We start from the raw sequence: 55,484 nt of genomic DNA, 5'->3' as shown, positions 1-55,484 counted from the left end.
CACCAGCGTACCCAAGGTGCCGCGTTTCGCCGTGTATACGTGGCCGAACAGTTGTTTCGCCCAGCTCCAGCGACCGGTGTTGTCGTCCATCGCATCTTTCCACGCGTTCAGCGTGGTCGTATCCGACCAGGGCACGCAGATGAATTCGAAAGGCTCATCGCCCAGCGCCGCTACTGCATCGATCTGGTCAGGCGCACCAACGCCCCCCGCCATCTGGGTCGCAACAACAGTCAGGCCCGCAGGGGTCGCCTCGCCATTGGACTTGCCCAGGCGATTCAGAACCAGACCAATGTCGTTGCCGCTCTCACCCTTCCACTTACAAGTGAGCGTGACGACTCCCGCGACAGCCAAGGCGGTGACTGGCAGGTCTGGCGTAGCGTTGATCTTCACGGCCAACGCCGACGCTGCGATGGTCGGAGTAGCCGCCGACACGACGACCGACTGCACACGAACACCGCCGACGTACAGGTTCAATAACCCCGGCTCTGTCGCGGCACCGGTGATAGTGACCGTCGCTGTTGCAGCGGTACCGGTATCGTTCTGTAGCGGCAGGCACCAGATCTCGCCGATCGGATCAGTCTTGCGCCAGGTTTCGTACATCGCAGCTAGCATCGAGCCTTGGCCGCCAATGTCCTTGGCCAGCCCCAAACTCGACACCAGCACCAGTTGGCCAATGCTTTCGCTGGTGGCGTCGCCGTTGACTTGGGCGACGATCAGCCGTCGCATGGCCGACGATGCACTGTTGGCCGCCGAATTATCCATCTCCGCATAGAACAGCGGCACACGGATATCGGCGGGGATGTTGCTGAATCCGATGGCCATTATTGCGCTTCCTCGGGTTTCGGCGTGGTGACGCCCTTGGTGGATTGGGCTTTATCAGCCTTGAGGGTTACGTCACCGTCTAACTGGCGGCGGCGCCACCAGGCGTTATCGGGGACTTCCCGACCATCAGCGGGCAACAGGTCGCCAGCCTCCGGATCGGGCACAGAGCGGCCAGAGGCCGGCACCACAGTGATGCGTTTGGTCATGGTGTTACGTCTCCTGAGAATGTCGCTTCAATGCGCCCATCTGGGCCAGGGCTTTGCAGGTTCGGATCTGCCGGGTCAATGCAGTCCATGTTGAAGGTCACGCCGGTGAAAGGCGCCAAACCGTCGAGTTCGAGTTCGTGCCAAGTTTCAGCAGGATCGCCTTGCCTGCTACGCCCAAGCTGGAACTCGGCAGTGAACAGAAACTGGTACACCACGCGCGCCCTACTAGTGTGGAGCAACGCACCCTTGCCGTATTCGATAGGCTCATACTCGGGGGCTGGGCACCAACCGATAAGAGATCGCCAGAGTTCCGCACGCAGGTCGTGCAACAAATCGTTGGCTTCCTGCCCTCGCTCATCACCAGCATCGAGAACGATCACCACAGCGAACTGATCGGTGATGTCTTGAATGACCGCGTTTTGCGCTTTGTTCGGGCCGCCCGCATCCGCCGAAGCAATAACGTATGCCGCTGGCAGAGCAAGATTTGCGCTTTCCACAACGGCATCCCAATCGATGCCACCGGTGACGCGCTGGGCAAAGGCAGGGCATGTTGCTCGCAGGTGGGCAACAATCGGGTTCAATTTCATTGGTCAAATCCCAGGTATAAAAAAACCCCGCATCAGCGAGGTTTTTTTGAAGTAGCTATTCTCAGCCCTTGTTGAAGCTCTCCACTACTGAGCCAACATTGATGTCGGCTGGCAGTGGCAGCTTCATAACTGCAATATCAGACTCCGTGGAAAACTTAGTCTCGGCCAGTTGGCGAGCACTTCCATTCACCGGTTTAAATTTATCCGCCTCATACAGCCAGATCTGCGGTGCGCTCTTGCCATTAAGAGTCACGTTCCAGCATCCAACCATGGAACGAGCACCAATCACTTTTGAATCACATTCGACGGCACCTTTCGGGAAAACCTTATGGTTCATGTAAATGAGCGTAATACGGTCAATCGCAGCGCTTGGTGCCTCAGCGGCAGCTTCCGCTGCATTGGCATTCATTACCAGCGCCAACGCGGCGAAAGGAACAAGCAAGATCAACGCTTTCATGGACAACTCCCTGTAAACAGAACAGCAAGCCTATCCCAAAGCGGTTTCGAGAGTCACGTCAACGCGGCCGCGAACGCGGCTTTCAAAATTGACTCGACCTGCGAAGATGAATCCTGCAGCGCATCAGCCATGTAGTTGTCACGCGGTTTGATTCGCCATTCACCTGAAGCCCGCTCGGCCAGCGCCGCGGCGCGAGCGCCTTTGGCTCGACGGTTCGATTTACCTTTGCCCATCCCAGGAGCCAGCTTTCCGAGTTTCTTTCCTCGCTTCACCCCATAGTGCAAGTAGGCCGGGTAAAACTCTTCCATCGCCGTAGTTTTGGAAGGGGCAATTCGAACGAGAAATCCAGAGCGGGACACCCTGAAGTGAATTGACTCCACCGTGGCGCCGGAGCGATTGACCGGGTAGCCATCCTGGCCACTGCCCAACGCGAGATTCATTTGCGCTTTTTGAGTAATCAGCAGACCGACCTTGCGCATGCCAGCGCGGATCTTCCGTTTGTCAAAGGCTTCACGCTCAAACTTGTCGAAGCCCTCGACGTGCAGGTATCCATCAATCGAAGCCGAGTTAGACATAGATCCCACCCCCAACCTGTTGCGGGCCCAGCTCCTCCACCTCAAGCAGGGTGAACCGACGCTTCCCGTTCATGTCGGCGACCCTACGCACCCGATAGATCGTGTCACCGTGAACAACTTCATGAGACTCACTCATTCCCTTCAGGTAGTAGAAGGTCACCCGATGAGTGATCTTCACATCGGTCTGGACACCGTTCGCGTAAACAGCGGTACCGACAGGTTCGATCTTTGCCCACCGTCTTTTCTGATCGGTGAACAACGAGTCGAGCCCCTGATCCGGCGCTGGGATGTCGATCCTCAACCTCAAGGTGATACGCCGGTCCAACTCTCCAGCACTGGGCTCGCGCATGGCCATAATCAGAACCTCGGCGGTACGGTGATATCAGCCACCAGGTGATCAAGAAACGCTGACGGCAATTCGGCCAAAGTCTGACCCACCAGGAACATCTCCGGATGACGGTAGATGGTCGCTGCCGCCATCAGTAGCCAGTTGCGGACGCCCGGGTGCAGATCAAGGTCGAGCCCGGCTTTGTACCGAATCCGTAGCCGGCCAGCTGGCCGAGCTGCTGGAAAGAACAGGAAGGATTCCCGTTGATCCTGACGCAATTCGAACGGCCCAGCATGTGCAGCCCATGTGCTATCCGTTTGCAACGCCATCACCGAGACGACCTCACTAGCCTGGCCAACGTCCAACGCATGCCCAGACTGGCGTTCGGCTGGCCACTCTTCTTCGTAAACAGCACCACGAATCGACGCACCGGTCTTCGACTCGCACTGAGTGGTGACGCCGGGAATGATGATCTGGTCGATCAACTCCGGCTCCATGTCCTCCGGTTCAACCCGACACTGGAACGCGACCTGCGCCAGGGTCAGGACCGGATCACCGAAGTACTCGATACGGCGAGCCATGACCTATGGCTTCTCATCGAGTTCTGGAGGCTCCAGATCTTCCGGTTGCTCTTGTTGCTCTGGTTGTTCTGGCTGTTCTGGGGGCAGGTCGCCATCAGCCACGGGAGGCTTCACCGCGGTCGTTTTTTTTGCGGCGCCGGCTTTACCGGCTTTTTCAGGCACAGCCTTGTCGACATACGGTTTCGCTCGACCGGACTCGATCAGCGCGTCTGCGGCCGCAACATCGAAGCCAGCAATCTCCCCAACGGCGTAGCCGCGCCATTCCTTCTTGAAGGTGACGATTTTCTTATCGCTCATTTTGCTACTCGCTTGAATGATTGACCCCGCGGGTGAGCGGGGTCTGGGGATTACATTCCGGCGCCCCAGGTGATGGCGGTGCCCACGGAAATAGACTCGACGTGACGCGGGCCGAAGTCGTGTTTGCTGATCACACGGATCAGCGTCTGGTCGCGCTGGAACGCGCTCACCGTGTTACCGGCGCCATCCTTGTAGGAGGCTTCAGTACTGATCGCAATCGCCAACGTGGTGTCTTCACCGATGTAGCAATCAGCGAAGTTCACGAAGTAAATTTCGGACTCGTTACCGCCGACGCCCAGGTTAACCGGTACTTGAGTGGTCAGTGCCACCGGATAGCCCTTCAACATGCCACCGTCGATTTCCGGATAGGCCTTGTTCCCGTTGCCGTCGCGCAACGATTGCAGCCAGCGGATGGTGCGCGGCGCCATGATCCAACCGCAACCGGCTAGGTCCACGTTGGCACCTTCCAGGCGCAGCATCATACCGCCCAGGTATAGGTCAACAATGGCGAGCGTTGCACCAGCAGGCGCACCCATCACGTTGCCAGGCAGGGCCCAGTAGCGCAGGCCTTTCGGGAGCGATCCAGTACCAGCACCGCGGATGAAGTGAAGGTCTTCCGACAAGCCCATGCTGACCGCCAGGTCACTGCTGACCTGGGAGTCGATGCGCGGGTTGACGCCTGCATACGCCAACAGGTCATTGGAGATTGGCACGATCGCAGCGGCCTTCTTGGCGGAAAGCTTGAGGTCACCGAATTGCATATCGGTGATCGCAATGTCTTCCTCGGTACCCAGGTAAGTCACCTGAGTATTGCCCAGCACGCGGGGCATGGTCAGGTTGCCGTTGTTCAACGGCAGGCTGATTGCGCCCATCTTGCGCACCACGGACTTTGGCCGCAGCGATTCAATGACACTGGTACTGAAATTCTCTGGTACCAGCACACCGCCGGAACCTGGGGTAACAGTAGAAAGTGCCATGTGCACATCGACGCCGTAACCGCCCGTCTTAGCCATTTCAGCAGCGACCTGCTGATTGCCGCCGGCCTGGACCATCAAACGCACCATTTGCGCCATCGCGACACCCGGCTTAGTTGGTTCGCTATGAGTACTGATATGGGTGGGGGAGCCTTTGTTACCCTGCGCGCTTTCCTCGACAGGTACCGCAGCTGCTGCCGCGATTCGCTCGGCGCTCTCGGCGCGAGTGATCTTTGCGGTCATTTCGTTGATCTGAGTTTCCAGCTGCGCAAACTGCGCGAGCTGCTCGACGGTGAGGCTAGCGCCGCCAGCCTCGATCTGGGCAAGCGCCTGGACCTGGGTCACCAGCTGGGCGCGTTCGCTACGCATTTGAAGTACAAGGGACATGGTGCCTCCTGGGCATAAAAAAACCCGCACATGGCGGGCTTCGACGAGTGCCGCGAACGCGGTCAGCTCAGTGTTTGAAGATTCAGTGCAGCGGCACGGACCGCGATGCGGCCGCCCTGGCGATTCGCCCGGCTCAACGCAACTGAGTGGGAAAGGTCATCAACAGCCTGTTGCGGGCTCTGCATACGGTCAGCCAAGCCGGCACTGATACCCGCCTGTCCGCGATACAACCCCGCCTCCGTCGCCATGACCTGCTGTACAGACAGCCCCCGGTACTCGGCAACCGCGTTGACGAAGAGCTGATAGCTCTCTTGCACCACATCGTTGAGGTACTTAAGCGACTGATCGCTCAAGGGTTCGTGAGGGCTGAGGTCGTTTTTGTGGGCACCGGCAAACACCGTGGTCACCTTGACGCCCATGCCCTCCTCCATCTTGGACCGGTCCATGTGACTGGCGATGACGCCGATGGAGCCGACGCCACTGGTCTGGCTCACCACTAGCTCACTACAGGCCGAGCCGAGCAGGTAGCCGCCACTGTAGGCCATGAAATTGACGATTCCGGTGATGGGCTTCTGCTGGGCCATCGCGTGGATATCGGCCGCCAGCTCAAAAGCCCCCACGGCGGAACCGCCAGGGCTGTCGATGTCCAGCACGATCCGCTCGACCATGGGGTCAGCAACTGCGTTTCGGATCTGCCCGCGCAGCTGTTCATAGCTAGTCATCGTTTCGCACATGCCGATATGGCTTCCGCGACTCACCAACACACCGCTGACCGGAATCACCTCAATACCGGTGCGGGCGATAGAAGTGCGGCGCTCGTCTTCCCGCTGGGCGATGCGGTCCATACCATCATCCGACCACAGGCCCGCAGCGCCCTGGGCACCGATGTTGACGATGTTCAAGCTCATCACCTGGTTGGCCCAGCGAACGCCCAGGTCCAACATATCAGGCATCACCAATAGCGGCTGGTTGAACAGCAGGCTGGAGGCTCTCAAGTAATTTTTCATTGCGCCAGAATCCTCTCGATTTCCGCGTGCTGCATTTCAAGTTGAGCGCGCACTGCGGGATTGGTCAGGTCGGCTCCGGACTTACCTGCATCCACCATGTTCAGTGGCTGCAGGTAGATTTCGCCACCAGGTACCGGCGGCATGTTTTCCAGGCGCCGAATGTCGTTGACGCTGAGCCAACCCCACTGCCGTCCGATGGCATAGGCTTCGTAGCGGCTCTTTTGATCGCCACGCAACAAACCGGAGAGGTTGAACTCGATGAAGTAGTTGCGCCGGTCGGCGGGCAACAGGAAGTCGCGCATCATCGATTGTTCGTGACGCTTGACCCAGGGCAGCAACGCGAACACCACGAACTGAATCATCAGTTGCTCAAGGGTGTTGTAGTTGGACTTCTCCAGGTCGTTGACCATGGGCAACGGAATCTTGTAGATGCGGGCGATATCGGTACCGGTGGTTTTGAGGATCCCCAGCACCTCGGCATCGACGTTGTTCATGGAGACGGGCTTGAAGGTCATACCCTCTTGTAGCAAGGCCACCTTCTTGGCGTTGTCCATGCCGCCGAACTTTTGGCCCCACTGGTCAACGATTTTGTCGATGCTGCCCTGATCCTTGATTGCGGGAGCTTCACGCGGCCGCTCGATTACGCCTGAGACGGTCACGCCGTTGGCGAAGCTCTTGCCCGTGTATTGCCTGACGGCTTGGGCAAGCCCGAGGGATTCGGCGTGCACCTCAATTGGCGACAGCCCCACGTAGTGGTTCGTGCTGAACCACCGCACGTGATGGACCATTCGCATCGGCAGAGCTTCACCACCTCCGATCCGGTAGTACGGCAGCATGTCGCCGCCCTTGAGCACCTGCACCTTGTCGTTGCACAGCGGCCAGAGCGCCACAACGTTGCCGTCGTCTCGTCGGTCGATGAAGCTGTAACCGTTGCCCCGCAAGCCGGCGGCGCCCTGCATGCACTCCATGAATTCATACGGAGTCTGAAAACCGTTCGGTTGGTACCGAAGCACGTCATATGCCGGATGGTTGATAGCCGCTTCGCGCTGGCCTTTGTCCATGCGTTTGTACATCTCGCAGGGCAGTTGGCCCATAGTCTCGGCCAGCAGCGTGACGCAGTTTTGCAGGATCGGCAGGCCCAGGGCTGACTCCGGCGTGACCTTTACCCCGGAGCTGTTACGCCCGCTGCCGATCAGGCCGCGCCAGAAGCCGCTTCCTGTTTCTGTGAGGTTCCCGCGCCCTTCGCCGAGCACGCTTGAAAAGAACATGCTCAACCTCCTTTAGGCTTAGGTTTCATTGCAGCAGCTGCGCGATCCGCCAGCCGGGACCAGGCCATTAACCCAACACCCGCAACGACACATGCGGCGGGCACGTGGACCATAGCCACACCGGCGACCAGCAAGCCGAAGCCCAGCAGGCCGGCCAGCCAGGACAGGATGACCAAATTCATATACCGACCCCTTCGTCGTAGATAGATGTGCCACCGGCGCCGGCGGCTTTACCGCTGATGCCGGTGGCCATGATGGCCGCAACAATGCCGTCGATACGGCCGGTTGCTTTTGCCTTGTCGGCTTTTCGGTTGTTGGCTGGGTCAGAAACGATCACCGCGTTGCCGGCGTTCCAGGTCATTACCGGGTTGCCGTCATGCCGCAAGGTTTCGACTGTCTCGCTTTCAACCAGCTCCCACTCACTGGGATCCAGGTCGATAGCGTCGTCGCCCTCAGACTCGGGAGCCAAGCCAAGCAGCCGCCGCTCAAACTCATCAACGGCGGGGCCCATGTCCTTGAAGCCCTGACCAAAACCCACCATCTCCGGCAGCGTGATGTCGTATTCGGACATCAGCTGCAGCAGGTCTTCGATGCGCCAACGGTCGTACGCGATGCGCTCCACGCCGAAGTAGGCAGTGATCGTGACCAGGCGCCGCAACACATGCAGCTTGCTGATCGCCCGACCAGGTGTTGTTTCAAGGTGCCCGGCCTTGACCCACATCGCATACGGCACCTTGTCGCGATCCTCACGGCCTTGCAGATCGTCGTCCGGTATCCAGAAGTACGGCAACACCCGCCAGTGCGGATCGTGTGGTGCTGGCCAGAACAACAGAACGAACGCGGTCAAGTCCGTGGTGCTCGCCAGGTCCAGCCCGCCGACACAGCGACGGTTGCGCAACATCCGCATCGGCACCCGCTCTTCTGCCTGCTTCCAAACCGCCCACGAAATCCATGGGGCGTCAGCCTGGGTCCACTCGCAGAAGTTCAGGCGCCGCACCACCGACTCTTGAGCCGGCAACCCCCGAGCGGCCTTCACCTGCTCGCGCAAGTACTTGCGACCTGGGATGCCATCGGTCTGCCCTTCGGCAATGTGATCGAGCGAGGGGTTGACCTTCGCCCAGCAGCTTTCGTCCTTGAACGGATCGTCGCCTTCGTCGAGCGAACAGATGAAGGCAAAGAAGCTGTCGTCGTCTTCGATGCCGGCGCAGATCCGCACGCCCAGGTCGTGATACTGACCGCACACCGTTTTCTTGTCAGAGCCGCTGTTGGTGATCATCACCACCATGGCCTTGCGGCGATTCTTGGTACCGGCACGCATCATGTTCACGGTGGCGGCGGTTTTGTGTTCGTGCACCTCATCAAGCAATCCGATATGTGGCCGTGGGCCTGACTTGCCTTCGTCGGCACTGATCGGCCGGAAGAACGAATTGGTGTTGGGGTAAAACAGGTTCCACACTTTTTCGTCGCGCCCCGACTGCACCAAGCGCGATTTGAGCTTCGTGGACATGTCGACCATCGACACGGCGTCACGGAACAGGATCATCGCCTGATCTCGCTTGGTGGCAGCGGCGTAGATCTCGGCGCGCTGCTCGCCATCAGACACCAGACCATACAGGCCGATGCCAGCCACCAACGGGCTTTTACCCGACCCTTTCCCCGTCTCGATGTAGCCCAACCGAAAGCGTCGGAACCCGTCAACCGTCATCCAACCAAACAAACTGCCGATGACGAATGCTTGCCACGGGGCCAGCAGAAAGGGCATGCCTTCGTAGTCGCCGCCGTTGAGGCAAAGCACCTCTTCGAAAAAACCGATGGCTCGGTTGGCCTTGGCCAAGTCCCAGATTAAGCCGCGGGCCGGGCCATGTTTCAGGTCCTGTAGGTGCCTCTTGCAGGCGTTGCGGACATTAGGCCCGGCGACTATTTCGCCAGCCAACACTGTCAGGGCAAACGCGCTTACGCGATCATCAGTTGAAGTACTTGTCTGCGGCGTCTCGTTGCTCATTGGCGAATAGCTCACCTTGCGGCGCCGGCGACGTTTTCAGATTGCGCCGGGACATGGGCGACAGGCCGAACTGGGCGCCGGCGGCGTTGGCACGCTTTTCTGCGTCATTCGCAAGCTGGCGAAGGACGTGCATTTGCTGCGCACCGGTTTTGAAGGTCTGGATGTCGCCGCCCAGGTCATCGACGGAAGCATCGTTGCGCTTCGTGATCAACCGCTGGTACCGCCGCCAATCGGCAGTCGCCTGGCAGTAGGTGGCCAGCGCCATCGAATCCAATTTAGATACGATGCCCAGAGAGATCAGCGCTGGCACCAGCTCCTCCCACTCGGCGACAGCATCAGCCGAAAGCACGTCTGGCATCGGCGGCGCGCCGACTGGCACCGGCGGGGCCGCGACTTGCGCCAACAGATCGCTGACATTTTCGCGCCCCCGGTTTCCTTGCAACAACTTCAGCGCCGCCGGTGTTCCAGGGCGACCTGAGTTTCCGTTTCCGGCCATAAATACCCCTGTCAGTTGATACCCCCCCTCCCTCATTTATCCCGACTTTGCACACGACGGGGGGCGAGCGGTCTAGAACAAATTCCCGCGGAAGTTTTTCACCCCCCCTACCCTCGGGGTGATGCTTTTTTGGGTGCGTCGGGGATGGGCGATCACCGGTTCCAGTGATGCCCCGGATCGACTGGTCTACCGTCTGAGTGACAGCCAGGGAGCCGACCGCTCTTCTCCATCCGTTGCTTGGTCGAGTCGTGGCAGAACTTGCACAGGCTCGCCCAGTTCTTCGGGTTCCAGAACAGCTTCCATGCCGCCTTGAGACGAACCGGATCACCACTGTCCTTAGCGTCCTTCAGCTTGGGTGCGATCTTGTGGTCAACAATCACCGCAGCCACTGGACGCTGATCGGTCGAACACATGGTGCAGTAGGGATGTTCACGCAGATGCCCATCACGGGACTTCTGCCACTTGTACCCATAACCACGCTCAGTGCTGCTGCCTCGTCGATCATCGTTCGGAATGGACATCGGCAGGAACCTCAGTGACACCGAGCCGCTTCGCGACCCAACGCTCATACAACCCAATCGCCACATCTGCGCCGGCCATCGCAGTGAGGCATCCGATCGCGCCCGCCGTCCAGACCGACATACCGGCGCCGATCATCAGCATCATTGCTGACACACCGCAGACGATGCAGGCACCAGACCGGAGAGCCAATCGCCGCAACAAAGCCCAACCGCGCGCGCCGTCTTTATCTGCCCGCCACATCTCACCCGAAACACCGCCGACTAAGGCCAAGAGGATCACCAACCAGATCGGCATTTCCGCCAGCGCCTGCTGTTCATTTGTCATGTTCTGTCCTAAGTGGTGGTGCCGGAGCCGTAAAAGAAAACCCCGCCGAAGCGGGGTTTGGGTGACCGGCTCAGGGAGGGCCGGGTGAAGCTGCACAGCACATGCGAGGTCAGCGCCAAGGCGCAAATTCCATATCGTGGGGACTTTTTACCCCTCTCCGGAAGAACCGAAAAGGGGCCATTTTCGGTAGGTCAACAAACGACATGCAAACGACCACAATACGACCACAATACGACAAAGTACCCCGACGAACGGTAGCTAGCATGCCCGAGCGCGCCTGCTCGTTGATGCTCGGGTCAGGTTGGTTTCGAGCGCACCACTGCGTCGATCAAGTCCCCGGGTCGTGGCACTGCGAACAGTAAGGATCAATTGCACCTGCTGATGCAGACGATGAACCCAATTCCGGTACGTCCGGTCAGCGTCCTCACGAAGTCCGAGCAATTGCAGCTGAGACCGCACAGAGTACGCAGGCTGTGGCAAGTAGCGATTGCGAGCCAAGGTTGCGAGCTGAGCCCCTTTCTCTGATTGCCGCTCAAGTTGTGCGAGGGCCGCAGCGACTTCCGTCGCAACATGATCCATACCACCACCCGCCGCCATTAACAGATCACGCGACCCAGGCGTACCACGGGGCGCGCTGCCGCCCCACTGCATGATTGTTGCCATCGGGCTGCCCAACCCAGCGCCGTCGCCGACCTGGCAGTGCTGGCGCGCCCAATGCAGCATCAGCTCTTCAATTTCATCGATCATCGTCCTTCCCCCCGAAAAACCGAACCCGACACAGAAAACCAGCAACCCAACACAAACCCAACACAAATAAATCCCTTTAAAATCAATATCCTTAATAACTTTGAGTTGAGTGTGTTGGGTTTGTTGGGTTTTTCTGTTCTCGCATAAGAAAAAAATCTACCCATCGCCTTCAATGCAAATAACGTCACGCATGCGCGCACGCGATGCCAAACCCAACACACCCAACACAACAGCCGGAAACCCGCGTAAATAAAGGCTTGAAATTGTGTTGGGTAGCTAAAACCAACCCGACACACACCCGACACACCCAACACACTTTTAGGCGTAGTCATGCGGCAGCCGCCTTGATGTGGTCCCAGTTGTCCACATTCCAACCTGCCAGCTTCGCTTTCGCCCGCCAGGCGACGACCATCATGCCCAGCTCGGCCGATTTCAGTGATGGGGGCGGGGAAGCATCCTGATCAACCGGAAAGAAGAACGCACCAAACTTGCGATTACTGCCGTCTGTCCACGGTATCGAACGCGTCTTTTCCACTTCGGAATTGATGAACAGCGAGAACTTCGTCTGACTCATCATGTGTTCCTTGTTGCGCTGACACCACTCCAGGAATAGCGAGTAAAGATCAGTGGAAAGACACGGCCCCCAGAGTCCCTGACCCAGTTCGCTGTATTTCCACAAGTGCAGGAACGTCTGCCAACCGGCCCGACTCAAGGCCACCAGTCGCTCACGGGCGTCAGTTGATGGCGGACGTGTCCGCTGATTGAAGTCACCCAAATCAACCGATAGCAGCCAGCCATACAGGGCCGCGACTCCACCCTGCTCCAACTCCCGACCGATGGCTTTCTGGCGATCAACCGGCAACGTCTCCAGCGGCCAGACCACCAGCATTCGGCGATCGCTGTCACTGATCGGCCACGGCATGATCTCGTTACTCAGGAAAACCGCGTTCATATGGTTGGATTCCTCCCAACCATTGATGAACTTGGATTCCATCCGCACCGTTTTGCCCGTGACAAGGTGTTTGATCTTGCCCACCTGGTTGTAGCGCTGATCTCGACTCACAACCTCTTCGAAAACTGCCCACAATTTGCGGCTTTGCCAGGCGTTGAAATTGCTTTCCAGCTGGGTCTGGCCGACTGTCGCGGCGTACTGACCATAAAGCTTGCCCAAGGTATCGGCGAAAAACAGACTCTTGCCCGATCCCTCCATGCTGGAGTGCATCAGCACCGCGGTATCCATCTTGGCGCCCAGGTGCTGTAACGGATAGGCCAACCAGCGAGTCAACCAGATCGCCGCATTTTCATCATGGTTGCATAGGAACGAAATCAGCCACCGCAGGTTAGCGCAGGCGTCATCATCCCTCACCGGTTCCAGCGGCAGGCCATCAAACGTGTTGATGTAAACGCTCGGGTCTTTGGTCATAGTCGGGTCAAAGACGATATGGTCAACATCAACCACCCGCCGCTCGCTACTGTTCAACCACAGCGCGTATGCGTCACCCAAGGCCATTTTCACGGCACCCTCGGCAACGCGGCGCTTCTTCTCGCGATCCCAAACGTCTTTCGTGCCATCGATGTAGACGTAACGCTCGATCGGTGGCATCCCGAACGCACCACCCTTTTTGCCCGCCATCCGCCGCGACTGCTCGATGTCGCGCACATGGTCATCGGAAATCAGCTTGCGGCGCTCGGTGTCTTCCAACCACTGCTTTGCCAGGGGCTTACCGACACGCGCTTCAAATGCCGACTTCTTCATCACCCGCGACTGGTCAAAGTCCCACACATGCGTGGTGCCCTCCACCAGTGCAAATCGCCGAAGGATGTGTTCAAACGTTAACGCATCCCCCGCACCCCCATCAGGTGCCGGAGCGGCCTCGCTGGCTTCGTCGGGCATAGAGCCCGGCTCGCTCGGGTCACAAGATGGGGACGGGGGAAGATCACGCGGATCCGGGCGCGAAGAATGCTGCATACCAAGCATCCGCGCCGCGTCCTTTACCGCTCGCGACTGATCACCACCATGCTGCAACAGACAGAACACCTCGAACGCATCGTTCTGATGCCCATTCGCGAGCGGATCAGCGCCGTGGTGCGAGTAAACCTTGCCGTCGTCGCTGACCGTTACACCCGGCATCCCGGTGCTACTGTGCGGATACAGCCATTTACTGCCGCGCTTGATGTAGTCGTGTGCGCGTAACAGCTCTTCAACGTCGTGGCTGCGATTGAATTCATCAATAACCGATGGCTTGCCTGCGGCAGGCGGTGGACGCTTGATGACTTTCGCCGGAGGTGTCTTCGGTTTCGGTGCCCACGGACACGCGGCCTCGGCATCGCGCTTGAAGATGTCCCAGTGGTTCCAGATCTTAAGCAACTCAGGCGCAAGCACCGGCAAGCCATCAACAGAGCTCGGCGGCGTGCGCCAGGTGTAGGGCTTACCAGTGCCTGGGTGAATAGATGGCGGCAACACGTCTTGCACCAACCCACCACGCAATTCGAACACGGTGATGCGCTGATACTCCTCGGCCTCGGCACGCGCCTCGGCCTCACCTACTGCATCACCAGCGTCCTTGGCAGCTTTGGCCTTAGCGGTTAGAGCCTTGTGGATCGAACCATCAGGGTCTTTTTCATTCGGCCACGCAAGCGAATGACGGCTCAACTCAACGCCGTCAGGGACGCGGAACATGATGCGGAATCGTGCCGGGTTACCGACTACTGTCGGAAACACCAAGGCCATTGCATCAAGGTCAATTTCCAGCAGGTCATACAGCACTCGCCGAGTCCACTGAACGTCATCGACATCCAGCGAGCAGATGCGGCTAGGTCCCAAGACGACGCCAAGGTTGTGCTGAGGCTTCTTCTCCCAGAATGCGGCAGCCTTCCCCGACTCCGTGAAGTAACCGCCAGGTTGGTTCCAACCCTTACCCTTCGGCCCTTTCTCACCCGGCTCTATCGGGACGAGCGCCAAACCAAATGTGTCGATGTAGAACTGAGCCCAATCAGCAGTAGGCAATCGATTTTCGTGATCACTCATCTGCGCCGCTCCCGCAACCCCTGGCAACTGACGCAGGTCGCACAACCCTGGATCGTCTGTTGGCGAAGCAACGGGATAGGTTCGTCGCAATCCTCACAGATTTGCGCGCTGACGGCGCACGTCGGGCGCGGACGGCGATCCAACGCCACCTGTAGGAAGTACTCGGCCTGGTCGTTGGCGATATCGATAACGTCAGTCATCTTGGCGGGCCTCCATCGCTTCCCTGGCCCCGGCCATGATGCCCAACACCGCGCGGATTACGTCGGCGCCGTGCTTCTCCAGGCATTCAACTTCGTGCGGCTCCCAGACGTTGTCGGCGGCACCCTCGTGCATGCTGGAAACAAACACGCCGGTCTGGTGCAGCACCTTGCTGACCGCAAGCAGAGCTTCCTTGGTCGGTGCCGCCGCTTCCGGCTTGTACCAGACCATGCCAGCGGGCCGCATCAGGGCATCCAGCAACAAGGGATTTGCCGTCAGGCGTATCACCTCTTCCAGCTCATCAGGATCAAGCCACCGGCGCTCTTCGTCGTGCTTTAGTTTCTTCTGGAGGGTGTCGTAATCGATGACCATGTCCAATGCCAGAGCAGTCACACCGCCCCGATAATCATGGCCTGCCCGGTAAAGGGCTTTGCGCAGCGAAAGGACCGGGCCTGCACCCGGCAAAAGATCTGTGCGACTCATAACCGTAAATCCCCTGTTTACGGTGTGGCCGTAGAGCCAAACACGCTCTATTCTACGACCACGACCGATGTGCTGTGCGAATCGTGCTGTGCAGCACGGTTCATCGTTCCAGTCGGCCCAGGGGATCTTATGGTGAGAGGTCCTGGGCCGACGCGCTATGTAGCGACTTGCATGTACCTTGTGTAGCTCGTTACTTCCGGCCTGTAGTTTCTTTGGTGAGAGGTTTCAGGCCGGTGCTTCATCTGGCGGTATGGTATGTGCTGCGTATCGCCACCGCTGGGCTGGGGGATTCTTATGGTGAGAGGCCCCAACCCAGCACCCTTAAAGCGCTGACTCTCGATCAGCCGCTTCTTTTTCGCGAAGGAAAAGGCACTCAATAGCCTTCCCCGTCTCGTAGGAAATACCCGCCCCCTTACTGGCACGATGAATAGTCGGTTGTGTTGATCCGACCTTATCGGCGATCGCCTTCTGGGAATAACCCCGCACCGCCAGGTAGGTAAGCATCTCTTGGATTGTCATGACTCTGTTCCCATGATCTTTCTCATAACAAATCATACGAAAACGGATAACTCGAAGCAATACAATTCGCATAATTCAAAAACGTATGGTGTGCCGGTGGATATTGCAGAGCGTCTTCGAACCAAGATGCGTGAACTTGGATTGAACGAGAGCCAGCTAAGCCGCAGGGCCTCGGTTCCACAACCTACCATCAACCGAATTTTGTCGGGCGAAAGCTCAAGCCCAAGAACATCAACGGTGGAAGCGCTTTCGCGACCATTAGGCGTTACCCCGGACTGGCTTCTATTCGGCAGCGAATCCGAACCCAAACAAGACGGCTCGCCAAGCGCTAAGGACTACGCGTTGATTCCACAATTCAAGGCCAAGGGTTCGTGCGGACATGGTTACCTTAACGAGCATGTCGAAACCACCGAGGGCCTCGCTTTTAAGCGCGATTGGTTGCAGCGAATGAAAGCAAAACCTGAAAACCTGTTTGTCATTTATGCCCAAGGCGACAGCATGGAACCATACATTTTTGATGGGGATGTTGTGCTTTTCGATACGTCGCAGACAGAGCCGAGAGACAAACAAGTTTATGTAATCCGCAGGCCAGACGGCGGCAACAGCATCAAAAGATTAAACCAGCAGCTTTCGGGCTCCTGGGTTATTAGAAGCGACAACTCTGACAAAATAGCGAATCCAGATGAGCCAGCAACCGAGGAGGCTATCCATGAAATGCCATTCCTTGGTCGCGTCATATGGAGAGGCGGCGGGGTCGGCTAGCCATCACCTGCAGCGGTTTACTTCCACATACCGCTACCTGCTAACTCAAACCCGCCACTGAGCGGGTTTTTTAACGCTCGCACAAGCAACTATGCAAATTCGCATTGACTGCAAATATGAGCATTCGTATAGTTCACCTCGTACCCCTCTCACCAAAGAGTACGAGACATGCAAACGACACAGCACAGCAACACACGTTGCCCGGTCTACCTGCACCCATCTGCCTGCAGTAGCCGCGCCGCATTAGAAGCCATCCAACGCCGCACCGGACTGCTGGTGATCACCAGCCCCAAAGGTCGCACCGAGGCCATCAAGCCTCTCAACACTGCCGCAGCCGATGACAGCTCCTCGCCGTTCGGTGGTGACGCAGCATGAACAGCTATCTCATTCCACTCGCAAAACAAGAGCTCCTGCACCACATGTTGCAGGTTGGCGGCACCGCCGTGTGCCCCCTTCAACGACCAGAGCAAACCATCCATGCAAGCTTTGAAGTCGAGCTCACCGACAACAACGCAGTCATCAGCGTTGACCTGGGAGGGCACTCGGGCCACTTGACCCTCAAACGCTCAGATCGAGCAAACCATCTGCACCTTCGTGACTTTATCCAAGACATCGCGAATGGGCGCATTGAGTCGGCCCAGCTTGCTCCGGCCTCAACGACGGATGACCAGAAGCCCGAACCCGAAACGCCCGAGCCAACTCCGGAGCAACCCAGCCGCGATGCGCAAATACATCGAATGCTGGACGAGTCGGAAGCCTTGATTAAAGGCGTCCGCAAACTGCTCGCCGCCTGAGGACCGCGCCATGAATCGCACCCTGGACGAAACGGCCGCCGTGCTCGGCCTCAAACCCCGGAAGTTCCGCGAGCAACTGCGTGAGCTTCGCGTGCTGACGCAAAGCGGCGACCTGGCCAGCCACCACCGTGGCGGCGGCAACCTGTTTTCAGACCCGCGCAGCGTCCAGATCGGAACCACCAACCGCTACAAGCACTACGCCGTAGTGATGGTCACCGAGGCTGGCGTGCCATGGCTGGCTAAGAAGCTGGGCATCACCATTACGCACAAGGACGCCGCAGCATGAAAACCAACTACTTCAATGCTTACACCCAAGCTCTCGGCGCCCTGCGGCTGATTCCAATCTATCTGGACAGCCCGGGCGTGGTCAGCCGCGCCACGCTGATTGGTGCCGCAAGCGAAGCCATTGACCTGCTGGACAGCATGCCTTGCCGCACAGTGGAACTGGCCGAAGTCTTTCGCTGCGTCAACGACGTGATTCAAGAAGGCCAGGTGGCCTACGTCACCCCCACCAACTCGCCTGAGTTTCCCTTCGGCGCGGTAGTCGCTGACGAAAAAGGCCAGATCTGCGCCGCAGCCATGGGCAAGAGCAAAGAAGGCCTCGCCGAAATGATCCGCCTCAAGTTGCTGCCCCCATCGGAGGGGCTCGGGGAGGACGCTGCGTGAGCAACACCATCGACCAACTGCGAAAGGAATGGGCGACACCATGCCCAACTCTATCAGCCATCCGTGAGCGTTACTTCTCTCACATTTCTAGTGACCGCTACCTACTACGCCGCATCAGCGCTGGGCGAATCGAATTGAAAGTCACCCGCCTAGGCGGAGCAGGGAATAAAGGCACAGCAGTTGTGTACCTGCATGACCTGGCCGCCTACCTCGACGCCCAGGCGGCGAAGCAAGCGGCCTGATTCACGGCGGCCCCTGCCGGCAAGGGGCAAACAACATCCACTCAATGAGGCACAGCACATGAGCAAAGCACGCCCCTTCATCGACACGTTACGGGATATCGAGGCCGGAGGTCTGCTCGATGAACTCAGCGAAACCCAGCACAGCCTAGTCGACGCTATCCGCCAGACCGGCAAGGGCGGAGAGCTGAACATCAAGCTTACTTATAAGCCTGACGGTAGCGGCCAGATGACCATCAAGGCCGACGTCAAAGCGAAAGAACCGATCCTGGCTCGTGGCACATCGCTGTTCTTCCTGACGCCCGAAGGCAACCTGACCCGCCGCGACCCACGGCAACAAGACTTACCGCTACGCACCGTCAACGAAGAGGTGCCCGACAAACTGCGCCACGTCAGTCAGTAATTTCTGATTACCAAACCTCTCACCACAGCATCACCCAATGGAGCGCATCCAATGCAACAAGCAATTCAAGAGCTGGTAACCCTCGCCCAGGCAATCGGTAAGCCGATTGATCACCCAGGGCTGTCGGCGCCCATTGCACTGCTACCCGACAGCGTGAGCATCAAAGACCTTGAACACCTGCTGCCGAACCCCACTCGCACGCGCCAGAAACTCACTGTCCTGGACGCAGAATCGTTCATTGCATACGTGAACCGATTCGCCAATGACGCTACCGCAGTGTTCTGCAACGGCCCCGAAGGTCGCACTTTCTCTGCTGTCATCGACTATCACCAACCCACCAGCCCCGCCTGGCGCGACCACATCGCTACTTACCGCTGCCCGACCACCATCGAGTGGGGCCGCTGGAAAGAGACCGACCGCAAGCGCATGGATCAGGCCACCTTCGCCGAATTCATCGAAGAGAATGTCAAGGACATCACTCAGCGCGAGAACGAAGCAAACGACCCCAGCGCTGCCGAAATGCTGGAAATCAGCCGCACCCTGGAAGCCAAGAAAAACATCACCTTCCGTCAAGGCACCCGACTCGACAACGGCCAGGTGCAACTGACCTACAACGAAGAAATCGACGGTCGTGCCGGTGAAGCAGGCCAACTGCGCATCCCCGAACAATTCTTCATTGCCGTGAAGCCCTTCCTCGGCGGTGACGCCTTCTGCGTCCCGGCTCGCTTCCGCTATCGCATTCTGGAAGGTCGCCTGCAAATGTGGTTCGAGCTAGTGCGCCCTGACAAGGTGCTTGAAGAAGCCTACAACGCCGTTCGCCAGAAGATCCAAAGCGCAATCGGTGACGTACCACTTTACGAAGCCACCCTGTAACTAAACCCCAAGCAACACCCCGCCGCCGGCCTCTCACCAAGAATCCCGTCGGCGGGCTCTACTGAGGTACACAGCACATGACCACAATTCAAATCTACGCATTGATTGGACTCATCGTCACAGCCGGACTTCTTTTCTGGTTCGGCCACATGGTGGGTCGTAGCGACGGCCTGACCGCAGGAATCGAAGAAGGGAAAGACATTCAGCGCGCCGAAAACGCCAGAACCATTCTCGAACTGAAAGCCTCCCTTCAGTTCATTCAAGCCGACCACAAGCACCTTGCACAACAGTGTAAAAAACTCAAGGACAGCAAGGTAATCGTCGAAGAACACCATCGAATCTTGCTGGATATCGCCGAAAAACTGCGTATCGCAGCCGAGACATTCAGCGCTTTTCGCACCGGCAAAAAACTCGAACGAGACACCCTTGAGCTCCGCGATCAAGCACTCGCCATGGCAACACTTCTGGAACCAGTAGCAAAGGAGAATGCAGCATGAATCGAGTCAGCCCAATGCTGCGCCTTACCCCACAGGCTGCCGGCGAGCTCCAACGGCAATGCGCCAAAGCCACCACAGAGCTCCGGGAGCTGACTCACTCTCGTAAAGAGTTTGATCGGCAGCTGGCCGTGCTGATCGGCAATGACGCCCTACGCAAGCTGCACAAGGACACCAAGAATGCATTGCTGCTGGCCGACCTGGTCAAGGAGGCCGCATGAACAGCAAAGAAAACATCACTCTTTGCATCTATCACGGCAACTGCGCTGACGGGTTCGGCGCCGCCTGGGTTGTCCGCAAAGCCTTGGGCGCCGAGATCGAATTCCATGCAGCCACCTATGGCCAACAACCGCCTGATGTAGCGGGAAAAAAAGTGATCATCGTCGACTTCTCGTATCCCTACGAAACGCTTGTCGAAATCGCTGACCAGGCAGCATCGGTCCTGATCCTCGATCATCACAAAACGGCGCAAGAAGACCTTAAAGGGGTGTTTGCCGCGGGCGAGAACTATGAACAGTTCAACCGCGAATGTAAGGCCGAATGCTTGAGCTGCAATGCGCCACATATCGGACAGCATTTTGACATGACCCGCTGCGGTGCCGGCCTCGCTTGGGACTTCTTTTTCCCCGGCCAGCCGCGCCCGCAACTGATCAACCACATCGAGGACCGTGATCTTTGGCAATTCAAACTGCCCGGCACCCGCGAGATCATGGCGGACCTGTTCAGTTACCCGCAAGACTTCGCGACCTGGGACCTTCTCTTCGCCGACGATATCAACGCAATGCGCCTAGATGGTGAAGCCATCAATCGCCAGCACCAAAAGACCGTAGCCGACCTGGTCCGCACAACCAAACGCCGCATGCTCATCGGCGGGCACGATGTACCTGTCGCAAACCTTCCATTCATGTTTGCTAGCGATGCTGGGGCTCTTATGGCTGAAGGCGAACTCTTCGCCGGCTCTTACTTCGATACTCCTGATGGACGAACCTTTAGCCTGCGCAGCACAGACGTCGGCATGGATGTGTCCGAGATTGCCAAACAATATGGCGGTGGCGGACACCGCAATGCCGCAGGCTTTCGGGTGGCTCTCGATCACACTCTGGCATATCCCACAGCCCACCCCGATAACGCAGCAATTCTGCAGCAGCTGGACAATCTCGCATGGCTACTCGCCGAAGGCGTGCTGATACTGAAAGAAGAAAACCCCGGAGCCGCCGATTGGTTCGCCGAAGCCGAAGCCGCTCTGACCGCTCTTCCGCTTCCACCACCAGATCCCTCCACTGCTGCAATTCAGTTCGCACTGGAGCACGCCACCGGTCATTGCGCCGGCATGGAGTTCCTACGCCTCTGGAATGAAGGCGACTTCGACACAATTCGGGACCTGTGGCGTGACGCACCGGAAGAAGTGTTCATCGGAGCTGATCCACTGTATTGCAAAAAAGCTGACAATCAGGAGGTCACGCCATGAATTCCGCGCAACAACCTCCAGTCGATCCTAAAGAACGCCAGATTCTATTCACCGCGCCGATGGTGCGCGCGATTCTCAGCGGTCAGAAGACGGTCACGCGGAGGGTGATCAAGCCTCAGCCGACACTCGAAACTGACGATTGGGTTTTAGATGCTGGCGGTACCGGGAAATGGATGGCGTCCGGTCCGTCACCAGCGACCGGCGGCACCCGTCAAACTCGGGGATGGTCTGCGTGCCCATACGGAAAGCCCGGCGATCGCCTCTGGGTGCGTGAAACGCTTGAGGTGGTAGCGGCATGGGGCGTTTATTACGCCGCCTCTGGCCCGAATTCACCTGAGGGGTACTTGGACGAAAAGGACATGCGCGGCATCAAGCTACTGGAACGCTACAGCGACCATCACGACGTCAACCTTGCCCGCCGGATCCCTTCCATCCATATGCCGCGCTGGGCTAGCCGCCTCTTGCTGGAAATCACCATGGTCAGGGTCGAGCGATTGCAGGACATCAGCCCCGATCAGGCATTCGCCGAAGGCGTGGATGGATCGATGTGCCAGCAGTTTCTGGAATCGTCTCCGACGCGTTTCACCTGTCGCGAGGCCGAGATTCATGGATTCTCTGGCCTATGGGAATCCATTAATGGCGCAGGCGCGTGGGATACCAACCCATGGGTCTGGGTGGTCGAGTTTAAACGGGTGACGCCATGACAGCACTTCGCCGAACAGTCCGAATCCGTCGCGGGCAGATGCCGCCCCTAGACCTCCAAACCATCTGCGACAAATGCGACAAGTCGCGGGCACACGGCAACCACGAACAATGCAGCAAGCTGCGCCAGGCCGAAGGCATCGCGCGCCGTACAGGGGAGCAACAGCAATGAGCCTTCCACGCTGGGTAATGATCAACCGCGCATCCGAACTCACCGGCTACAGCGAAGACGCCATCCGCCACAAAGTGAAGAACGGTACCTGGGCACAGGGCCGCATCTGGCGCAAAACGCCAGACGGCCGCATCGCAATCAATATGACGGAGTACGACAAGTGGGCCGAGAGCGCACCGCAGGAAGCGGCCTAGAAGCCGAGTTGGCCAAACACAAAGGGATTGAGTTACACGGCGGCAACATTCGCGTCGTGTTCATGTGGCGGCGAGTCCGCTGCCGCGAATCCCTCGGCCTTCCAGTTACCAAAGCCAACATCAAACATGCCGCCCTACTCAGGGCGGCAATCATTCACGAGATCAAAACAGGGCACTTCGATTACACGCGTCACTTTCCCAACTCGAAGAACGCGACCAACTACAGCAACGTAAAGGACGAACGCCTGGCCGCACTGATGGCCCGCTACAAACCACTGAAGGCCGTCGACATCACCCCGATGACCGAAGAAAAATACGGATACGCGCTGGATATCTGCACCGAATTATTGGGGCCAGACCGGTTGGCAGGCATCCTTTTACCCGAAGATATCCAGCTGCTCAGGACACAACTGATCTCCACCCGGGCGCCTTCCACAGCGAACCATTACCTGGCCACGTTTGCCGGCTTCTTGGCGTGGTGTGAAAACAACAGCTACTGCCGCAAAGGGCTGTCCGCTGCTTGCATTCGATTCGCTATGATCGGTCGCGAACCGGACCCATTGACCAGGGGCGAGTTCGAACAGCTGCTCAGCAAAGGTTGCCTCCACCCACAGGACTCGGCCGCAATCACACTTGCGGTCTACACAGGCCTTCGCCCGGGTGAGATGTGCGCATTGGCCGTCGAGGATGTCGACCTGATCGCTGGACAGATCAACATCACCCGGGCCATCACTGCGGACGGCACGTTCAAAGTACCCAAGACCGGCAAACCGCGCGCAGTACTTTTGATGCCGCCAGCTGTTGAGGCCTGCAAAATTCTACTGGGCTTGGTGGCCGATCACGCACCGCGCGAGATCGAGGTGTACATGAATCGCCACGAAAGCCGTGTCGAAACAGTCACCCCGCTACTGTCCCCAACCACACAAGCCCGGAAGAAAATCATCAACCAATGGTTTATCCCCACGTCATGGAACACTAAGTGGGCAGCCATTCAAAAGCGCTCGGGGATTCGCCCTCGCCGGCCATACCAGACTCGACACACCTACGCCTGCTGGTGCCTGACTGCCCGTGGTAACCTTGCGTTCATTGCAAAGCAAATGGGCCACAAGGACTTCACCATGCTGGTCGAGGTGTACGCCAAGTGGATGGACGACGAGTCGCCGACCGAGCTTCTACACATCTGGTCGGGCATTCAAAAGCAAACCAAAAAGCCCCATTTTTGCCCCACACTTTTGAACGAATAACGCTAAGCCACTGATGAATAAAGCAATTTCAGACTTATCCAGCCACACGCCAATGATGCAGCAGTACTGGCGCCTGAAAAACCAGCACCCTGACCAGCTGATGTTCTACCGCATGGGCGACTTCTACGAGATCTTCTACGAAGACGCGAAGAAGGCCGCCAAATTGCTGGACATCACCCTGACCGCCCGTGGGCAGTCGGCGGGTCAGGCGATTCCGATGTGTGGGATTCCTTACCACGCCGCGGAAGGTTACCTGGCGAAACTGGTCAAACTCGGCGAGTCGGTGGTGATCTGTGAGCAGGTCGGCGACCCGGCTACCAGCAAAGGGCCGGTGGATCGTCAGGTGGTGCGAATCATTACACCCGGTACGGTCAGTGATGAAGCGCTGCTGGATGAGCGTCGGGATAACCTGATTGCGGCAGTTCTGGGTGATGAGCGTTTGTTCGGCTTGGCGGTTCTGGACATCACCAGCGGCAACTTCACCGTGCTGGAGATCAAGGGCTGGGAAAGCCTGCTGGCAGAACTGGAGCGGGTCAATCCGGTAGAGCTGATGATCCCGGACGACTGGCCGAAGGACCTGCCGGCGGAGAAACGTCGTGGGGTTCGTCGCCGTGCGCCGTGGGATTTCGAACGTGATTCGGCGCTGAAAAGTCTTTGCCAGCAGTTTTCCACCCAGGACCTGAAAGGTTTCGGCTGCGAGAACCTGACTTTGGCCATCGGCGCCGCCGGTTGCCTGCTCAGCTACGCCAAGGAAACCCAGCGCACCGCCCTGCCCCATCTGCGCAGCCTGCGTCATGAACGCCTGGACGACACCGTGGTGCTGGACGGCGCGAGCCGTCGCAACCTGGAACTGGACACCAACCTGGCCGGCGGTCGCGACAACACGTTGCAATCGGTGGTCGATCGCTGCCAGACCGCCATGGGCAGTCGTCTGCTGACCCGCTGGCTGAACCGTCCGCTGCGGGACCTGACCGTATTGCTGGCACGTCAGACCTCGATCACCTGCCTGCTCGACGGTTACCGCTTCGAGAAACTGCAACCGCAGCTCAAGGAAATCGGTGACATCGAGCGGATCCTGGCGCGGATCGGCCTGCGCAATGCCCGTCCTCGTGACCTGGCTCGCCTGCGCGATGCGCTGGGTGCATTGCCTGAGTTACAAGTGGCGATGACTGAGCTGGAAGCTCCGCACATCATTCAACTGGCTATGACCACCAGCACTTACCCGGAGCTGGCGGCACTGCTGGAAAAAGCCATCATCGACAATCCACCGGCCGTCATCCGTGACGGTGGCGTGTTGAAAACCGGTTACGACAGCGAACTCGATGACCTGCAATCGCTCAGCGAAAACGCCGGGCAGTTCCTGATCGACCTCGAAGCCCGGGAGAAGGCTCGCACCGGCCTGTCGCATCTGAAAGTCGGTTACAACCGCATTCACGGCTACTTCATCGAGTTACCGAGCAAGCAGGCTGAGTCGGCGCCGGCAGACTATATCCGTCGCCAGACGTTGAAAGGTGCCGAGCGCTTCATTACGCCGGAACTGAAGGCGTTCGAAGACAAGGCGCTGTCGGCGAAGAGCCGCGCCCTGGCTCGCGAAAAGATACTCTACGAAGCACTGCTCGAAGATTTGATCGCCCAGTTGCCACCGTTGCAGGACACCGCCGCGGCACTGGCCGAGCTGGATGTGCTGAGCAACCTCGCCGAGCGTGCGCTGAACCTCGATCTGAACTGCCCCCGCTTCGTCGACGAGCCGTGCATGCGCATCAGCCAGGGTCGTCACCCCGTGGTCGAGCAAGTGCTGACCACGCCGTTCGTGGCCAATGACCTGAGCCTCGACGACAACACCCGCATGCTGGTGATCACCGGTCCGAACATGGGCGGTAAATCCACCTACATGCGCCAGACCGCTCTAATCGTGCTGCTGGCACACATCGGCAGCTTCGTGCCGGCGGCCAGCTGCGAGTTGTCTCTGGTGGATCGGATCTTTACCCGAATCGGTTCCAGCGATGACCTTGCTGGCGGGCGCTCGACCTTCATGGTCGAAATGAGCGAAACCGCAAATATTCTGCACAACGCCACCGAGCGCAGCCTGGTGCTGATGGACGAAGTCGGTCGCGGCACCAGCACCTTTGACGGTCTGTCCCTGGCGTGGGCTGCGGCGGAACGCCTGGCACATCTGCGAGCCTATACGCTGTTTGCCACCCACTACTTTGAGCTGACCGTGTTGCCGGAAGCCCAACCATTGGTGGCCAACGTGCACCTCAATGCCACTGAGCACAATGAACGGATCGTGTTCCTGCACCACGTGTTGCCTGGACCTGCAAGCCAGAGCTATGGCCTGGCGGTTGCGCAACTGGCCGGTGTGCCGAGCGAAGTGATCGTGCGCGCTCGTGAACACTTGGGCCGACTGGAAGCCACCGCCCTGCCTCATGAAGTCCCCAAGACTGCCAAAGGTAAACCGGCTGCGCCGCAGCAGAGCGATATGTTCGCCAGTCTGCCGCATCCGGTACTGGATGATCTGGCCAAACTTGATCTGGACGACATGACCCCGCGTCGTGCGCTCGAAATGCTCTATACACTTAAGACACGGATCTAACGCACTTGCCTGCAAGCTGTTAGAATCTCGCGCGGTTTGGGATGCTGCTGGCTTATAGCCTGACCAGCAGACTATCGCTCCCAAACCTGGCGACCCCAACGTGAAGGGGCTCCGCTGCCGCCGCCTGAGGAGAAAATTAGAAATGACCTTCGTCGTCACCGACAACTGCATCAAGTGCAAGTACACCGACTGCGTAGAAGTTTGTCCGGTGGACTGCTTTTACGAAGGCCCGAACTTCCTGGTGATTCACCCGGATGAGTGCATCGACTGCGCACTGTGCGAACCAGAATGCCCTGCCGTGGCCATCTTCTCCGAAGATGAAGTCCCGGAAGACATGCAGGAATTTATTCAGCTGAACGTTGAGCTGGCGGAAATCTGGCCCAACATCACCGAGAAGAAAGAATCGATGCCTGATGCCGAAGAGTGGGATGGCGTCAAAGGCAAGATCAAAGACCTCGAACGCTGATTACCCCCGCGTTCTCGAAAAGGCCCCTTGCGGGCCTTTTTGCTTTTCCGCAGGCAAAAAAAGGGGCGGTTTGACCCGCCCACATTTTTTTCCCTATTCCCTGTATTCCTTTTCATCGTCCTGATGAATCGCTTCCTGCGATGTCCTTTCCCCTCGTCCTTGAAGGGCGTGTCTGTCCGTCGACACAGTTCAGATACTAGAGAGTTCCCTGCCAGGAGCAATTGCCCCGGATAGTTGAAACTGCCTGTCATACGCTGTTCATCTAAAAAAATAATCATTTAAATCAACTAGTTAATCTTATCTCACGTAAGAATATATACGACTGCTACTCATGGAGTTAGCGAACACTTACGAAAGAGTAAGCAAACGCTTACAGCAAGAGACTACAAACGAGAGGGGACTACGGAGGGAACTCACTTTCCATCAGGTAATAAAAAACCCCGAACCAGTCGGGATTTCTTAATGCCGGCCAGCAAATTACTTATTGAAACAGCGACTCGCTCGACAGGCCATTCTTCTCGAGAATCTCCCGAAGACGCTTCAGGCCTTCAACCTGAATCTGTCTGACCCGTTCCCGGGTCAGGCCAATTTCCAGGCCTACATCTTCAAGCGTGCTGCTCTCGTGACCGCGCAGCCCGAAGCGACGTATCACCACTTCACGTTGCTTGTCGGTCAGCTCCGAGAGCCATTGATCGATGCTCTGAGACAGGTCGTCATCCTGCAGCAGTTCACATGGATCGGTTGGACGGTCATCGGTAAGGGTGTCCAGCAGGGTTTTATCCGAATCCGGACCCAGCGAGACGTCGACCGAAGAAACCCGCTCGTTCAGGCCGAGCATGCGCTTGACCTCTCCCACTGGTTTTTCCAGCAGGTTGGCGATTTCTTCGGGTGAGGGTTCGTGATCGAGTTTTTGCGTCAGCTCCCGTGCAGCCCGCAGGTACACGTTTAGCTCTTTGACCACATGAATCGGCAACCGGATGGTCCGGGTCTGATTCATGATCGCGCGCTCGATGGTCTGACGAATCCACCAGGTCGCGTAAGTCGAAAAGCGGAAGCCACGTTCGGGGTCGAACTTCTCTACTGCCCGGATAAGCCCGAGGTTGCCCTCTTCGATCAGGTCCAGCAGCGACAGACCACGATTGACATAACGCCGGGCGATTTTCACCACCAGCCGCAGGTTGCTTTCAATCATGCGTTTGCGCCCGGCCGGATCTCCACTTTGCGACAAGCGCGCAAAATGAACTTCTTCTTCGGGGGATAGCAGAGGAGAAAAACCAATCTCATTGAGATACAGCTGCGTGGCATCGAGTGCACGCGTGTAGTCAATGTACTTGTGTTGCTTTAACGAGGCGGAGTGTTTGGATTTGGCACGAACGGAAGGTGGAGCAGCCCCTTCATCATTCGACATCGAATCCGTATCGATGCCGGTCTCCATCAGGAGAACCTCATCGTCGATGTCAAACTCCGGCACTTCTTTACTGAGAGCCATTGTTATAGTCCTTTGGTGAGTTCGACCTCAGGCTCAAGCGGCGCCTTTATCCTTGGCAACGCTGGAGCCTGTTCCCTCTACGTGACGGAACAGGCTGGAAAGCGATCAACGACGTGGCAGGAATTGCAGCGGATCTACTGGTTTACCTTGTCGGCGAATCTCAAAATGCAGCTTCACCCGGTCTGTTCCCGTTGACCCCATTTCGGCAATTGTCTGTCCGACCTTGACCTGCTGCCCCTCCCGAACCAACAGCCTGCGGTTATGTCCGTAGGCACTGACGTAGGTATCGCTGTGTTTGATGATGACTAATTCGCCGTAGCCCCTTAAGCCACTCCCGGCGTATACCACCGTCCCATCAGACGCAGCTAAAACAGGCTGTCCCAAATCCCCGGCGATATCAATTCCTTTATTCAAACTGCCGTTTGAAGAGAATTTTCCAATCAGAATGCCATTAGATGGCCATCCCCAGCCGGTCGGGGCTGGACCGGCAGGAGGCATCGGAGCAGGGGTCGACTTGCTGGCGACGGACGGCGCAACCACTGCTGTGCTGGTGGTTGCGCCATTCGCCTGGCGCCGGATAACCGTGGTTTTCAGCGACGAAGAAGGTGTTGAATCTATGGAGCTTGCCACCGGCGTCGGCGTTGAACCGGTGCGACCGTCAAAGCGAATCGTCTGACCCGGATGGATCGTGTAAGGCGTAGGAATGTTGTTGCGTGCCGCGAGGGCTTTGTAGTCCCAGCCATAGCGAAACGCGATGGAGAACAAGGTGTCTTTAGGTCGCACCACGTATTGACCCGTGGTCACTGCCGGACGCTGGGCGACGGCATTGTTGCGATCGACGATGCGTACATCGCTCGATTTGTTGCTGGAGCAACCGACCAGCAAGGTGCTCAAGACAAGGCCAGTCACCAAGCGCTGATAACTCGTTTTACCCATTCGCTGCGCAATGACTGTGAGACTCACCCGCCGCTCCCTTTGTGGTGGCTGAAAATGTTGTTTGCCGTGTTCTGGCACGAAATGTCGCAAGTATAACGGGCCGTGCAGGCTTTACCTTTAATGAAGCGAAAGGGCTTCGCGCACACGTTTGCTGCCTGACGATGAATCCCGTTTAACTTATCGATGCCGCTGTAAGACAGGCGCAATCGAAGAGAATTCAGCACGCTGAAACAAATGCTCAGGCGAGTGGCCCGTTGAGTAATGGGACGAAGCGAACAGCCCCCAGAACGCGCCTGGAAAAGCCCTGCTCTTCCCGGATGATCAGCATCAATTGTTGAACCTCCCCCGACCCGACCGGGATCACCAGCCGTCCTCCCGGCGCTAGTTGATCGAGCAGCGCCTGAGGTACATCGGTCGCCACCGCGGTCACGATAATGCCGTTGTACGGCGCCAGCGCCGGCCACCCTTCCCAACCATCGCCCCAGCGGAACACCACGTTGCGCAGGTTCAGTTCCACCAGGCGTTCCTTGGCCCGATCCTGCAAAACCTTGATGCGCTCGACCGAAAATACCCGCTCGACCAGCTGCGAAAGCACCGCCGTCTGGTAGCCCGAACCGGTGCCGATTTCCATTACCTTGTCCAGAGGACCGGCCTCCAACAGCAGCTCGCTCATGCGGGCCACCATATAAGGCTGGGAGATGGTCTGGTTATTGCCGATCGGCAGCGCGGTATCTTCGTAGGCACGGTGAGCCAGCGCCTCGTCGACAAACAGGTGACGGGGTGTACGGCGGATCACTTCCAGCACCTTGGCGTTGGAAATACCCTCTTCATACAGCCGCTGAATGAGCCGCTCACGGGTCCGTTGAGAGGTCATGCCGATGCCGCGACGCAGCATATCGTCTTGTTCACGACCCATTATCGCAGCCCCTCAAGCCAGCCATCGAGACTTCTGAAGGCATCATTAAAGGTGCGGTCCAGTTGTAATGGAGTGATTGAAACATAGCCCTGCATCACCGCATGGAAATCGGTGCCCGGGCCGCCGTCTTCAGCATCCCCCGCCGCCGCAATCCAGTAACCGGATTTACCGCGCGGATCGACCACTTTCATCGGCGCTGCAGCACGTGCGCGATGCCCGAGGCGGGTCAGTTGAATACCGCGGATGTGGTCCAGCGGCAAATTGGGAATGTTCACGTTCAGTACCGTACGCGGTGGCAGTTCAAGGTCCGCGTGAGCCTCTACCAGTTTGCGCGCAAAGTACGCGGCTGTGGGAAGGTTCTCCACTTGCCGTGAGGCCAACGAAAAGGCAAACGAAGGGCGCTCCAGGAAACGCCCCTCAAGGGCCGCCGCCACGGTGCCGGAATACAACACATCGTCACCCAGATTGGCGCCCAGGTTGATGCCCGAAACCACCATGTCCGGTTCGCGCTCCAGCAAGCCATTGAGGCCCAGGTGCACGCAATCGGTCGGTGTGCCATTGAGGCTGATAAAGCCGTTGGCCAGGGTTTGCGGGTGTAACGGACGGTCGAGCGTCAGCGAGCTGCTGGCGCCGCTTTTGTCCTGGTCCGGGGCGATAACCACGCATTCGGTGTAATCCGCCAGCGCAGCATAAAGCGCGGCGAGACCGGGTGCGGTTACCCCATCGTCGTTAGAAATCAGAATACGCATGGGCTGTCCGTCTGCCCCACCGGCACCAGATCAACAAGCTCGCGCACCAATACGGTGGCAAAGCATCCGGCCGGGAGGACGAATTCCAGTTGCAGAATGTCAGGCTCGGGATAATGCCACGTCAACCCACCAATGGGCAGCCGCAGGATGCGACGTTCGTGGCTCATACCGGCGTTAATCAACCAATCACGCAAGTCCGCTTCGCGCGTGGCGATTGCCTGCTCCAGTTCATGGACAGCGCCAGTCGCCGGCGAGTCACCTTCGCCCCACTGAGGACCGGTCGGGTGCAGATCGAGAATCGCCAGACGCGGGTCGCTGCACTCGGCAACACCTGCCGGAAAGAAACTGCGGCTGTCAGTGAAGGCCAGCAGATCACCGACCTGGGCACGCTGCCAGGTGCCATCGGCGACGCGCGCCGCCAGCACCTGATTGAATAGAAAACTGCGCGCGGTGGAGAGCAGCCGCGAACGCACGTTGCGTTGTTCCGGCAAGGCTTTGCGAGCCGCCCATGCACGGGCATCGACCACGTTACCGCCGTCAAACCCAAAACGCTGAGCGCCGAAATAATTGGGAATACCTTGCTGGGCGATCAGTTGCAGACGCTCCTCGATCGCCGCTTTGTCGCCAGCGAATTGCGTCAGTCGCAACGTAAAGCCATTGGCCGAGTGAGCACCGCGTTGCAGCTTGCGTTTGTGCCGGCCGGTCTTGAGGATTTTCAGCGTATCGTTTTCCGCCGCCGACAGATCAGGGTCGGCCTTGCCCGGCAGCTGCACGCTGAACCACTGGCGAGTCAGCGCCTGACGATCCTTGAGGCCCGCGTAACTGACGGTACGCAACGGCACGCCCGCCGCCTTGGCGATCCGTCGCGCCGCTTCTTCGGTATTCAGACCGCGCTTTTCCACCCAGATCCACAGGTGCTCGCCATCACCGCTAAGCGGAATATTGAGCACTTCGTCGACCTGAAAATCTTCCGCCGTGGCTTTCAACACCGCGGTGCCGAGAGCGTCACCATAGGCCCGCGGGCCGAGCAGTTGCAGTTCGTTCATGCGCGCAGCAACAAGGCAACGGAGTGCACGGCAATGCCTTCTTCGCGCCCGACAAAACCGAGCTTTTCGGTGGTGGTAGCTTTCACGTTCACTTGATCCAACTCAACTTGAAGATCCGCGGCAATCAGCGCGCGCATCGATTCGATATGCGGGGCCATTTTCGGGGCCTGGGCGACGATGGTGTTATCGACGTTGCCGACTTTCCAGCCCTTGGCGTGGATCAGTGCGACGACGTGACGCAACAGCCCACGGCTGTCGGCGCCCTTGAATGTCGGGTCGGTGTCCGGAAAATGCTTGCCGATATCACCCAACGCAGCGGCGCCGAGCAAGGCATCGCTCAAGGCGTGCAGCAGGACGTCACCGTCGGAATGAGCGAGCAGCCCGAAGCCGTGTGCAATCCGCACGCCGCCCAGAGTAACGAAATCGCCTTCAGCGAAACGGTGCACATCATAGCCGTGGCCAATACGCATAAAAAAACGCCCCGATTTTTGTCAGGGCGTGATTCTACCTGCATTAGACGCCTAGGGCGCGTCCGTGATGCTGCAAGTGGTCGTCGATAAAACTGGCGATGAAGAAATAGCTGTGGTCGTAGCCGGGTTGCAAACGCAACGTCAGCGGATGACCGGCCAGTTTGGCGGCCTGTTGCAAGGCTTCAGGCTTGAGCTGGGTGGCCAGGAAATCGTCGCGATCACCTTGGTCGACCAGTAGGGGCAGCTTCTCGTTCGCCTCGGCAATCAGAACGCAGGCATCCCACTCGCGCCATTTCGATCGGTCTTCCCCCAAGTAGCGGGAAAAGGCCTTCTGCCCCCACGGGCAATCCATCGGATTGTTGATCGGCGAGAACGCCGACACCGACTGATAACGCCCCGGATTACGCAACGCGCAGACCAGCGCACCGTGGCCACCCATGGAGTGACCGCTGATGCCGCGCTTGTCCGAAGCCGGGAAATGGGCTTCGACCAATGCGGGTAATTCCTGCACGACATAGTCATGCATCCGATAGTGGCGGGACCAGGGCTCCTGCGTGGCATTCAGATAAAACCCGGCACCGAGACCGAAGTCCCAGGCGCCATCCGGATCACCCGGCACATCGGCACCGCGAGGGCTGGTGTCCGGTGCAACAATGATGAGCCCCAGTTCGGCGGCCATGCGCATTGCACCGGCCTTTTGCATGAAGTTCTCGTCGGTGCAGGTCAGGCCGGACAACCAGTACAGCACCGGCAGTTTGCCGCCCTGCTCCGCTTGCGGCGGCAGGTACACGGCAAACACCATGTCGCAGCCGAGCACATCGGAACGGTGCCGATAGCGCTTGTGCCAGCCGCCGAAGCTTTTCTGGCAGGAGATATTTTCCAGGCTCATGACCGACCTCAGAAATGGATGACGGAACGGATGCTTTTGCCTTCATGCATCAGGTCGAAAGCCTTGTTGATATCTTCCAGGCCCATGGTGTGGGTGATGAAAGTATCCAGCGGGATTTCGCCGGTTTCGGCCATTTCGACATAGCTCGGCAACTCGGTACGACCACGCACGCCGCCGAACGCCGAACCGCGCCAGACGCGACCGGTCACCAGCTGGAATGGACGGGTGGCGATTTCCTGGCCGGCACCGGCAACACCGATGATCACCGACTCGCCCCACCCCTTGTGGCAGCACTCAAGTGCAGCACGCATCAATTGGACGTTGCCGATGCATTCGAAGGAAAAGTCGACGCCGCCGTCGGTCATGTCGACGATGACTTCCTGGATCGGACGATCGAAGTCTTTCGGGTTCACACAATCGGTTGCACCCAACTGCTTGGCGATCTCGAACTTGGCCGGGTTGATGTCGATGGCAATGATCCGCGCAGCCTTGGCTTTGACCGCGCCGATTACCGCCGACAGACCGATGCCGCCGAGGCCGAAAATGGCGACGGTATCACCTGGTTTTACCTTGGCGGTATTGAGCACTGCACCGATGCCGGTAGTGACGCCGCAGCCCAACAGGCAGACTTTTTCCAGCGGCGCTTCTTTAGCAATCTTGGCCACAGAGATTTCCGGCAACACGGTGTATTCAGAAAACGTCGAAGTGCCCATGTAGTGGAAAATCGGCTGACCCTTGTAGGAAAAACGCGAAGTGCCATCCGGCATCAGCCCTTTGCCTTGAGTCGCGCGAATCGCCTGACACAAGTTGGTTTTGCCCGACAGACAGAATTTGCACTGGCGGCATTCCGGGGTGTACAGCGGGATCACATGATCACCGACAGCGACGGAGGTCACGCCTTCGCCGATCGCTTCAACCACCGCGCCACCTTCATGACCGAGGATCGACGGGAAGATGCCTTCCGGGTCCGCGCCCGACAGCGTGTAGGCGTCGGTATGGCAGACACCGGAGGCAACCACGCGCAGCAGGACTTCACCGGCCTTGGGCATGGCGACATCGACTTCGACGATCTCGAGGGGTTTCTTGGCCTCGAAGGCAACGGCAGCGCGCGACTTGATCATGTGGATTCTCCAGTGAATAAAAACGAGACAGGGAGTGTAATACAGCGCTCTACGGTGAATAATCCGGACAAAAGCAAAACATTATTGCTGTACAGGGATAATCTTCAATGTCCGAAAACCGCTGGGAAGGGATCGACGAATTCGTTGCTGTTGCCGAATGCAGCCAGTTCACGGCGGCGGCGGAACGCCTTGGGGTTTCGTCCTCCCACATCAGTCGACAAATTGTACGCCTTGAAGAGCGGCTGCAAACCCGCCTGCTTTACCGCAGCACCCGTCGGGTCACGCTGACCGAGGCCGGGCAAACCTTTCTGCAACACTGCCAGCGGTTACAGGATGGTCGCGAAGAAGCACTGAGAGCGGTGGGTGACCTGACCAGCGAACCCAAAGGCATGCTGCGCATGACGTGCGCTGTGGCGTATGGCGAACGATTCATCGTGCCGCTGGTGACCCGTTTCATGGGGCTCTATCCGCAACTGCGAATCGACATCGAACTAAGCAATCGTCAACTCGACCTCGTGCACGAAGGCCTGGACCTGGCCATCCGCCTCGGTCGCCTTCAAGACTCGCGACTGGTGGCGGCACGTCTGGCGCCACGGCGCATGTACCTGTGTGCATCGCCGTCCTATCTGGAACGGTATGGTCGCCCGCATAGCTTGTCGGAACTGAGCCGCCACAACTGCCTCATTGGCAGCTCGGACCTCTGGCAACTGGAACAGAACGGGCGGGAATTTTCCCAGCGAGTACAGGGAAACTGGCGCTGCAACAGTGGGCAAGCGGTGCTGGATGCGGCGCTGCAAGGGGTTGGGTTGTGTCAGTTACCGGACTATTACGTGCTGGAGCATTTGAAAAACGGTGAACTGATTTCGCTGCTTGAGGCGCATCAACCACCTAATACGGCGGTGTGGGCGCTCTATCCTCAGCAGCGGCACTTGTCGCCCAAGGTGCGTAAGTTGGTGGATTATTTGAAAGAGGGGTTGGCTGAGCGGCCTGAATATAGAACCTAAAATCAAAAGATCGCAGCCTTCGGCAGCTCCTACAGGAGTCCGCGATCCAATGTAGGAGCTGCCGAAGGCTGCGATCTTTTAGCGGCGGTGAGCCCAACGCTGTCGCAACCACTCAAGGTCTTCAGGGCGAGTGACCTTGAGGTTGTCGGATCGGCCTTCGATCAATCGCGGGGCCATGCCTGCCCACTCCATCGCCGAGGCTTCGTCGGTGATGACCGCGTCTGCCACCAGACTGTCGGCCAATGCCCGATGCAGCGCACCAAGACGAAACATCTGCGGCGTGTAGGCTTGCCAGATCACACTGCGATCCACGGTTTCGACGACGCGACCGTGCTTGTCGACCCGCTTGAGCGTATCGCGTGCCGGAATCGCCAGCAGTCCGCCAACCGGATCATCCGCCAACTCACTCAGCAACTTATCCAGGTCATCACGACTCAGATTCGGCCGCGCGGCATCGTGAACCAACACCCAATCCTCATCGTCGGCGCCTTGCGCGTGCAAATGCAGCAATGCATTGAGCACCGACCCGGAACGTTCTGAACCGCCTTCAACCCGCTGAATACGCGGATCGCAAGCACACGCCAGGTTTGGCCAATAAGGATCATCGACAGCAAGACTGACCACCAACCCCTTCAGGGAAGGATGATCAAGGAAACAGCCAAGGCTGTGTTCGAGAACAGTGCGCCCGCCCAGTTGCAAGTATTGCTTGGGACGGTCCGCGGCCATACGGGCACCGACGCCCGCGGCAGGAATCACGGCCCAGAAGGCCGGTAACGAGGGGTTCATTGAGCCAACTGGTAGAGGGTTTCACCGTCCTTGACCATGCCCAACTCATGGCGAGCCCGCTCTTCAACGGTCTCCATGCCCTTTTTCAACTCACTGACTTCAGCGTCCATCACCCGATTGCGCTCAAGCAGGCCCTCGTTCTCAGCGTGTTGATCTGCGATCTGCTGAGTCAGCTCGGCCACTTGCGCCAGACTGCCATTACCCACCCACAGGCGGTATTGCAGGCCAGCCAGCAGCAAGAGCAAGACGAGGAACAACCAATTGGGACTGCGCATCGAATATCAGGTATCCAGTGAAAAAAGACAGCCATGCCAAAACTTTGAAGCTTCTGATAGCACGAAGCCTGGAAGACCCAGGCTTGTGCTTATAAGGCATCAGATTAGTGGCAAATCCATCGCTGTAGCGATTTTTCCGACACAATCCGGTGTCTTTTTTACCCTGTAGCAATCAGCCGCGGAATTCGCTGCGACCGTTGTACTTGGCTTTGCCATTCAACTGCTCTTCGATACGCAGCAGTTGGTTGTACTTGGAAACGCGGTCGGAACGGCACAGCGAACCGGTTTTGATCTGGCCAGCCGCAGTGCCCACAGCCAGGTCGGCAATGGTCGAATCTTCGGTTTCGCCGGAGCGGTGCGAGATGACGGCTGTGTAACCAGCGGCCTTGGCCATCTGGATGGCTTCCAGGGTTTCGGTCAGGGTGCCGATCTGGTTGAACTTGATCAGGATCGAGTTGGCGATCTTTTTATCGATGCCTTCCTTCAGGATTTTGGTGTTGGTTACGAACAGGTCGTCGCCTACCAGCTGGACTTTCTCGCCGATCTTGTCGGTGAGAATTTTCCAGCCCGCCCAGTCGGACTCGTCCAGGCCATCTTCGATGGAGATGATCGGGTAACGCTCGGTCAGACCTTTGAGGTAGTCGGCGAAACCTTCAGCAGTGAACACCTGACCTTCGCCGGACAGGTTGTACTTGCCGTCTTCGTAGAATTCGCTGGCCGCGCAGTCCAGTGCCAGGGTCACGTCGGTGCCCAGCGTGTAACCGGCGTTGGCCACGGCTTCGGAGATCACTTTCAAAGCGTCTTCGTTGGAAGCCAGGTTCGGTGCGAAACCACCTTCGTCACCCACAGCAGTGCTCAGGCCACGGGCCTTCAGAACAGCTTTGAGGTGATGGAAAATCTCGGTGCCCATGCGCAGACCTTCCGAGAAAGACTTGGCGCCAACCGGCTGAACCATGAACTCCTGGATGTCGACGTTGTTATCGGCGTGCTCGCCGCCGTTGATGATGTTCATCATCGGAACCGGCATCGAGTAAACACCCGGGGTGCCGTTCAGGTTGGCGATGTGAGCGTACAGCGGCAGGTCCTGGTCCTGTGCGGCGGCCTTGGCTGCTGCCAGGGACACAGCGAGGATGGCGTTGGCGCCCAGGGAGCCTTTGTTTTCAGTACCGTCGAGCTTGATCATCGCGTGATCCAGGGCTTTCTGGTCGCTTGGGTCTTTACCCAACAACAGGTCGCGAATCGGACCGTTGATGTTGGCGACGGCTTTGAGCACGCCCTTGCCCAGGTAACGGCTCTTGTCGCCATCACGCAGCTCGAGCGCTTCACGCGAGCCAGTGGAAGCACCGGACGGCGCGCAAGCGCTACCGATGATGCCGTTATCGAGAAGCACGTCCGCTTCCACGGTGGGGTTGCCACGGGAGTCGAGAACTTCACGACCTTTGATGTCGACGATTTTTGCCATTGTTGTAAACACTCCAAAGTTGACGAAAACGACGCAGCTGAAGGAAATCTTGTATCGCCGGCAAGTGATGTGCAGCGGGCAGACTTGCGGACGATAAGGCCCAGGCCCGAGGGCCTGAGCATTAATTCGTGCGGTACTTTACCGGAGAAATGAGGATTACGCGGTTTCTACCGTCGGAAAACTCTTCACCAGTTCGTCCAACGCTTTGAGCTGGGCCAGGAATGGCTCCAGTTTGTCCAGACGCAAGGCGCAGGGGCCATCGCATTTGGCGTTGTCCGGGTCAGGATGCGCTTCGAGGAACAGACCGGCCAGCGACTGGCTGATCCCGGCTTTCGCCAGATCGAGGACCTGGGCGCGGCGACCGCCGGCGGAATCGGAGCGACCGCCGGGCATTTGCAGCGCGTGGGTCACGTCGAAGAACACCGGGTATTCGAACTGCTTCATGATGCCGAAGCCGAGCATATCGACGACCAGGTTGTTGTAGCCGAAGCTCGAACCGCGCTCGCAGAGGATCAACTGATCGTTGCCCGCTTCCACGCATTTGCTCAGGATGTGTTTCATTTCCTGAGGCGCGAGGAACTGGGCTTTCTTGATGTTGATCACCGCACCGGTCTTGGCCATCGCGACCACAAGGTCGGTCTGGCGCGACAAGAAGGCCGGCAGTTGAATGATGTCGCAGACTTCAGCGACGACCGCGGCCTGATCAGGCTCGTGGACATCGGTGATGATCGGCACGCCGAAAGCTTGCTTGATGTCCTGGAAGATCCGCATGCCCTCTTCCAGGCCGGGGCCACGGTAAGAGGTCACGGAGGAACGGTTGGCCTTGTCGAAGCTGGCCTTGAACACGTAAGGGATACCGAGTTTCTCGGTGACCTTTACGTATTCTTCACAGACCTGCATCGCCATGTCGCGACTTTCCAGCACGTTCATGCCACCGAAAAGCACCATTGGCTTGTCGTTGGCAATCTCGATATCGCCTACGCGGATGATCTTCTGGGCCATTGGATTTACGCCTTCTTCTGGTGTTGAACCAAAGCTGCTTTAACGAAACCGCTGAACAACGGGTGACCGTCGCGGGGTGTCGAGGTGAACTCAGGGTGGAACTGGCAAGCGACGAACCATGGATGATCCGGGGCTTCAACCACTTCTACCAGCGCACCATCACCGGAACGACCGGAGATTTTCAGACCGGCCTCCATGATTTGCGGCAGCAGCTTGTTGTTCACTTCGTAGCGATGACGGTGACGCTCGACGATCACGTCCTTGGCGTAGCAATCGTGCACCAGGGAACCCGGTTCCAGCAGGCAATCCTGAGCGCCGAGGCGCATGGTGCCGCCCAGATCGGACGCTTCGGTACGGGTTTCGACAGCGCCGGTGGCATCCTCCCACTCGGTGATCAGACCCACGACCGGGTGACCGCTTGCACGATCGAATTCGGTGGAGTTGGCGTCTTTCCAGCCCAGCACGTTACGCGCGAACTCGATCACGGCCACTTGCATGCCCAGGCAGATGCCGAGGTATGGAACCTTGTTTTCGCGAGCATATTGGACGGCAGTGATCTTGCCTTCCACGCCACGCAGACCGAAGCCGCCAGGCACCAGAATCGCGTCGACACCTTCCAGCAGCGCGGTGCCCTGGTTTTCAATGTCTTCGGAGTCGATGTAGCGCAGGTTGACCTTGGTGCGGTTGCTGATGCCGGCGTGACTCATCGCTTCGATCAGCGACTTGTAGGCGTCCAGCAGTTCCATGTACTTGCCGACCATGGCGATGGTGACTTCATGCTCAGGGTTGAGCTTGGCGTCGACCACGGCTTCCCACTCGGACAAATCGGCGCCGCCACATTGCAGGCCGAAACGCTCGACAACGAAATCATCCAGGCCCTGGGCGTGCAGAATGCCCGGGATCCTGTAGATGGTGTCGGCGTCTTCCAGCGCGATCACCGCACGTTCTTCAACGTTGGTGAATTGCGCGATCTTGCGACGCGAAGAGATATCGATCGGGTGATCGGAACGGCAGACCAGCACGTCGGGTTGCAGGCCGATGGAACGCAGTTCCTTGACCGAGTGCTGGGTTGGCTTGGTTTTGGTTTCGCCGGCAGTGGCGATGTACGGCACCAGTGTCAGGTGCATCAGCATCGCGCGCTTGGCGCCTACTTCGAAACGCAATTGACGGATGGCTTCGAGGAACGGCTGCGATTCGATGTCACCCACGGTGCCACCGATTTCCACCATGGCCACGTCGGCATCGCCGGCGCCCTTGATGATCCGGCGCTTGATTTCGTCGGTGATGTGCGGGATCACCTGAATGGTTGCGCCCAGGTAATCACCACGGCGCTCTTTGCGCAGGACGTGTTCGTAGACACGGCCGGTGGTGAAGTTGTTGTTCTGGGTCATGGTCGTGCGGATGAACCGCTCGTAGTGGCCCAGGTCCAGGTCGGTCTCGGCGCCGTCGTGGGTGACGAACACTTCACCGTGCTGGAACGGGCTCATGGTGCCCGGGTCAACGTTGATGTACGGGTCCAGCTTCAGCATGGTGACCTTAAGTCCCCGCGCCTCCAGGATGGCCGCCAATGAAGCCGATGCGATGCCTTTCCCCAATGAAGAAACAACACCGCCCGTGACGAATATGTAGCGCGTCATGAAAAACCCTAGAAGTCTGCGTTAAAGCGGTCCGAGCCGCCGGGGAAAGCGAAGGAAGGCCGAAGCCCCCGATCACCTGCATTAATCACAGTGCATGTTTCAAAAAAACCGCCGCGTTGGGACAGACCGGAAAATGAAACACCGGTACGTTGCTCGCTACACATTTTTTGGAATCGCCCAGCAAAGACTGCTTGGTAATCGGCAACTCCTGCAATTCAGGCGAATCCACAGAAGTTGTATCAAGAAGGGAGCGTAGTCTACCGGAAAGCCCCTTTCAGCTCAAACCTTGATCTTCGATCGGTGGCTGCCAATGCAAATTCCAACGTTCCTTTGCACTGCCGTCCAAGCCCCGCAGGTTGGCCACCGCCAGCAATTGCTCGTCTCGGTAGAGCAGCGGCAATCTGCCGCGGGCGAAACCCGGCACGCCGTTTTCGTTGAGCAATCGCTTCAGGTCGCGATGGCCGCGACCGGGCAGACTCATGACCTCACCACCCTCACGGTAGCGGATATGCAGCGGACCCTCGGGGATTTGGCCGGTGAGTGTGATCACACCGTTGTCCGGCAACACCAGCGATAGCGAGGGATCAGGCCAGTTTCCGACGGCGGGCGGCGGGCGCAACCAGATGCCAGACAACCACCAGATACGTCCACCCGCCCGATGCAGTTCGCCATCCGCCAGCCGCCAGATCGGGCGGGCATCGCCGGTGGCATCGCGCAAATCCTCCCAACCCGACCAATGGTCACTGTCTGGCAGTCGCGTCAGCGGTTCGAGCCAATGACTTAACGCATTACGCTGACGAGCAGCGGATAGCTTTTCCAATGCCGCCAGCGCAAGCGACGGCAATCCCAGCCAGTCAAAGTCATTGGCCGTGCTGGCGTCGGTCAGGTCGATTTGCGCAAGCTCATCGAGCAATCCCTGCGCTTCACTCAGATGTGCAACGCTGCGGGCCATGGTCGCCAGCGCTTGCGGCCAGCGCTCGGTCAATACCGGGAAAACCTGATGCCGCAGGTAATTACGCGAGAACTGTCGGTCCTGGTTCGAAGGGTCTTCGATCCAGTTCAGCCGATGCTCGGCCGCATGGGCTTCAAGTTCAGCCCTTGTGACATCGAGCAATGGCCGAAGCAACTGCCCTTTACCAAGCGGGCGCTGGCGTGGCATCCCCGACAATCCCCTCACCCCTGCCCCACGCAACATCCGAAACAACAGGGTTTCCGCCTGATCGTCACGGTGCTGGGCGGTCATCAACACCTCATTGGCCTGAGTCGCCTCGATGAACGCGGCATATCGCGCATCCCGAGCGGCACGCTCAAGGCTGGCACCGGGCTGAACCTGCACGCGAACCACCTCCAGCGGCACACCCAGAGCATCACAGACTGACTGACAATGGTCCGGCCACGCATCAGCCACAGGCTGAAGGCCGTGATGGACGTGTATGGCGTTTAGCGCCGGCAGGGATTCGGTTTTTGCGAGGTGTGCGAGAAGGTGCAGCAGCACGGTGGAGTCGAGACCACCGGAGAAGGCGATGCGCCAGGTTGTGGCGGTGCGCCAAGGGGCAAGAGTGCGTAGAAGCCTGGCAGGTAGATCAATCATGGGCTGACTCATACCATTCACTTTGCACAAATCAAATGTGGGAGCGAGCCTGCTCGCGAAAGCGGCTTAACATTCAACAAATTTGCTGTCTGTTATACCGCTATCGCGAGCAGGCTCGCTCCCACATTGGTTACATCATTTACCGAAGCAGTGGTCTATCAGAGACCGTAGCTCATCAGACGCTCGTAACGACGGGCCAACAGCGCTTCGTTATCGAACTTCTTCAACATCGCCAGTTGCGAGCTCAGCTCGGCACGGATCGATGCAGCCGCAGCCGCTGGATTACGGTGCGCGCCACCCAATGGCTCGCCGATCACTTTATCCACAATACCCAGGCCTTTGAGGCGCTCGGCAGTGATGCCCATGGCTTCAGCAGCGTCCGGTGCTTTCTCGGCGGTCTTCCACAGAATCGAGGCGCAACCTTCCGGCGAAATGACCGCATAAGTCGAGTACTGCAGCATGTTCAGTTGATCGCAAACGCCGATCGCCAGAGCACCACCGGAACCACCTTCACCGATGACGGTGGCGATGATTGGGGTTTTCAGGCGTGCCATGACGCGCAGGTTCCAGGCAATCGCTTCGCTCTGGTTGCGCTCCTCTGCGTCGATACCAGGGTAGGCGCCCGGGGTGTCGATGAAGGTCAGGATCGGCATTTTGAAACGTTCGGCCATTTCCATCAGACGGCACGCCTTGCGGTAGCCTTCCGGACGCGGCATGCCGAAGTTGCGACGAACTTTCTCACGCACTTCGCGGCCTTTCTGGTGACCGATAATCATCACCGGCTGGTCGTCCAGACGAGCAACACCGCCAACGATGGCGGCGTCGTCGGAGAAGTGACGGTCGCCATGCAATTCGTCGAACTCGGTGAAGATGTGTTCGATGTAGTCCAAGGTGTACGGGCGACGCGGGTGACGCGCCAGACGCGCGATCTGCCAGCTGGTCAGCTTGCCGAAGATGTCTTCGGTCAGCGTGCTGCTTTTGTCCTGCAGGCGGGAGATCTCATCGCCGATATTCAGCGAATTGTCATTACCGACCAAGCGCAACTCTTCGATCTTGGCTTGCAGGTCGGCGATCGGCTGTTCGAAATCTAGAAAATTCGGGTTCATAGGCGTCCGTCTTGGGTCGACATCCAAGAGAGCTTGGGCCGGCCGGTTGTCTATTCGCGCCCTACCTTAAGGGACAGGCGCGTTCAGGTCGAGATTAAAGATTCAGGTCGAGATCAGGCCCCTTCAATAGGACCTGACCGTCAACGGTATTGGAGGAAGACGTTGTCTCGCCCGAACTGGTCACGCAGGGCTTGAATCAAAGCATCCGCCGGGTCGATCCGCCAGGTCTCGCCGAACTGCAGCAAGGCTTTCGCATCGGGACTCGTGTATTCCATGGTGATCGGGCACGCACCGCGGTGACGCTTGAACAACTCACCCAGCCAGCGTAGCTGATCACCCTTGAGGTCCTTGGTCTGCAGCTTCAAGCGCAGGCTTTCGGCCAGATTGGTGCGCGCATCTTCCATGCTCATCACCCGCTTGACCCGCAACCGCAGCCCGCCGGAGAAATCGTCGTTGCTGACTTCGCCTTCGACCACCACCATCGCATCGGTCTGCAACAGCGACTGCGCGGAATGGAATGCTTCGGCAAACAACGAAGCTTCGATCCGTCCAGAGCGGTCGTCGAGGGTGATGAAACCCATCTTGTCGCCCTTTTTGTTCTTCATGACGCGCAGGGCGATGATCATGCCCGCGACGGTCTGAGTATCACGAGCCGGTTTCAGGTCGATGATGCGCTGACGGGCGAAGCGGCGGATCTCGCCTTCGTATTCGTCGATCGGGTGACCGGTCAGGTACAGGCCCAGGGTATCTTTCTCCCCTTTCAGGCGCTCCTTGAGGGTCAGTTCCTTGGCCTTGCGGTGATTGGCGTAGACGTCGGCGTCTTCCTCGACAAACAGTCCGCCAAACAGGTCGGCATGGCCACTGTCGTGGGTGCGAGCGGTTTGTTCGGCGGCCTTGATCGCCCCTTCCATCGCTGTCAGCAACACGGCGCGGTTTTGGTCGATGTTGGCTTGATAGGCTTTCGGTTCGTCATGGAAAAACGGCCCTAGACGATCCAGCGCACCGCTGCGGATCAAACCGTCCAGGGTGCGTTTGTTGATACGTTTGAGATCGACACGGGCGCAGAAATCGAACAGATCCGTGAACGGACCGTCCCGACGCGCCTCGGTGATCGCTTCCACCGGACCTTCACCCACACCCTTGATCGCGCCGAGGCCGTAAATAATCCGGCCTTCGTCATTTACCGTGAACTTGAATTCCGAAGTATTCACATCCGGCGCGTCGAGACGCAGCTTCATGGTGCGAATTTCTTCGATCAAGGTCACGACCTTGTCGGTGTTGTGCATATCCGCCGACAGCACCGCCGCCATGAACGGCGCCGGATAGTGGGTTTTCAGCCACGCCGTTTGATACGACACCAGACCGTAAGCAGCCGAGTGAGATTTGTTGAAGCCATAACCGGCGAATTTTTCCACCAGGTCGAAAATGTTACCGGCAAGGTCCGCATCGATATTGTTAGCGGTGCAACCTTCAATGAAACCGCCGCGCTGCTTGGCCATTTCTTCGGGCTTTTTCTTACCCATGGCCCGACGCAGCATGTCCGCACCACCCAGGGTGTAGCCGGCCATGACCTGGGCAATCTGCATCACCTGTTCCTGATACAGGATGATGCCGTAAGTCGGTGCCAATACGGGCTTGAGGCCTTCGTACTGGTAGTCTGAGTGCGGGTACGCCAGTTCGGCGCGACCGTGCTTACGGTTGATGAAGTCATCCACCATGCCCGATTGCAGAGGGCCCGGACGGAACAGGGCCACCAGTGCGATCAGGTCTTCCAGACAGTCGGGCTTGAGCTTTTTGATCAGCTCTTTCATGCCTCGAGATTCAAGCTGGAATACCGCGGTGGTTTCAGCTTTTTGCAGCAACTGGTAGGTCGGCTTGTCATCCAGCGGGATGAACGCGATGTCCAGCGGCGGCTCATCAACCTTGGCGCGGTCGCGGTTAATCGTTTTCAGCGCCCAGTCGATGACCGTCAGAGTCCGTAGACCGAGGAAGTCGAACTTCACCAGCCCGGCAGCCTCAACGTCGTCCTTGTCGAACTGGGTTACCAGACCATCACCGGCCTCGTCGCAATAGATCGGCGAAAAGTCCGTCAGTTTGGTCGGCGCAATAACCACACCACCGGCGTGCTTACCGACGTTACGTACAACGCCTTCAAGCTTGCGGGCCATTTCCCAGATTTCCGCGGCCTCTTCATCGACCTTGATGAAGTCACGCAGGATTTCTTCCTGTTCGTAGGCCTTTTCCAGGGTCATGCCGACTTCGAACGGAATCATCTTCGACAGACGATCCGCCAGTCCGTAGGACTTGCCCTGCACCCGCGCCACATCACGGACCACCGCTTTTGCCGCCATGGAACCGAAGGTGATGATCTGGCTTACGGCGTTGCGGCCGTATTTTTCGGCCACGTATTCGATGACCCGGTCGCGACCATCCATGCAGAAGTCGACGTCGAAGTCGGGCATCGATACCCGTTCCGGGTTAAGGAAACGTTCGAACAGCAGGTCATATTCCAGTGGATCGAGGTCGGTGATTTTCTGCACATAGGCCACCAGCGACCCGGCACCCGACCCACGACCCGGACCGACCGGCACGCCGTTGCTCTTGGCCCACTGGATAAAGTCCATAACGATCAGGAAGTAACCGGGGAAGCCCATCTGGATGATGATATCCAGCTCGAAATTCAGCCGGTCGACATAGACCTGACGCTTGGCTTCGTAATCTTCGGTGGTGTCTTTGGGCAACAGGACACTGAGACGATCTTCCAGACCGTCGAAGGAAACCTTGCGGAAATATTCGTCGATGGTCATGCCATCGGGAATCGGGAAGTTGGGCAGGAAGTGCTTGCCCAGCTTCACTTCGATGTTGCAGCGCTTGGCAATCTCGACGGTGTTTTCCAGCGCCTCGGGCAAGTCACTGAACAGCTCGGCCATTTCCTCGGTACTTTTGAGGTATTGCTGATCGCTGTAATTCTTCGAACGCCGCGGATCGTCGAGGGCGCGGCCCTCACCAATGCAAACGCGGGTTTCGTGAGCCGCAAAGTCTTCCTGCTTGATGAAGCGCACGTCGTTGGTCGCCACCAGTGGCGCACCGATTTTCTCGGCCAGGGCCACGGCGCCGTGCAATTGTTCTTCATCGTAGGGGCGGTTGGTGCGCTGGATCTCCAGATAGAAACGGTCCGGGAACACCGCCATCCATTCGCGGGCCAGGGCTTCGGCTTCGGCCGGGTTGCCGCCGAGCATCGCCAGGCCGATCTCGCCTTCTTTCGCCGCCGACAGCATGATCAAGCCTTCGCTGGCCTCAGCTACCCACTCGCGCTCGATGATGACCGAGCCGTTACGCTGGCCGTCGATGAAGCCGCGGGAGATCAGTTCGGTGAGGTTGCGATAGCCCACGGCGTTCATCGCCAGCAGGCTGATCCGGCTCAACGGGCTGTCGGGATCCTTGTTCGACAGCCACAGGTCGGCGCCGCAGATCGGCTTGATCCCGGCGCCCATGGCCGCTTTATAGAATTTGACCAGGGAACACATATTGTTCTGGTCGGTGACCGCTACGGCAGGCATGTTCATGCCGACCAGGGTCTTGACCAGCGGTTTGATCCGCACCAGACCGTCGACCAGGGAATACTCAGTGTGCAGGCGTAGATGAACGAATGAAGCCGGCATAGTGATCCTGTCTAGAAACTAGAAACGTGGAAGACAACAAGGCCCGGATTGTACCGGGCCTTGGCAAAAACATCAGCCTTGTGACTAACTCTCGATCAGGTTTTCCCGAGCCTCGTACGCCAGACGTACGGGGGCGAAGGAGCGGCGGTGAATCGGCGTTGGCCCCAAGCGGGCCAGCGCTTCCAGATGAGCGGGCGTCGGGTAGCCTTTGTGGCCACCAATGCCGTAACCCGGGTAAATCAGCTCGAACGCCGCCATCTCGCGGTCGCGGCTGACCTTGGCCAGAATCGATGCTGCAGCGATGGCCGGCACCTTACCGTCGCCCTGCACCACCGCTTCTGCGCGCATGGACAGTTTCGGGCAACGGTTGCCGTCGATCATCGCCAGTTTCGGTGTGATGTGCAGGCCTTCGACCGCGCGCTGCATGGCCAGCATGGTGGCGTGCAGGATGTTCAGCTCGTCGATTTCTTCGACTTCAGCCCGGGCGATGCACCAGCTCAGGGCTTTTTCGCAGATCTCGTCATAGAGTTTTTCGCGGCGGGCTTCGGTGAGCTTCTTCGAGTCGTTCAGACCCAGGATCGGACGGTTCGGATCGAGGATCACCGCGGCTGTCACCACCGCACCGCAGAGCGGGCCGCGACCGACTTCGTCGACGCCGGCGACCAGATCTTCAACTTCGGCGACCAGGGTGAAGTCCAGGCCCATCTGCGTGCTTGCTTTGCTCATTGTGTTTTGCCGATCAGGTTCAGTACCGCGTCCGCTGCCTGATTGGAGGCGTCCAGACGTAAGGTACGGTGAATTTCATCAAAGCCGCGGGTCTGTTCTTCACCGCCTTCGATCAGTGGCGACAGCGTCTGGGCCAAGGCTTCAACTGTCGCGTCGTCCTGCAGCAACTCGGGCACCAACAGGCGCTGTGCCAGCAGGTTCGGCAACGAGATATAGGGACTTTTCACCATGCGCTTGAGAATCCAGAACGTCAGCGGCGCCAAGCGGTAAGCCACCACCATCGGCCGTTTGTACAACAACGCTTCAAGCGTAGCGGTCCCGGAGGCGATCAGCACAGCGTCGCAGGCAGCCAGCGCCAGATGGGATTTGCCATCGAGCAAGGTCAGCGGCAGATCGCGACCCGCCAGCAGCTCTTCGAGCTGAGCCCGGCGCTCAGGACTGGCGCACGGCATGACGAAACGTACACCGGGGCGCAAGGCCCGCAAGCGCTGGGCGGTATCGAGGAACAGCGCACCGAGACGGCCGACTTCGCCACCGCGACTGCCCGGCATCAACGCAACCAACGGCCCGTCTGGCAAGCCGAGTTCAGCCCGCGCGGCAGCACGATCAGCTTCAAGCGGGATCGCATCAGCCAGGGAGTGCCCGACAAACCGCACCGGCACGCCCTTCTCTTCATAAAATTTCGCTTCGAACGGGAACAGCGTCAGCATCAGGTCGCAGCCTTCGCGAATCTTCAGCACCCGCTTCTGCCGCCACGCCCAAACCGACGGGCTGACGTAATGCACGGTCTTGATCCCGGCCTGACGCAGCTTCAGTTCGATATTGAGGTTGAAGTCCGGAGCATCGATGCCGATGAACACATCCGGCTTCTGGGCGATCAGGTCGGCGATCAGCTTCTTGCGACGAGCCATCAGCTCGCGCAATCGGCCGAGCACTTCCACCAGGCCCATGACCGAGAGACGCTCCATCGGAAAGTACGAGGTCAGGCCTTCGGCCTGCATCAGCGGACCGCCAACACCAATGAACTCGACAGCCGGATGCTGTGCCTTGAGCGCACGCATGAGACCGGCGCCCAGAATGTCACCGGAAGCCTCACCCGCCACCAGCGCTATACGCAGATTAGCCATGATTAACGAGTGATGCCGCGGGTCGAACACCGGATGGAGTCGCGGAACACCGCGACTTCCGGGAACTGAAGCGAGGGTTCGGCCAGCTCGGCGAGCGCCTGATCGATTGTCAGGCCCTGGCGGTAAACCACCTTGTAGGCACGACGCAGCGCGTGGATCGCATCTTCGCTGAAACCGCGACGACGCATGCCTTCGAAGTTCATGCTGCGGGCTTCGGCCGGGTTGCCGAACACAGTGACGTACGCCGGGACGTCCTTGCCGATGGCGGTGCCCATACCGGAAAAACTATGGGTGCCGATATGGCAATACTGATGAACCAGGGTAAAACCCGACAGGATCGCCCAGTCTTCAACGTGCACATGACCCGCCAGCGCGGTGTTGTTGACCAGGATGCAGTGGTTGCCGATGACACTGTCGTGGCCGATGTGGGCATAGGCCATGATCAGGTTGTGATCGCCCAGGGTCGTTTCAGAACGGTCCTGAATGGTCCCACGGTGAATCGTCACGCCTTCACGGATGATGTTGTGGTCACCGATGACCAGACGGGTTTCTTCACCCTTGTATTTCAGATCGGGCGTGTCCTCGCCTACCGAAGAAAACTGGTAGATGCGGTTGTGCTTTCCGATTCGGGTCGGGCCTTTGAGAATCACATGCGGCCCGATCACTGTCCCCTCGCCGATTTCCACACCTGCGCCGATGATCGACCAGGGGCCGACCTCGACGCCGTCAGCCAGGATGGCCGTCGGATCGATGATTGCGCGAGGGTCAATCAAACTCATAGTTTGCGTTCCGCGCAGATAATTTCAGCGGAGCAGACTGGCTTGCCATCGACTGAAGCCCGGCACTCGAATTTCCAGATCTGACGCTTGCAGCTGATGAAGCGGGCTTCGAGGATCAACTGATCGCCTGGGGTGACAGGCTGGCGAAAACGCAGTTTGTCGGAGCCAACGAAGTAATAAAGCGTGCCGTCGGCGGGCTTCACGTCGAGCATTTTGAAACCAAGGATCCCGGCAGCCTGAGCCATCGCTTCGATGATCAACACGCCCGGCATGATTGGATGCGCAGGGAAGTGACCATTGAAGAAGGGTTCGTTGATGCTGACATTCTTGTAGGCGCGAATGCGCTTGCCTTCCACATCCAGTTCCACGACTCGGTCCACCAGCAGGAACGGGTAACGGTGAGGCAGGTATTCGCGAATCTCGTTGATGTCCATCATTTCGGGGGGAAGCCTATGTAAAGATTGGGAGGCGCGACTGACGCGCACCCCTCTAGCAAATCAAGGAGGCAGTCTAGCGGCTGTGCACACTTGATATGGAAATGGTATCAGCCATCTGATGAAGCATTACCGTCAGGGGTCACTTCCCCTACACGCTTTTCCAGCTGTCGCAGACGTCGCGCGATGTCATCGAGCTGACGAATGCGTGCCGCGCTTTTGCGCCATTCGGCTGCTGGTTGCATCGCCGTACCGGAAGAATAGGAACCCTTTTCGGTAATCGAATGGGTCACCATGGTCATCCCGGTGATAAAAACGTTGTCGCAAATTTCGATATGCCCCACCAGCCCTACGCCACCGGCGAGCATGCAATGCTTGCCGATTTTGGTGCTGCCGGAGATCCCCACGCACGCGGCCATGGCGGTGTGATCACCGACCTGCACGTTGTGGGCGATCTGAATCTGATTGTCGAGTTTCACACCATTGCCGAGGATGGTATCGGCCAGCGCACCGCGATCGATAGCGGTATTCACGCCAATTTCCACATCGTCACCGACCAGGACTCCACCGACCTGAGCGATCTTCTGCCAGACACCTTTCTCGTTGGCAAAACCGAAACCTTCGCCACCGAGTACGGCACCCGATTGAATCACTACCCGTTTACCGATGCGAACATCGTGGTACAGCGTGACTCGCGGGGCCAGCCAGCCGCCCTCGCCAATCTCGCAGCGGGCACCGATGAAGCAGTGAGCGCCAACGGTTACACCCGCAGCAATACGCGCGCAGCTTTCGATCACGGCAAAGGCACCAATGCTCGCCGCCGGATCGACCACTGCGTCCGCTGCCACAACGGCTGTCGGATGAATACCGACAGCGGCCTTTGGCTTGGGATCGAACAGATGGGAAACCCGCGCGTAGGCCAGATACGGATCAGGCACCACCAGCGCATTACCTGCAAAACCTTCAGCGTCAGCGGCCTTGAGCAACAGGGCTGCGGCCCGGCTGTCAGCCAGGTACCTACGGTATTGGGGGTTTGCGAGAAAGCTCAACTGAGCTGGGCCAGCCTCTTGCAAAGTGGCTAGCCCAGTAATTTCTTTCTCCGGGTCGCCACGCAGTGTGGCGCCGAGGAACTCGGCCAATTGGCCGAGCTTTATAGTCGCTGTCATGGTTACTTCAGCTGATTCATGCGCTCGATAACCTGGCGAGTGATGTCGTACTGAGGTTTGACATCAATCACTGCGCCACGCTCGAAGACCAGGTCAAAAGCACCTTTCTTGATGACTTCTTCCACAGCACTGTCCAGTTTCGGCTTGAGCTGCTTCAGCATTTCACGGTCGGCAACGGCTTTGGCTTCGTTCAGTTCCTTGGACTGGAACTGGAAGTCACGGGCCTTTTGCTTGAACTCGAGTTCCAGGCGTTCACGCTCGCCTTGCTGCATCTTGTCGCCGCCAGCCATCAGGCGGTCCTGGATGCCTTTTGCGCTGCTTTCCAGAGTCTTGAGCTTGGACAGCTGAGGGCCGAACTTCTTCTCGGCATCCACAGCGTATTTCTTCGCCGCGTTGGACTCCAGCAGAGCCATCTGATAGTTCAGAACGGCGATTTTCATGTCGGCAAAAGCCGGACCCGCTACCAGTACGGTCGCCAGGAGAACCAATTGAGTCAACTTACGCACGATGCACTCCTACAAAATCCATTGTCGTTATCTTGGGTCAGACGCTTAGAACGTCTGGCCGAGGGAGAATTGGAACACTTGAGTCTCAGCGTCATCCGGTTCCTTGATCGGCATGGCCAACGCGAAGCTCAGAGGACCCAGTGCGGTAACCCAGGTCACACCTACACCGACGGAGCTGGCCATGTTGCTCAGGCTGATGTCGTTGCACGCTGTTTGAGCGGTTGAACCGACATTTGCGTTCGTGGTCTTTTCGCACTTGGAGTCGAATACGTTACCCACATCCCAGAATACCGAAGTACGCAGCGAACGCTGATCCTTGATGAATGGCAGCGGGAACAACACCTCGACACCACCCTGGATCAGAACGTTACCACCAAACGGTAGCGGGTCCTGGTCCGGGTCAGCGAGCGTACCGGTGTTACCCGTCACATCCGCACCGCGACTTGGGGTACTGCGAGGACCGAGGGTGCTGTCCTTGAAGCCACGAACCGAGTTGAAACCACCAGCATAGTAGTTTTCATAGAACGGCAAGCCATCGGTAGAACCATAACCATCGCCATAGCCCAGCTCAGTGTGCAGGCGCATGGTGTAGTTTTCAGACAATGGCTGGAACAACTGGCCACGGTAATCAAGCTTGAAGAACGACAGGTCACTGCCAGGCGTGGTGGTTTCCAGTGTCAGGCTCTGGGAATGACCACGGGTTGCCAATACGCCTTTGTTCAGAGTGGACTCGGACCAGCCGGCTGAGGCCTTGAAGTTCAGGTAGTTATCGCCTTCCTTGTTAACGAAGTCGAAGATCTCGTCAACGGTGTATTGACCGGTCTTGATCGTGTCTTGTTGCGCAGTCAGGCCGAAGGTCAGACGCGAAGTCTCGCTGATCGGATAACCGACACTCACGCCTGCGCCAAGGCTGTCTACGGCATAGCTGGCTACATCGACGTCAAGGTCGTCGTAGTCGGTGGTGCGATAGAACGCGTTGTAACCCAGGCTCACGCCATCAGCAGTCCAGTACGGGTCGACATAACCGAAGTTATAACGGCTCTGGTATTCACTGCGGGTCAAGCCGATGCTGACCTTGTTACCTGTACCCAGGAAGTTGTTCTGGGTGATCGAACCACCGAGGATCAGACCGGCGCTCTGGGCGAAACCGACGCTGGCGGTAATCGAACCGGAGGCCTGCTCTTCAACGCTGTAGTTCACATCAACCTGGTCGTCGACGCCCGGCACGGCCGGCGTTTCGACGTTGACTTCCTTGAAGAAGCCCAGACGCTCAAGACGAGTCTTGGATTGGTCGATCAGGTAAGTCGAAGCCCAGCCGCCTTCCATCTGACGCATTTCACGGCGCAGCACTTCGTCTTCGGACTTGGTGTTGCCACGGAAGTTGATGCGGTTCACGTAAGCACGCTTGCCTGGATCAACGGCGAAAGTGATGTCGACCGTGTGGTCTTCATCGTGAGGCTGAGGCACGCCATTGACGTTGGCGAAGGTGTAACCCTCGTTACCCAGACGACGGGTGATCAGCTCGGAAGTGGTGGTCATCAGCTTGCGCGAGAACACCTGGCCTTTCTGGACCAGCAGCAGGGACTTGACCTGGTCTTCAGGGACTTTCAGGTCGCCGCTCAGCTTGACGTCACGAACGGTATATTTCTCGCCTTCGTTGACGTTGACGGTGATGTAGACGTGTTTCTTGTCCGGGGTGATAGACACCTGGGTCGAAGCGATATCCATGTTGATATAGCCACGATCCAGGTAGTAGGAACGCAGACGCTCCAGGTCACCGGAAAGTTTTTCACGGGCGTACTTGTCATCGTTCTTGAAGAACGACAACCAGTTGGTGGTCTTGAGTTCAAACAGGTCGATCAAGTCTTCATCAGGGAAGACGGTGTTACCCACCACGTTGATGTGCTGGATAGCAGCAACGGTGCCTTCGTTGATATTGACCTTCAACGCAACGCGGTTACGCGGCTGCGGCACCACTTCGGTGTCGACGGTGGCCGAGTAGCGACCCTGAGCGACGTATTGGCGCTGCAGCTCGTTACGCACACCTTCGAGGGTGGCGCGCTGGAAGATCTCGCCTTCGGCAAGACCGGATTGTTTGAGGCCTTTCATCAGGTCTTCAGTGGAGATCGCCTTGTTACCCTCGATCTCGATACTGGCGACCGACGGGCGCTCGACTACCGTGATGACCAGGACGTTGCCATCGCGGCCCAGCTGGATATCTTGAAAGAAACCGGTTTTGAACAACGCACGAGTGGATTCCACCAGGCGACGATCATCCGCCTGTTCACCGACGTTCAACGGCAAAGCACCAAAGACGCTACCCGCGGAGACCCGTTGGAGGCCATTGACGCGAATATCAGAGATAGTGAAGGACTCGGCGTGAACTTCGGCGATCATCAATACGGTGAGAACCGCAGTTAGCAGCAGACGTTTCATGAAGTCCTTTCTTATTCCAACTGGCAATAAACAAACTGCCGCAAAATGCGGCAGATTCGCAATTCAGCGAAGCGTTACAGTCGACCTAGATCATTGATCAGAGCAAGCAACATCACCCCGACCACCAAACTGATGCCGATCTGTATCCCCCAACCCTGCACCCGATCCGACAAGGGGCGACCACGCGCCCACTCGATCAGATAAAACAACAAATGTCCCCCATCCAGTACAGGAATGGGCAACAAATTCAGAACCCCCAAGCTAATACTCAGATAAGCAAGGAAATTCAGGAAATCAGCGACACCCGACTGGGCAGAAGCGCCCGCCACTTTAGCAATGGTTATCGGTCCACTCAAGTTTTTTACCGAGAGCTCACCGAACAACATTTTCTTGAGCGAATCGAGGGTCAGTACACTCATGGTCCAAGTGCGTCGAGCACCCTCCCCAATTGCGGCCACAGGACCGTAACTGACTTCGCGAATCATCTCTGGCGGCCAATCGACTGCTTTCACCCCAGCCCCCAGATAACCATTGGGTGCCTTCTTCTCGCCGCGAGCGGCCAGCGTCACAGGGACGTCGATTTGAGCACCATCCCGCTCGACGCGCAGCATGATTTTGGTATCAGGGCGCATACGGACCGTGTCCACCACCTGCTGCCAGTCATCGAGCGTCTTGCCATCCAGAGCCAACAGTCGGTCACCGGTTTTCAGCCCTGCAGCCTGTGCCGGGCCTTTCGGGTCAAGTTCGGCCAGGACCGGTGGCAGCGCCGGACGCCAAGGGCGTATACCCAACGAGCGAATCGGGTCCGGCTCATCGGCACCCTTGAGCCATTTATCCAACGCCAGCTCATGGGGCGAATCCGTTGTGGAACCCTGATCACGGACCAGCAACTGCAGGGAACCGCTCTCCCCGAGACGACGGACCAGCTGCAGGTTCACTGCAGACCAGCCGGACGTTGGCTCGCCATCGATGGCGATGATTTCCTGGCCCGGGTTCAAACCCGCCTTGGCGGCGATACTGCCGGATTCGACTGCACCGATGATCGGGCGCACTTGCTCGCTGCCGAGCATTGCGAGCACCCAGAAAAAAATCAACGCCAATAAAAAGTTGGCAATCGGGCCAGCGGCTACGATAGCGATGCGTTGACGGACGGATTTTCGATTAAAGGATTGATCAAGCTGATCGGCAGGCACTTCGCCTTCGCGCTCATCGAGCATTTTCACGTAACCGCCCAGCGGGATCGCGGCAACGACGAACTCAGTGCCTTTCTTGTCGTGCCAGCGCAGCAACG

The 55,484-nt window shown here is 58.2% G+C and carries 62 protein-coding genes (2 of these 62 cut by a window edge); 17 read left to right on the top strand and 45 right to left on the bottom strand.

The genetic code is table 11. The annotated features are described in order from the left end of the window. The 21 genes from ACYZTX_RS08295 to ACYZTX_RS08195 form a co-directional block, all read right to left on the bottom strand. Positions 1 to 822, bottom strand: the 5' portion of a protein-coding gene (locus ACYZTX_RS08295; RefSeq protein ID WP_462033664.1) for a phage tail sheath subtilisin-like domain-containing protein. It extends 675 nt beyond the left edge of the window; 822 of the gene's 1,497 nt are visible here — the first part of the coding sequence; its start codon is at positions 820 to 822; its stop codon lies off the left edge, out of view. Continuing rightward, on the bottom strand, positions 822 to 1,028 hold the full coding sequence (locus ACYZTX_RS08290; protein WP_462033663.1) for a DUF2635 domain-containing protein: 207 nt from the start codon (positions 1,026 to 1,028) through the stop codon (positions 822 to 824). Before ACYZTX_RS08290 ends, ACYZTX_RS08295 begins: the two co-directional genes overlap by 1 nt. Then, entirely contained in the window at positions 1,025 to 1,615 is a 591-nt protein-coding gene (locus ACYZTX_RS08285) for a phage tail terminator protein (RefSeq protein WP_462033662.1), read from the bottom strand. The genes ACYZTX_RS08290 and ACYZTX_RS08285 overlap by 4 nt, the downstream gene beginning before the upstream one ends. A 61-nt stretch (positions 1,616 to 1,676) precedes the next feature. Next, entirely contained in the window at positions 1,677 to 2,072 is a 396-nt protein-coding gene (locus ACYZTX_RS08280; RefSeq protein ID WP_462033661.1) for a hypothetical protein, read from the bottom strand. Positions 2,073 to 2,125: 53 nt separating this feature from the next. Then, a complete protein-coding gene (locus tag ACYZTX_RS08275) occupies positions 2,126 to 2,647 on the bottom strand; it encodes a hypothetical protein (RefSeq protein WP_462033660.1) in 522 nt (173 codons plus the stop codon). Next, complete coding sequence (locus tag ACYZTX_RS08270; protein ID WP_462033659.1) at positions 2,640 to 3,002, bottom strand: phage head closure protein; 363 nt, start codon at positions 3,000 to 3,002, stop codon at positions 2,640 to 2,642. The genes ACYZTX_RS08275 and ACYZTX_RS08270 overlap by 8 nt, the downstream gene beginning before the upstream one ends. 2 nt (positions 3,003 to 3,004) lie before the next feature. Next, the gene (locus tag ACYZTX_RS08265) at positions 3,005 to 3,556 is read right to left on the bottom strand and encodes a hypothetical protein (protein WP_462033658.1); all 552 of its coding nucleotides are present in this window, start codon (positions 3,554 to 3,556) and stop codon (positions 3,005 to 3,007) included. Positions 3,557 to 3,559: 3 nt separating this feature from the next. Next, a complete protein-coding gene (locus ACYZTX_RS08260; protein WP_462033657.1) occupies positions 3,560 to 3,853 on the bottom strand; it encodes a hypothetical protein in 294 nt (97 codons plus the stop codon). Positions 3,854 to 3,903: 50 nt separating this feature from the next. Next, positions 3,904 to 5,214: a phage major capsid protein gene (locus ACYZTX_RS08255; protein ID WP_462033656.1), complete on the bottom strand. Its 1,311-nt coding sequence runs from the start codon at positions 5,212 to 5,214 to the stop codon at positions 3,904 to 3,906. 62 nt (positions 5,215 to 5,276) lie between these two features. Then, the gene (locus ACYZTX_RS08250; RefSeq protein ID WP_462033655.1) at positions 5,277 to 6,221 is read right to left on the bottom strand and encodes a S49 family peptidase; all 945 of its coding nucleotides are present in this window, start codon (positions 6,219 to 6,221) and stop codon (positions 5,277 to 5,279) included. Continuing rightward, the gene (locus tag ACYZTX_RS08245) at positions 6,218 to 7,489 is read right to left on the bottom strand and encodes a phage portal protein (RefSeq protein WP_462033654.1); all 1,272 of its coding nucleotides are present in this window, start codon (positions 7,487 to 7,489) and stop codon (positions 6,218 to 6,220) included. The genes ACYZTX_RS08250 and ACYZTX_RS08245 overlap by 4 nt, the downstream gene beginning before the upstream one ends. A gap of 2 nt (positions 7,490 to 7,491) precedes the next feature. Then, positions 7,492 to 7,671 carry a hypothetical protein gene (locus ACYZTX_RS08240; RefSeq protein WP_462033653.1) on the bottom strand — a complete coding sequence of 60 codons (180 nt, stop codon included), beginning with the start codon at positions 7,669 to 7,671 and terminating at the stop codon, positions 7,492 to 7,494. Continuing rightward, on the bottom strand, positions 7,668 to 9,491 hold the full coding sequence (locus ACYZTX_RS08235; RefSeq protein WP_462033652.1) for a terminase large subunit: 1,824 nt from the start codon (positions 9,489 to 9,491) through the stop codon (positions 7,668 to 7,670). The genes ACYZTX_RS08240 and ACYZTX_RS08235 overlap by 4 nt, the downstream gene beginning before the upstream one ends. Beyond that, positions 9,454 to 9,987 (bottom strand): phage terminase small subunit P27 family, encoded by a 534-nt coding sequence (locus tag ACYZTX_RS08230; protein ID WP_462033651.1) that lies wholly within the window; start codon positions 9,985 to 9,987, stop codon positions 9,454 to 9,456. The genes ACYZTX_RS08235 and ACYZTX_RS08230 overlap by 38 nt, the downstream gene beginning before the upstream one ends. Positions 9,988 to 10,139: 152 nt before the next feature. Continuing rightward, positions 10,140 to 10,508, bottom strand: a complete 369-nt coding sequence (locus tag ACYZTX_RS08225; protein ID WP_462033650.1) for an HNH endonuclease — start codon at positions 10,506 to 10,508, stop codon at positions 10,140 to 10,142. Continuing rightward, positions 10,489 to 10,833, bottom strand: a complete 345-nt coding sequence (locus tag ACYZTX_RS08220; RefSeq protein WP_462033649.1) for a phage holin family protein — start codon at positions 10,831 to 10,833, stop codon at positions 10,489 to 10,491. Before ACYZTX_RS08220 ends, ACYZTX_RS08225 begins: the two co-directional genes overlap by 20 nt. Before the next feature lie 258 nt (positions 10,834 to 11,091). Continuing rightward, entirely contained in the window at positions 11,092 to 11,580 is a 489-nt protein-coding gene (locus ACYZTX_RS08215) for a hypothetical protein (protein WP_462033648.1), read from the bottom strand. Positions 11,581 to 11,908: 328 nt separating this feature from the next. Continuing rightward, a complete protein-coding gene (locus ACYZTX_RS08210; protein WP_462033647.1) occupies positions 11,909 to 14,608 on the bottom strand; it encodes a bifunctional DNA primase/polymerase in 2,700 nt (899 codons plus the stop codon). Next, on the bottom strand, positions 14,605 to 14,808 hold the full coding sequence (locus tag ACYZTX_RS08205; protein ID WP_008036046.1) for a TraR/DksA C4-type zinc finger protein: 204 nt from the start codon (positions 14,806 to 14,808) through the stop codon (positions 14,605 to 14,607). Before ACYZTX_RS08205 ends, ACYZTX_RS08210 begins: the two co-directional genes overlap by 4 nt. Continuing rightward, positions 14,801 to 15,289: a phage regulatory CII family protein gene (locus tag ACYZTX_RS08200; protein ID WP_462033646.1), complete on the bottom strand. Its 489-nt coding sequence runs from the start codon at positions 15,287 to 15,289 to the stop codon at positions 14,801 to 14,803. Before ACYZTX_RS08200 ends, ACYZTX_RS08205 begins: the two co-directional genes overlap by 8 nt. 321 nt (positions 15,290 to 15,610) lie before the next feature. Further along, positions 15,611 to 15,808 (bottom strand): hypothetical protein, encoded by a 198-nt coding sequence (locus ACYZTX_RS08195; RefSeq protein WP_462033645.1) that lies wholly within the window; start codon positions 15,806 to 15,808, stop codon positions 15,611 to 15,613. A 12-nt stretch (positions 15,809 to 15,820) separates the two neighbouring features. Here ACYZTX_RS08195 and ACYZTX_RS08190 point away from each other — a divergent pair, with 12 nt between their 5' ends. The 16 genes from ACYZTX_RS08190 (at position 15,821) to fdxA (ending at position 26,878) form a co-directional block, all read left to right on the top strand. Continuing rightward, positions 15,821 to 16,570 carry an XRE family transcriptional regulator gene (locus ACYZTX_RS08190; RefSeq protein ID WP_462033644.1) on the top strand — a complete coding sequence of 250 codons (750 nt, stop codon included), beginning with the start codon at positions 15,821 to 15,823 and terminating at the stop codon, positions 16,568 to 16,570. Positions 16,571 to 16,738: 168 nt separating this feature from the next. Next, positions 16,739 to 16,945, top strand: coding sequence for a hypothetical protein (locus ACYZTX_RS08185; RefSeq protein ID WP_462033643.1), 207 nt, complete (start codon positions 16,739 to 16,741; stop codon positions 16,943 to 16,945). Further along, entirely contained in the window at positions 16,942 to 17,364 is a 423-nt protein-coding gene (locus tag ACYZTX_RS08180) for a hypothetical protein (protein ID WP_462033642.1), read from the top strand. Before ACYZTX_RS08185 ends, ACYZTX_RS08180 begins: the two co-directional genes overlap by 4 nt. A 10-nt stretch (positions 17,365 to 17,374) precedes the next feature. Continuing rightward, a complete protein-coding gene (locus ACYZTX_RS08175) occupies positions 17,375 to 17,650 on the top strand; it encodes a hypothetical protein (RefSeq protein ID WP_462033641.1) in 276 nt (91 codons plus the stop codon). Beyond that, positions 17,647 to 18,030: a hypothetical protein gene (locus tag ACYZTX_RS08170; protein ID WP_462033640.1), complete on the top strand. Its 384-nt coding sequence runs from the start codon at positions 17,647 to 17,649 to the stop codon at positions 18,028 to 18,030. The genes ACYZTX_RS08175 and ACYZTX_RS08170 overlap by 4 nt, the downstream gene beginning before the upstream one ends. Next, positions 18,027 to 18,272, top strand: coding sequence for a pyocin activator PrtN family protein (locus ACYZTX_RS08165; RefSeq protein WP_198131988.1), 246 nt, complete (start codon positions 18,027 to 18,029; stop codon positions 18,270 to 18,272). The genes ACYZTX_RS08170 and ACYZTX_RS08165 overlap by 4 nt, the downstream gene beginning before the upstream one ends. 58 nt (positions 18,273 to 18,330) lie before the next feature. After that, a complete protein-coding gene (locus ACYZTX_RS08160; RefSeq protein WP_462033639.1) occupies positions 18,331 to 18,672 on the top strand; it encodes a hypothetical protein in 342 nt (113 codons plus the stop codon). Between the two features lie 51 nt (positions 18,673 to 18,723). Next, the gene (locus tag ACYZTX_RS08155) at positions 18,724 to 19,545 is read left to right on the top strand and encodes a YfdQ family protein (RefSeq protein WP_462033638.1); all 822 of its coding nucleotides are present in this window, start codon (positions 18,724 to 18,726) and stop codon (positions 19,543 to 19,545) included. Positions 19,546 to 19,622: 77 nt separating this feature from the next. Then, positions 19,623 to 20,042, top strand: coding sequence for a hypothetical protein (locus ACYZTX_RS08150; RefSeq protein WP_462033637.1), 420 nt, complete (start codon positions 19,623 to 19,625; stop codon positions 20,040 to 20,042). Next, on the top strand, positions 20,039 to 20,260 hold the full coding sequence (locus ACYZTX_RS08145; protein WP_462033636.1) for a hypothetical protein: 222 nt from the start codon (positions 20,039 to 20,041) through the stop codon (positions 20,258 to 20,260). Before ACYZTX_RS08150 ends, ACYZTX_RS08145 begins: the two co-directional genes overlap by 4 nt. Further along, a complete protein-coding gene (locus ACYZTX_RS08140; RefSeq protein WP_462033635.1) occupies positions 20,257 to 21,507 on the top strand; it encodes a DHH family phosphoesterase in 1,251 nt (416 codons plus the stop codon). Before ACYZTX_RS08145 ends, ACYZTX_RS08140 begins: the two co-directional genes overlap by 4 nt. Beyond that, on the top strand, positions 21,504 to 22,211 hold the full coding sequence (locus tag ACYZTX_RS08135; RefSeq protein WP_462033634.1) for a hypothetical protein: 708 nt from the start codon (positions 21,504 to 21,506) through the stop codon (positions 22,209 to 22,211). Before ACYZTX_RS08140 ends, ACYZTX_RS08135 begins: the two co-directional genes overlap by 4 nt. Positions 22,212 to 22,377: 166 nt before the next feature. Further along, positions 22,378 to 22,575 (top strand): hypothetical protein, encoded by a 198-nt coding sequence (locus ACYZTX_RS08130; RefSeq protein ID WP_056856218.1) that lies wholly within the window; start codon positions 22,378 to 22,380, stop codon positions 22,573 to 22,575. Between the two features lie 8 nt (positions 22,576 to 22,583). After that, positions 22,584 to 23,819 (top strand): Arm DNA-binding domain-containing protein, encoded by a 1,236-nt coding sequence (locus ACYZTX_RS08125; protein ID WP_462033633.1) that lies wholly within the window; start codon positions 22,584 to 22,586, stop codon positions 23,817 to 23,819. Positions 23,820 to 23,844: 25 nt separating this feature from the next. Next, entirely contained in the window at positions 23,845 to 26,412 is a 2,568-nt protein-coding gene (gene mutS, locus ACYZTX_RS08120; protein WP_462037007.1) for a DNA mismatch repair protein MutS, read from the top strand. A 142-nt stretch (positions 26,413 to 26,554) separates the two neighbouring features. After that, complete coding sequence (gene fdxA, locus ACYZTX_RS08115) at positions 26,555 to 26,878, top strand: ferredoxin FdxA (protein ID WP_093412508.1); 324 nt, start codon at positions 26,555 to 26,557, stop codon at positions 26,876 to 26,878. Between the two features lie 481 nt (positions 26,879 to 27,359). Here the strand turns inward: fdxA and rpoS are convergent, their stop codons facing one another. The 8 genes from rpoS to ACYZTX_RS08075 form a co-directional block, all read right to left on the bottom strand. Beyond that, positions 27,360 to 28,367 carry an RNA polymerase sigma factor RpoS gene (gene rpoS, locus ACYZTX_RS08110; RefSeq protein ID WP_262168225.1) on the bottom strand — a complete coding sequence of 336 codons (1,008 nt, stop codon included), beginning with the start codon at positions 28,365 to 28,367 and terminating at the stop codon, positions 27,360 to 27,362. Positions 28,368 to 28,472: 105 nt separating this feature from the next. After that, positions 28,473 to 29,330, bottom strand: coding sequence for a peptidoglycan DD-metalloendopeptidase family protein (locus ACYZTX_RS08105; protein ID WP_462033632.1), 858 nt, complete (start codon positions 29,328 to 29,330; stop codon positions 28,473 to 28,475). A 211-nt stretch (positions 29,331 to 29,541) separates the two neighbouring features. Then, positions 29,542 to 30,177: a protein-L-isoaspartate(D-aspartate) O-methyltransferase gene (locus ACYZTX_RS08100; RefSeq protein ID WP_173860469.1), complete on the bottom strand. Its 636-nt coding sequence runs from the start codon at positions 30,175 to 30,177 to the stop codon at positions 29,542 to 29,544. 41 nt (positions 30,178 to 30,218) lie between these two features. Further along, a complete protein-coding gene (surE, locus tag ACYZTX_RS08095) occupies positions 30,219 to 30,968 on the bottom strand; it encodes a 5'/3'-nucleotidase SurE (protein WP_462033631.1) in 750 nt (249 codons plus the stop codon). Continuing rightward, positions 30,956 to 32,014, bottom strand: coding sequence for a tRNA pseudouridine(13) synthase TruD (gene truD / locus ACYZTX_RS08090; RefSeq protein WP_462033630.1), 1,059 nt, complete (start codon positions 32,012 to 32,014; stop codon positions 30,956 to 30,958). Before truD ends, surE begins: the two co-directional genes overlap by 13 nt. Continuing rightward, complete coding sequence (gene ispF / locus ACYZTX_RS08085; RefSeq protein ID WP_462033629.1) at positions 32,011 to 32,484, bottom strand: 2-C-methyl-D-erythritol 2,4-cyclodiphosphate synthase; 474 nt, start codon at positions 32,482 to 32,484, stop codon at positions 32,011 to 32,013. The genes truD and ispF overlap by 4 nt, the downstream gene beginning before the upstream one ends. Positions 32,485 to 32,527: 43 nt before the next feature. Then, on the bottom strand, positions 32,528 to 33,373 hold the full coding sequence (fghA, locus tag ACYZTX_RS08080; RefSeq protein ID WP_462033628.1) for an S-formylglutathione hydrolase: 846 nt from the start codon (positions 33,371 to 33,373) through the stop codon (positions 32,528 to 32,530). Positions 33,374 to 33,381: 8 nt separating this feature from the next. Continuing rightward, positions 33,382 to 34,494, bottom strand: a complete 1,113-nt coding sequence (locus ACYZTX_RS08075) for an S-(hydroxymethyl)glutathione dehydrogenase/class III alcohol dehydrogenase (protein ID WP_462033627.1) — start codon at positions 34,492 to 34,494, stop codon at positions 33,382 to 33,384. A gap of 107 nt (positions 34,495 to 34,601) precedes the next feature. On the opposite strand from ACYZTX_RS08075, the gene ACYZTX_RS08070 reads away from it, so the two are divergent. Continuing rightward, positions 34,602 to 35,498, top strand: a complete 897-nt coding sequence (locus ACYZTX_RS08070; protein WP_462033626.1) for a LysR family transcriptional regulator — start codon at positions 34,602 to 34,604, stop codon at positions 35,496 to 35,498. 78 nt (positions 35,499 to 35,576) lie between these two features. Here the strand turns inward: ACYZTX_RS08070 and ispD are convergent, their stop codons facing one another. The 16 genes from ispD to rseP all read right to left on the bottom strand — a co-directional run. Next, positions 35,577 to 36,284, bottom strand: a complete 708-nt coding sequence (gene ispD / locus ACYZTX_RS08065) for a 2-C-methyl-D-erythritol 4-phosphate cytidylyltransferase (RefSeq protein ID WP_462033625.1) — start codon at positions 36,282 to 36,284, stop codon at positions 35,577 to 35,579. Beyond that, positions 36,281 to 36,559, bottom strand: a complete 279-nt coding sequence (gene ftsB / locus ACYZTX_RS08060) for a cell division protein FtsB (RefSeq protein ID WP_008028992.1) — start codon at positions 36,557 to 36,559, stop codon at positions 36,281 to 36,283. Before ftsB ends, ispD begins: the two co-directional genes overlap by 4 nt. 172 nt (positions 36,560 to 36,731) lie before the next feature. Continuing rightward, positions 36,732 to 38,021: a phosphopyruvate hydratase gene (gene eno / locus ACYZTX_RS08055; protein WP_462033624.1), complete on the bottom strand. Its 1,290-nt coding sequence runs from the start codon at positions 38,019 to 38,021 to the stop codon at positions 36,732 to 36,734. 156 nt (positions 38,022 to 38,177) lie between these two features. Next, complete coding sequence (gene kdsA, locus ACYZTX_RS08050; RefSeq protein ID WP_462033623.1) at positions 38,178 to 39,023, bottom strand: 3-deoxy-8-phosphooctulonate synthase; 846 nt, start codon at positions 39,021 to 39,023, stop codon at positions 38,178 to 38,180. Positions 39,024 to 39,028: 5 nt separating this feature from the next. Continuing rightward, positions 39,029 to 40,660, bottom strand: coding sequence for a CTP synthase (locus tag ACYZTX_RS08045; RefSeq protein WP_462033622.1), 1,632 nt, complete (start codon positions 40,658 to 40,660; stop codon positions 39,029 to 39,031). Between the two features lie 274 nt (positions 40,661 to 40,934). Then, positions 40,935 to 42,263 (bottom strand): tRNA lysidine(34) synthetase TilS, encoded by a 1,329-nt coding sequence (tilS, locus tag ACYZTX_RS08040; RefSeq protein ID WP_462033621.1) that lies wholly within the window; start codon positions 42,261 to 42,263, stop codon positions 40,935 to 40,937. Positions 42,264 to 42,409: 146 nt separating this feature from the next. Next, on the bottom strand, positions 42,410 to 43,357 hold the full coding sequence (locus tag ACYZTX_RS08035; RefSeq protein ID WP_282376957.1) for an acetyl-CoA carboxylase carboxyltransferase subunit alpha: 948 nt from the start codon (positions 43,355 to 43,357) through the stop codon (positions 42,410 to 42,412). Positions 43,358 to 43,497: 140 nt separating this feature from the next. Beyond that, positions 43,498 to 47,019 carry a DNA polymerase III subunit alpha gene (dnaE, locus tag ACYZTX_RS08030; protein WP_462033620.1) on the bottom strand — a complete coding sequence of 1,174 codons (3,522 nt, stop codon included), beginning with the start codon at positions 47,017 to 47,019 and terminating at the stop codon, positions 43,498 to 43,500. Between the two features lie 84 nt (positions 47,020 to 47,103). Further along, positions 47,104 to 47,745, bottom strand: a complete 642-nt coding sequence (gene rnhB, locus ACYZTX_RS08025) for a ribonuclease HII (protein WP_462033619.1) — start codon at positions 47,743 to 47,745, stop codon at positions 47,104 to 47,106. Next, positions 47,742 to 48,872 (bottom strand): lipid-A-disaccharide synthase, encoded by a 1,131-nt coding sequence (lpxB, locus tag ACYZTX_RS08020; RefSeq protein ID WP_462033618.1) that lies wholly within the window; start codon positions 48,870 to 48,872, stop codon positions 47,742 to 47,744. Before lpxB ends, rnhB begins: the two co-directional genes overlap by 4 nt. Positions 48,873 to 48,874: 2 nt before the next feature. After that, positions 48,875 to 49,651, bottom strand: a complete 777-nt coding sequence (gene lpxA, locus ACYZTX_RS08015) for an acyl-ACP--UDP-N-acetylglucosamine O-acyltransferase (protein WP_462033617.1) — start codon at positions 49,649 to 49,651, stop codon at positions 48,875 to 48,877. After that, positions 49,648 to 50,088, bottom strand: coding sequence for a 3-hydroxyacyl-ACP dehydratase FabZ (fabZ, locus tag ACYZTX_RS08010; RefSeq protein ID WP_462033616.1), 441 nt, complete (start codon positions 50,086 to 50,088; stop codon positions 49,648 to 49,650). The genes lpxA and fabZ overlap by 4 nt, the downstream gene beginning before the upstream one ends. Before the next feature lie 107 nt (positions 50,089 to 50,195). After that, a complete protein-coding gene (gene lpxD, locus ACYZTX_RS08005) occupies positions 50,196 to 51,251 on the bottom strand; it encodes a UDP-3-O-(3-hydroxymyristoyl)glucosamine N-acyltransferase (protein ID WP_462033615.1) in 1,056 nt (351 codons plus the stop codon). A gap of 2 nt (positions 51,252 to 51,253) precedes the next feature. Continuing rightward, entirely contained in the window at positions 51,254 to 51,757 is a 504-nt protein-coding gene (locus ACYZTX_RS08000) for an OmpH/Skp family outer membrane protein (RefSeq protein ID WP_028622549.1), read from the bottom strand. A 45-nt stretch (positions 51,758 to 51,802) separates the two neighbouring features. Beyond that, positions 51,803 to 54,193, bottom strand: coding sequence for an outer membrane protein assembly factor BamA (gene bamA / locus ACYZTX_RS07995; RefSeq protein ID WP_462033614.1), 2,391 nt, complete (start codon positions 54,191 to 54,193; stop codon positions 51,803 to 51,805). A gap of 74 nt (positions 54,194 to 54,267) precedes the next feature. Continuing rightward, positions 54,268 to 55,484: the 3' portion of a sigma E protease regulator RseP gene (gene rseP, locus ACYZTX_RS07990; RefSeq protein ID WP_462033613.1), read on the bottom strand. The gene runs 136 nt beyond the window's last position; only the last 1,217 of its 1,353 coding nucleotides appear in the window; its start codon lies beyond the right edge, outside the window; it ends in the stop codon at positions 54,268 to 54,270.

It is taken from the genome of Pseudomonas sp. MDT1-17 (genome assembly GCF_054898105.1).
Note: the sequence above shows the minus strand (reverse complement) of the source record. Positions and strands in the feature narration are given on the sequence as shown.

Excerpts from the sequence above, each read along its gene's own strand:
- ACYZTX_RS08290 (WP_462033663.1), bottom strand. The coding sequence starts at position 1,028 with ATGACCAAACGCATCACTGTGGTGCCGGCCTCTGGCCGCTCTGTGCCC.
- ACYZTX_RS08285 (WP_462033662.1), bottom strand. The coding sequence starts at position 1,615 with ATGAAATTGAACCCGATTGTTGCCCACCTGCGAGCAACATGCCCTGCC.
- ACYZTX_RS08280 (WP_462033661.1), bottom strand. The coding sequence starts at position 2,072 with ATGAAAGCGTTGATCTTGCTTGTTCCTTTCGCCGCGTTGGCGCTGGTA.
- ACYZTX_RS08275 (WP_462033660.1), bottom strand. The coding sequence starts at position 2,647 with ATGTCTAACTCGGCTTCGATTGATGGATACCTGCACGTCGAGGGCTTC.
- ACYZTX_RS08270 (WP_462033659.1), bottom strand. The coding sequence starts at position 3,002 with ATGGCCATGCGCGAGCCCAGTGCTGGAGAGTTGGACCGGCGTATCACC.
- ACYZTX_RS08265 (WP_462033658.1), bottom strand. The coding sequence starts at position 3,556 with ATGGCTCGCCGTATCGAGTACTTCGGTGATCCGGTCCTGACCCTGGCG.
- ACYZTX_RS08260 (WP_462033657.1), bottom strand. The coding sequence starts at position 3,853 with ATGAGCGATAAGAAAATCGTCACCTTCAAGAAGGAATGGCGCGGCTAC.
- ACYZTX_RS08255 (WP_462033656.1), bottom strand. The coding sequence starts at position 5,214 with ATGTCCCTTGTACTTCAAATGCGTAGCGAACGCGCCCAGCTGGTGACC.
- ACYZTX_RS08250 (WP_462033655.1), bottom strand. The coding sequence starts at position 6,221 with ATGAAAAATTACTTGAGAGCCTCCAGCCTGCTGTTCAACCAGCCGCTA.
- ACYZTX_RS08245 (WP_462033654.1), bottom strand. The coding sequence starts at position 7,489 with ATGTTCTTTTCAAGCGTGCTCGGCGAAGGGCGCGGGAACCTCACAGAA.
- ACYZTX_RS08240 (WP_462033653.1), bottom strand. The coding sequence starts at position 7,671 with ATGAATTTGGTCATCCTGTCCTGGCTGGCCGGCCTGCTGGGCTTCGGC.
- ACYZTX_RS08235 (WP_462033652.1), bottom strand. The coding sequence starts at position 9,491 with ATGAGCAACGAGACGCCGCAGACAAGTACTTCAACTGATGATCGCGTA.
- ACYZTX_RS08230 (WP_462033651.1), bottom strand. The coding sequence starts at position 9,987 with ATGGCCGGAAACGGAAACTCAGGTCGCCCTGGAACACCGGCGGCGCTG.
- ACYZTX_RS08225 (WP_462033650.1), bottom strand. The coding sequence starts at position 10,508 with ATGTCCATTCCGAACGATGATCGACGAGGCAGCAGCACTGAGCGTGGT.
- ACYZTX_RS08220 (WP_462033649.1), bottom strand. The coding sequence starts at position 10,833 with ATGACAAATGAACAGCAGGCGCTGGCGGAAATGCCGATCTGGTTGGTG.
- ACYZTX_RS08215 (WP_462033648.1), bottom strand. The coding sequence starts at position 11,580 with ATGATCGATGAAATTGAAGAGCTGATGCTGCATTGGGCGCGCCAGCAC.
- ACYZTX_RS08210 (WP_462033647.1), bottom strand. The coding sequence starts at position 14,608 with ATGAGTGATCACGAAAATCGATTGCCTACTGCTGATTGGGCTCAGTTC.
- ACYZTX_RS08205 (WP_008036046.1), bottom strand. The coding sequence starts at position 14,808 with ATGACTGACGTTATCGATATCGCCAACGACCAGGCCGAGTACTTCCTA.
- ACYZTX_RS08200 (WP_462033646.1), bottom strand. The coding sequence starts at position 15,289 with ATGAGTCGCACAGATCTTTTGCCGGGTGCAGGCCCGGTCCTTTCGCTG.
- ACYZTX_RS08195 (WP_462033645.1), bottom strand. The coding sequence starts at position 15,808 with ATGACAATCCAAGAGATGCTTACCTACCTGGCGGTGCGGGGTTATTCC.
- ACYZTX_RS08190 (WP_462033644.1), top strand. The coding sequence starts at position 15,821 with ATGATCTTTCTCATAACAAATCATACGAAAACGGATAACTCGAAGCAA.
- ACYZTX_RS08185 (WP_462033643.1), top strand. The coding sequence starts at position 16,739 with ATGCAAACGACACAGCACAGCAACACACGTTGCCCGGTCTACCTGCAC.
- ACYZTX_RS08180 (WP_462033642.1), top strand. The coding sequence starts at position 16,942 with ATGAACAGCTATCTCATTCCACTCGCAAAACAAGAGCTCCTGCACCAC.
- ACYZTX_RS08175 (WP_462033641.1), top strand. The coding sequence starts at position 17,375 with ATGAATCGCACCCTGGACGAAACGGCCGCCGTGCTCGGCCTCAAACCC.
- ACYZTX_RS08170 (WP_462033640.1), top strand. The coding sequence starts at position 17,647 with ATGAAAACCAACTACTTCAATGCTTACACCCAAGCTCTCGGCGCCCTG.
- ACYZTX_RS08160 (WP_462033639.1), top strand. The coding sequence starts at position 18,331 with ATGAGCAAAGCACGCCCCTTCATCGACACGTTACGGGATATCGAGGCC.
- ACYZTX_RS08155 (WP_462033638.1), top strand. The coding sequence starts at position 18,724 with ATGCAACAAGCAATTCAAGAGCTGGTAACCCTCGCCCAGGCAATCGGT.
- ACYZTX_RS08150 (WP_462033637.1), top strand. The coding sequence starts at position 19,623 with ATGACCACAATTCAAATCTACGCATTGATTGGACTCATCGTCACAGCC.
- ACYZTX_RS08145 (WP_462033636.1), top strand. The coding sequence starts at position 20,039 with ATGAATCGAGTCAGCCCAATGCTGCGCCTTACCCCACAGGCTGCCGGC.
- ACYZTX_RS08140 (WP_462033635.1), top strand. The coding sequence starts at position 20,257 with ATGAACAGCAAAGAAAACATCACTCTTTGCATCTATCACGGCAACTGC.
- ACYZTX_RS08135 (WP_462033634.1), top strand. The coding sequence starts at position 21,504 with ATGAATTCCGCGCAACAACCTCCAGTCGATCCTAAAGAACGCCAGATT.
- ACYZTX_RS08130 (WP_056856218.1), top strand. The coding sequence starts at position 22,378 with ATGAGCCTTCCACGCTGGGTAATGATCAACCGCGCATCCGAACTCACC.
- fdxA (WP_093412508.1), top strand. The coding sequence starts at position 26,555 with ATGACCTTCGTCGTCACCGACAACTGCATCAAGTGCAAGTACACCGAC.
- rpoS (WP_262168225.1), bottom strand. The coding sequence starts at position 28,367 with ATGGCTCTCAGTAAAGAAGTGCCGGAGTTTGACATCGACGATGAGGTT.
- ACYZTX_RS08100 (WP_173860469.1), bottom strand. The coding sequence starts at position 30,177 with ATGACCTCTCAACGGACCCGTGAGCGGCTCATTCAGCGGCTGTATGAA.
- surE (WP_462033631.1), bottom strand. The coding sequence starts at position 30,968 with ATGCGTATTCTGATTTCTAACGACGATGGGGTAACCGCACCCGGTCTC.
- truD (WP_462033630.1), bottom strand. The coding sequence starts at position 32,014 with ATGAACGAACTGCAACTGCTCGGCCCGCGGGCCTATGGTGACGCTCTC.
- ispF (WP_462033629.1), bottom strand. The coding sequence starts at position 32,484 with ATGCGTATTGGCCACGGCTATGATGTGCACCGTTTCGCTGAAGGCGAT.
- fghA (WP_462033628.1), bottom strand. The coding sequence starts at position 33,373 with ATGAGCCTGGAAAATATCTCCTGCCAGAAAAGCTTCGGCGGCTGGCAC.
- ACYZTX_RS08075 (WP_462033627.1), bottom strand. The coding sequence starts at position 34,494 with ATGATCAAGTCGCGCGCTGCCGTTGCCTTCGAGGCCAAGAAACCCCTC.
- ACYZTX_RS08070 (WP_462033626.1), top strand. The coding sequence starts at position 34,602 with ATGTCCGAAAACCGCTGGGAAGGGATCGACGAATTCGTTGCTGTTGCC.
- ispD (WP_462033625.1), bottom strand. The coding sequence starts at position 36,284 with ATGAACCCCTCGTTACCGGCCTTCTGGGCCGTGATTCCTGCCGCGGGC.
- ftsB (WP_008028992.1), bottom strand. The coding sequence starts at position 36,559 with ATGCGCAGTCCCAATTGGTTGTTCCTCGTCTTGCTCTTGCTGCTGGCT.
- eno (WP_462033624.1), bottom strand. The coding sequence starts at position 38,021 with ATGGCAAAAATCGTCGACATCAAAGGTCGTGAAGTTCTCGACTCCCGT.
- kdsA (WP_462033623.1), bottom strand. The coding sequence starts at position 39,023 with ATGGCCCAGAAGATCATCCGCGTAGGCGATATCGAGATTGCCAACGAC.
- ACYZTX_RS08045 (WP_462033622.1), bottom strand. The coding sequence starts at position 40,660 with ATGACGCGCTACATATTCGTCACGGGCGGTGTTGTTTCTTCATTGGGG.
- tilS (WP_462033621.1), bottom strand. The coding sequence starts at position 42,263 with ATGAGTCAGCCCATGATTGATCTACCTGCCAGGCTTCTACGCACTCTT.
- ACYZTX_RS08035 (WP_282376957.1), bottom strand. The coding sequence starts at position 43,357 with ATGAACCCGAATTTTCTAGATTTCGAACAGCCGATCGCCGACCTGCAA.
- dnaE (WP_462033620.1), bottom strand. The coding sequence starts at position 47,019 with ATGCCGGCTTCATTCGTTCATCTACGCCTGCACACTGAGTATTCCCTG.
- rnhB (WP_462033619.1), bottom strand. The coding sequence starts at position 47,745 with ATGAGCAAAGCAAGCACGCAGATGGGCCTGGACTTCACCCTGGTCGCC.
- lpxB (WP_462033618.1), bottom strand. The coding sequence starts at position 48,872 with ATGGCTAATCTGCGTATAGCGCTGGTGGCGGGTGAGGCTTCCGGTGAC.
- lpxA (WP_462033617.1), bottom strand. The coding sequence starts at position 49,651 with ATGAGTTTGATTGACCCTCGCGCAATCATCGATCCGACGGCCATCCTG.
- fabZ (WP_462033616.1), bottom strand. The coding sequence starts at position 50,088 with ATGATGGACATCAACGAGATTCGCGAATACCTGCCTCACCGTTACCCG.
- lpxD (WP_462033615.1), bottom strand. The coding sequence starts at position 51,251 with ATGACAGCGACTATAAAGCTCGGCCAATTGGCCGAGTTCCTCGGCGCC.
- bamA (WP_462033614.1), bottom strand. The coding sequence starts at position 54,193 with ATGAAACGTCTGCTGCTAACTGCGGTTCTCACCGTATTGATGATCGCC.